The following is a 57,671-nucleotide window of genomic DNA, read 5'->3' on the forward strand; positions in this document are numbered from 1 at the left end:
GATTATGACTGCCCTTTCGACGGCCAGGTTTTTGGACAATGTTTTCTCGCCAGCTGCATGTGCACGTACGAGTTCACGATGTAAATTCAGCACAGAGGCGATATAGGCCCTGTCTTGGGAGTAATAAGCTTCTTTTTCTGCATTTCCCCCTAGAGGCTCCTCTTGCCCGACATAAACTTTTTCTACGGAGTGTGCTGTTGGAATCCGCCCCTCATAACCCAACCAACCTGATATCGGGATATATAGTACCAGCCCCATGATCACACCGTACACGACCATTTCCACCAAAGCTCGAACACGCACAATTTGCCACGTCTTGCGGACGACCATCTCTACAACGATATAGCCTAGAACAGCTCCAAGTGCATACCCAAAAATCGACCAATTTGCTGCTCCTCTTGTACCTGCATTATAAAAATAATCGCCTATTACAAGCATGGCGCATAGTATAACCCCTGCCTTGAACAAAGGTTGAAAGAAAGAAAACGCCATGGCCTGAGTCGCCTTCTCGACCAAGCGTTTACGATACAAACCATAACTCAAGGCAACAAACAACAGAGAGATACCTAAATAGGCAAGTAGCTCCATGTAGGAAAAGGCGCGCTGCGGCAAATTGTCCATAATGCGTACAAACGGCGATAAGTTATCCCAGACATTATTACTGCTGCGAAACTCCGAGCCGTTAATATATTGAACAATGGTTTCTCGCACTTGCACATAACCGTATAAATTACGTTCCAGAAAACGCCCTATCATCATGGATAGAAACTGAGGCAATAGCAGCAAAACATACACTACTACGATCTGTAGCAACGATTGTCCCACACAAATCCCTACAAACACAGTAAAAGTAAACAGGAAAATCGTAAGGACAGATACGACCAGTGCCCATGATCCAATATCATTGATATGAAAAATATAAGGCAGTTCGACTGACGTGTTAACCCAAGCAGTTACTCCCGCAGTCAGCCATACAGGTACAAGTAAAAGAATAAGACCGCTAATTAAATGTGATGTTAATAAATGCTCTCTACGCAAAGGTAGGCTGTGATACAAATCGGATGACCCCTGTCGCTGAACAAAACGAAGCAGCATCACACCTGCCAGCACGGGTACGGTCGTTAAGATTAATTTTTGCAATTCATTACCTGAGCTTGTGTTATCAAACAAGCTTTTTAAAACCACTCGTGGTTGTTCATCACCAATGCTCATAAACAATGGCAGCAGTACTGTAAACAGCAATCCTACCAAGTACAATAGACCGATCCAGCCATGCTGTCTCAGGCATTGGCGAATTACGCCGCCGCTACAGAAGAATCGGTTGGATGTCATAACCTGCGTCCTCCATTTCATAAATGAAAATTTCTTCAAGCGTCAACGGCAGCAAATCAAACACATGCGGCTCATACGCCTCAATCGTCTCTGCAATCCGCTCTCGTTCCCCCCGGATAATGAGCAGCAGAACACTGCCCCTCCGCTCCTTATGTACAACCGAAAGTTGTCCACATACGGTTTCCTCATGCGTGCTTTCACGAAAGGCAACCTGCACCTTATGCGTATCAGACTTGAGGTCGTCGACCTCTTTTTCCAACAGCATCCGCCCCTGGTGCATAATGCCGACGTGATCACACATGTCTTCTATTTCACGCAAATTATGAGATGAGATCACGACGGTCATCTCGCGTGCAGCGGTTTCCTGGAACAGTAAATTTTTGATCATTCTACGCATCACCGGGTCCAGCCCATCAATCGGTTCATCCAAAATGAGCAGCTCAGGCATACAGCTCAAGGCAAGCAAAAAAGCAGCCTGGCGCTTCATCCCCTTGGAAAAACGGTGGAGCTTTCGTTTAGGATCTAGCTTAAAAATCTCCGTAAGCTGTATGTAGCGTTCCTCGCTCCAGCTCGGATAAATGGAGCGGTAAAACCGGGCCATCTGACGAATTGTCGCTTGCGGAAAAAAATAGGGGGTGTCTGGCATAAACAGAATGTGCTGCTTGACTTCTGGCTGCTCATATACGGACTGTCCGCCAATCAGTACCTTTCCTGCATCCGGTCGGTAAATCCCGGCGATGATTTTGAGCAGTGTCGTTTTCCCTGCCCCGTTCGAGCCCAGCAACCCAAAAATAGAGCCCTTCTTCACCGTAAGGGCGAGCTGATCGACAGCCTTTTCTTCTGTAAATGTCTTTGTGACTTCCCTTAATTCAATCAAGGGACATCCCCCTTTCCTTTGTTTGTATAGCTTCCACGTATATGTCGTCCACTTCCTGCTGCGTAAAACCGAAATGGACGGCTTCAATCATCTGTTTTAACAATGCCGCCCGAATCTCATCCCGCTTTATTTGCTGCGGCTGATGCTCGGCAGGTGTGACAAAGCTGCCTTTGCCTTGAACGGAATAAATGTATCCTTCTCGTTCCAACTCTCGATACGCCTTCTGAATCGTATTCGGATTCACCGTAAGCTGAGCGGACAATGTCCGTACGGAAGGCAATTGCTCATCCGGCTGAAGTGATCCGTACACGATCATTTCCTTTACCCTGTCCATAAGCTGTTCGTAGATCGGCTTGCGGCTGCGGATATCCAGCTCGAACATGGACTTCCTCCTTTCAAGACTTATTCTGATTCACTTGTATATACTGAACTGTTCTAACTGTACTATCATTAATAGTACAGTTAGAACAGTTTGTCAATCTTTTCTTTGGTTATTCCTTACAAAAATAGCCGTGATGCATCACGCATCACGGCTATCTCTTTTTAGCCTTCCTTTGACTCATAAGGTTCATCACGGCTTATATTCGCAAGCGTTGAACCTTCCGGTAGCTTAAGATCCAGCTGGAACCGGAACGTCGCTCCTCTGGCCTCATCGCTATCTACACCAATAGCCCCCCCCATCAGCTTGACCAAGTTTTTACAGATGGACAATCCTAGTCCCGTCCCTCCATATTTTCGGTTCAGTGCCGGATGAAGCTGGGAAAAAGGCTGAAACAATAGATGCTGGCGGTCTGCTGGGATACCGATTCCAGTATCCGTTACACTGAACTCAATCAGGCATCTATTTTTACGACGGCTGTAAGCCTTTCTCTCCACAAAGATATTTACACGCCCTCGCTCCGTAAATTTGATCGCATTGCTCACCAAATTCACCAGCACCTGTCGAATACGCACATGATCGCCGACCAGCATCCCCGGCATTTCCTGATCCACATGCCATTCCAGCTCAATGCCTTTTTCCATAGCCTGCGTCATGAATAGGTCAGCCACACTGCCCACCACATCATCTAGCACAAAGGACTCGTGCAGCAAAGACATTTTGCCAGCTTCGATTTTGCTCAAATCCAGTATCTCGTTCAATATCTGCATTAAAGCACCGCTGCTACTGGTAATAATGTCTATATAGCTACGCTGCTCCTCATCCAATTCAGTATCTGCCAGTAACCCCGCCATGCCTATAATGCCGTTCATCGGTGTACGGAGCTCATGACTCATCACAGAAAGAAACTCTGACTTGGCCCGATCGGCGCGTTCGGCAGACTCCTTGGCCCGAATGATCTCCTTTTCATTCGTCCTGTCTACAAAAACCATCACAGCCCCTTTTCGCTCGCCATTATCCATCAAAGGGCTGATTCGATAGGAGGCCAGAAAGCTAGACCCGCCTTTTTTCCAAAATACAGCTTCCTCTGCCTGATAAGAGGCTCCGCTTCGAATCGCTTGAAGAATAGAGGACTGTTCGTCCGGAAAATGACTGCCAATTTCGTCAGCATGGAGGATCATGTCTATGCAAGCGCCATTCAGCGGATTGGCAGATCCTACGCCAAACATCTCAACAGCTGCCGGGTTCATAAAGCGGACATGTCCTTCGGTACTTAAACCTACAATTCCTTCGGATACGGCATTCAAAATAAGCGAATGCTCATTACTGAGCTTTTCAATTTGAGCAATGTAGCTTTTAAGAGGGGTAACATTTTCTATAATCCCGTAGCAGCCTACAATTTCCTCTTGCACGAAAATCGGGATATTCGTCATCTTGATGAATAGACGCTCCCCCTCCTTATGTATAAATTCCGATTCATAGGTTTGCGTCTCACCCTGCTTGGCCAGCTCCATGTGACGCTTGATTTTGTCCTGTTCCTCAGAGGAAGCCATGATGAGTATGTCAGCCCCAAGCAGCTTATCCTTCGTATAACCCGTAAGCTCCTCCAAGCTCGGATTCACGCTCAAGATATGACCTTCCATATTCACGGCGCATATCCCGAGTGGATTATGCTGAAACAGTGACCTATAACGGTTTTCACTTTCGCGCAGACGCTGCTCCATTTCCCGGTGCTCTGTAACATCCTGGATCATTCCAACCACTTGAACGGGCTTGCCTGCATGCTCGTCCATTTCAGCTTCCCAGATTGAACGCAGTACCTTTTGTTCCCCATTCGGCAATACAATCCGGTAAAAGGTTTCTTCGTGAACTCCCTTTAATATAACGTTGGTGATAATCTGTTTCATGCGCTCTGTATCTTCTGGATGAACAGCCGCCATGAACGCGTCAATACTTGTTTCAACCGACTTGACACGATAACCAAAAATGCTGCGAAATTCCTTGGAGAAATGCATAACATTGTTGACCAGATCCCAGTCCCATGAGCCGAACATCGCCAACCGTTGAGCTTTTGCCAAATTCTCCTCGCTCTTCTGGCGCTCTGTGATGTTGCGTCCGATGGACAGTACTCGCTTGATTCTGCCCTGTTCATCCCGAATAATGCGGTACGATACTTCCAGCCACAAATAGTGCCCGTCCTTATGACGAACACGCCGCTTCATGATGCCTGTTTCCTTGAAGAGTCCATGTACACGCATATAATCGGCATCTTCAACATGGTAGAATTGGAGCCGCTTTTTGCCGAGCATTTCCTGCTTTGTATAGCCTAGGAGTTTTTCCACCGAAGGAGAAATATATTGGAGTATGCCGTCCGCCGTGCTATATGAGATAACATCCGGCGTATTTTCCGTAATCAGCATGTACAAATCCTCATTATCCGAGAGCACCTGCTCCATATCTTTTTTCTCCGTGATATCCATTGCATACGCAATCAAATAAGATTGTTCGGTAGCCTCATCATCAAATATGGTTAATTCCAGCGATAGCCAGACGGATGTTCCCCTTTTATGTTTCAAACGCAGCTCTGTCTTATAGACTTGATCCGTAGCCTGTAGCCAACCTGCATAAGCCTCCCTCAACCCTCGCTGATCCTGAGCCTCTTTATACAAGAGATGGTAATATCGGATATCCAGTAATTCCTCCTGCTCATATCCGACCATTTTGCAAAAGGCGGGATTGACGTACAGGCACTTCCCTTCCCTCGACAAAATCACGATTCCTGTCGGGGCATGATTATACATATGTTCCAGCAAAGGTAGTCGTCGAGCAGCAGAAAACACAATCAATCTCCTCCTCTGTAGTCTGGCAGTTTTATCCAATTGTACATATTATAACATGATATGGGATTTTTATAGCGGTGAGTCCACCTCTAGATGAAGGCCCTTAAAACATGTATGCACAAAAGATTGCCGATGTAGGTTCATCGGCAATCTTCGAATTATTTTTTTATACCACCCGGCTAAGAAAATGACGCAAAAATCGCTCCGCATCGACTTTAAGTGCCACATCAACCGTAGTCAGTGCTTGAGCTTCGTTCTCATTTTGCACCTCACGTGTGCGACCAACCTCGGCGGAATCGCCCACCTCAACGGCAATGTGCATTGGACGCGTCTCCACAAAGCTAGAATCTATCGCTAATCCTACAGCCAGTGGATCATGCAAAGCACAGCCTGCAATACCAGGTCTGAAATTGCGATAGGCTTCCATATAAAAGTCTGTCATATCTGCCATAAACGCACCCAGCTCGGTCCCTTGCTCACGCCATTTGTCCACATCCTGCTGGGGAAGCAGTGTTTGCATCGTGACGTCCAGCCCAACGAGCGTAAGCGGAAAGCCCGCTCCCAGCACATAGGCTGCGGCTTCTGGATCGGCGTAAATATTCGCTTCAGCCGTCGGAGTTACATTCCCTTTCACTGTAACCGCGCCGCCCATGATGATCAGGCGGTCAAGCAATTGGGGCAATTCGGGACAGCGATCCAATGCAATCGCAAGATTGGTCAGCGGTCCCACAGCTACCAGGGTAAGTTTGCCTTCATAGCGACGAGCCTGTCCGATTATAAAGTCAGCCGCATCCCCAGACGCAGCCTGACGGGAGGGCGCCCCCTTCAATTGATTGCCAATACCGTCTTCACCGTGAATATGCCGGGAATAAGGTTTGAACAGCTCCCGAGCATACGGCTTGTGAGCGCCAGACACGACCGGAGCCTCTACCCCCAGTTTTTCCAGCAGAATCAGTGAGTTACGTGTTGCCTCCTCCACCGAGATATTACCAAAGGTGGTTGTAATACCGAGTAGCTCCAATTCCGGCGAATGGACCGCATACGCAATAGCAAGCGCGTCGTCAATGCCAGTATCTACATCTAAGATTAACTTTTTGCTCATGATGACCCTCCACAGTAGAACAGCATTCTTTTTTTCATTATACACAATTTCAATGCTTATTCCCTTGGTCATCAAATTCTTTATTCGAGGACGTAAAAGAAGGCTACGACAGTTATGCCGTAGCCTTCTTTTAATACTTTTCAATCACTCAAGGGCACTTGTTCTGGCTAAATCCTAAGGCTCGATTCCCCACACCAGCTTATCATTGTGGAACAACGTTACTTTGTTCCATTCTGCATAAGAGGTTTTAGTTGGATCGAAGGAGTAATCATTGGATTCGTTCAGGTTAGACCAGTCGCTATTGTTCATGCGGATCTGAATATCACCTGTTTGCGCTCCAGCAGCAAGCGAGCCGGCAGCAGCACTGAAACCAATTTCAATATAGTTGTCTGTAATGGTACGCAGCACGTTATCATTGCCTACTTGCGCATAGTCTACTGCAGATTGCAACTCTTGGCTGCCATCCTTCGTGAAGTAATAGCGGATTTTCAGCTCACTCAGCTTCACGGGTGTTGTACCTTTATTTTTCAGGTTAAGGAAAGGCTTGACTGCGTTATTAGCTGGGTCGGTGTCACCAGCCCGGTACATTACAACCAGATCACCCGCTGGTTCTGTAGGGTCCGTCGGTGTACCTTTTGGTTCAGCGCTTACCGCTACGGAATCCTTACTTGTTCCTTTCGCATTCGTAGCACTTACAACATAGAAGTAAGTTGTTCCGTTCGTCAGCCCTTTATCCGTGTACTCTTTTTCCGTTACAAGAGGCGCAACGGCTGTAAAAGGACCTGCTTCGCTAGTGGCACGTTTGACCGTGTAGCTATCGGCACCAGTAGACGCATTCCAAGTCAGCGTTACTTGAGCATTGCCCACAACAGCCTTTAAGCCTGACGGTACAGCTGGAGCTGTAGGCGCTGGGTCCACACCACCAGTGGAAGGCACGATTGCAGGGTACGCATTTTGTACCAGCATCACAAACTGATCATGGAACCATGCTCCTGAAATAGGTGCATTCGGTAAAGCATCTGTTAATGTGCCGTCCTTGGTTGTATAGGTAGGATCACACATACGGTCAAAGCCTTTACCCTCATCGTTCGGAATGAGTGAGCTGGAACCATCGGAATCACCCGGAGGTTTCGCCCATACATAGGCATCAATATGGCCAGCTGGAGCCGTTTGTGGCGGTGTTCCCATACCTGCTCCACTGTTATTACACCAGTTACCACGGTGCGAGCGTTTGTCAACACGGCCTGAGTTTACATAGGAGTTAATATCATTGCCGACTGCGGAAGTCGGACGGTTAGGTCCGCCCCATCCGTTACGGCCTGTATCAATTAACATACCGAGTGAGCTCGGCCAGCCTGCGCTGACAAAATCTCTATGCAATGACTCTGCGAAATCCGATTCATCGAAATTAGGATTCCATTCATAGTACTTGGACGATTTGATCGGTTGTCCGCCGACATTCAGATTTGGATCAGGCAAATTAGGTTCTGTCAGCGGTGAAGTATTGGCTGTATTCGTGATAAAGCCATCTACACTGGACAGACCTTTGCTAGTGTCTTTGAAGATAGTTGTAAACAGGGATACCGTTGCTGCACGGTTGTTATCCCAACCTAACCAGCCAGAGTGACCGATATCTACGTATTTGTACACATTCGGAATCTCGTTCAGCTTATTCATTGTGTACTTAACGCCAGCTTCATAAATCCCTGTAGACTTGGCTTGCGCACATTTAGGATCATCCAGATTGGTTACCAGGTTTGGCAAACTATCTGGTTCAATGATCGCTACGATACGAATATCCTTATATTTGGGATTTGCAAAAATAGAAGCAATTTTGTCAACATAATCCTTTTTATATGTTTCCAGCCCTGCCTGAGTCAGCGGTAATTCACCATTGGAAGCCAAGGCATGACAATCCCGTCCGGGCAGATCATACACAATAAATTCCGCCGTAATCGGTGTGCTGCCTTTCTTTTGCGCCAATACTTGGTCCAAATGCGCTTCCAGGCCAAGCTTGCCTCCACCGCCGTTAATAGCAGCGATACGATCAAGCCATACGGCTGTCGGGAATGTTTTGACCGTTTGCATTTTTGCTTTCAGATTGGCATCCGTAATCTTGGCAATCGATGTATCAACACTAGCCGCATAATCAGGACTAACATATTTTGTCGCCCCTTGGTAAGGATTGTCCACATGGGATTCTGCATGTATTTTATCCGTAAATCCTGCACCTGGTAGAAAGCTGCTTGCGACGAGTGATAGCGCAAAAGCATACTTCATGCTTTTACGAAGCACTTGCTTTGTTTTCAATTGCTTCACCTATCTTTCCGTGGATTTTGTTGAATCTTCCTTGTCGGCACCTGATTGTTACATGATTAAATGTGAGTTACGCCTACTCTCTCCAAAAAAAAGCGGCGTTCATAGTTGCGAAAGGTAAGCGCTTTCTATTTGTCCATGCGCTCACATTTTCCCCTTTTTGTCACCTCCTATGTTAGATTATAGTGAGCTGGAAATCTGCTGTAAATTGAATAAATTAAGGACTACATTATTAATTAGGCATATGAATTGCCACTCTAACGGTTCGTTGTGGTACCTCTTTTTCTGAAACCGGTTCCTTCATTTGTTGAACATCCCTGCTATGACAAGCTCTCAGGAGATTTAGGATCGACAGCAAAAGAGCGAATTCAAAAAAAGCAAGACTGTATTCTTTAATTTCCGTCAGCCTAAATCGACAATGATAAACTCCAGAACGCCAACTATGCCAAATCGTTATATCTATCGACAGCAAAAGGGTGTTTTCAGGCCACATGACCGTGAAAACACCCTTTTATTGTTGTGAAGTCAATCTATGCTCTTGTTGTTCTACACTTTTTCGCGATCCTTGCCCTTATCGGATTGCCCTGCATTTTTATTGGCGGCATCCCGATCCAGCTGCATTTCTTCAACCGTCTTCACCTTAAGTCGCGCTGCTCCCTCATAAGGTCGGGTTGGAATCAGATCGCCTGCAGCCAGACGTTGACGCGCCTCGACAATTGCTGCTCCGTATTGCGGCAACCATGCTTCCTGGGCCACCAGCATTTCATCGACCATCTGCCAAATTTCTTTCGGATTACACACCGCGCCCACTAGCGGATCCATCATAAACGCTTGCCGCAGCAGCTTATCATCTCCGTGCACAGCCGCTTCAACAGCCAAACGCTGGACGGAAATACTTACATTGCAGACGGCAGCAAGACCGAGCGGAAGGTCTCCTACATGTGGCATGGAGATACCATTCCGATCCACATATCCAGGCGCTTCAATAATCGCATCGTCCGGCAAATTGGAGATCACACCGTTATTTACGACATTAAAATGCCCCCGGTATACACGTCCGGTTTCTAGACCTTCGATAATGTATGAACCATGCTCTTCACCGCGATTTTCCGCCTTGTACTCCAATGGGTCTTCTTTCATCCAGTTGGGGAAATCTGTTTCAAACCAATTACGTCCTTCTGTACATACACGCAGATAGCCGCCTGTTTCTCCGTTGATCCAGCTGCCTAGATCAATCCAGTCCAGAATTTCATTCGGACGCTTCCGGTACCAAGGTACATATTCACTTAGATGGCCATTCGACTCTGTGCTGTAATAGCCAAAACGACGAAGCATGTCGATGCGTACCTTTTCGGTGCGGCTATATTCGGGATGTTTTTCAAAAGCCTCCAGCAGTCCAGCTGTCAGATCCTTGCCTTCATGTGACGCCTGAATGTACCACGTCTGGTGATTGATTCCGGCGCACACAATGTCCACATCCTGCTTCTCCAGACCATACACCTCGGCAATTTGGTGATGCCCATGCTGGACGCCGTGGCATAGGCCGATTGTACGCACACCGCTGTATTTATTGCAGGCCCACGTAATCATCGCCATCGGGTTCGAGTAGTTCAGCAACAATACATCCGGTGCACTTAGCTCGCGGATATCCTTGCAGATGGCCAGCATTTCAGCAATACCACGCTGACCGTACATAATCCCTCCTGCACACAGTGTATCGCCCACGCATTGATCCACGCCATATTTCAGCGGAATATCCACATCGGTTGCAAAGCCCTCCAGCCCGCCAACCCGGATCGTACAAATGACGTATTTGGCATCCTTTAGAGCTATCTTTCGGTCCGTAGAGGACTGTATCTGTATGGACAAACCATTCTCACGAATATCCCGCTGGCACAGCTCAGTAACCATATCCAGATTGTGCTGACTGATATCCGTAAAAGCCACTTCAATATCGTTAAATTCCGGCACCGATAACAGATCTCGTAAAATTCCACGGGTAAAACCGATGCTTCCTGCTCCGATAAAAGCTACTTTAAATGACACGGCATTCAACCTCCGGTAATTAGAATTGGTATATACCGTCATTGTAGCAATAGGTCTGCGGAAAGCGTTATCAAAATCATGACCAGTTTCGTATTTAGGTGTCAAAAATCCTAACTTTCGCTTTAGCAGAGGGTTGCCGATTTCCATTTCGTTCCATCCGTTTCTCTCTTTCTATCTAGTGTTTTTTCAGTTCAATATGTACTTTAAGTGCGGTAAATGTAGTAACATAAAAGAAAACATTGGAGAGCAAGGAGCAGCCTAAGATGAACAAAAAGATTATCTTTTTAGATATAGATGGAACGCTAGTGGATGATGATGGTATGATTCCCGAATCTGCAAAAACAGCATGTATCGAAGCGAGAAAGAACGGACATCTGATTTATTTATGCACTGGCCGATCCAAAGCGGAGATTTATGATTTTATCATGGAGGTCGGTTTTGACGGGATCATCGGAGCTGGCGGGGGCTTTGTAGAAATCGAAGGCGAGATGTTATATCACCACAAAGTATCGGATGAAGATGTTAAACATATGGTCGATTACTTTGATGAACATGATTTGGACTTTTATTTGGAATCGAACGGGGGACTGTTTGCGAGTAAAAACTTTTTGCCCCATGTGGAACGGCTTATCTATGGTGATGTGGACAATGATCCCGTAGCCAGAGAAAAAAAAGAACAACGTCCGCATCCGTTTATCACTGGCCTAACTATAGGAGAGGACAACCTGTACCGTAGTGACGTGAACAAAGCATGCTTTTTGGAAAACAAAAATGTTCCTTTCGAACAGATCAAAAAGGAATTTGCAGGGAAATTTGAGGTTATTCAATGTACTGTATCTGCTTTCGGGCAAGACAGCGGCGAGCTAATGGTTCCCGGTATTCACAAAGCCGTAGCTATTGAAAAGCTTATTGAGCATTTGGGAAGATCCCAAGAAGACACCATTGCTATCGGAGATGGGATGAACGATGCTGAAATGATTGAATATTGTGCGCTAGGAATTGCTATGGGAAATGCCAAACCGGGCCTCAAAGCCATTGCAGATGACATTACGGATGCTGTCGATGAAGATGGACTGTTTCACAGCTTTAAAAAGCATGGTCTGATTTAGTGAGGTTATTTTTTTATACTTAAGCCCCTGCAGTAGTTTCTGGACTTAAAAATGTCCTAATTCTACTGGTAGGGGCCTATCTCCAATGCTATCTTTCCACGGAATTCACATAGTACTTGCTCGGCTTCCATCTCCTCACTACTTGTAAGATGGGCAAACCATTCTTCAAATATCTGTTGTTGCTTACCCTTCAAGATTTCTACTTTGGTCATGTACCTTGATTAAAATATGGAATTCCTCCTCAATAACCGCGCTTATGCTGACGATAGCTGCGTGCGGTTGTTTTGTTGCTGTATAATGAGTGAGTCTGTAAATATTTACAAAGGAGCAAGACATGTCAAACCGTAAATGGACATTTATCCTTATCCCAGTCTTCCTGCTATTTGCCTGGCTGCTCTTCCAGTTCACTCTGTCTTCTTTTCAAATTCACCAATTTGCAGAGTTATTGAAGACGGTTTCTCCAAAAGACGGGGTTTCCGCTACAAAAGTCGTACTGATATCCCAGGAGTTGGATAATTATTACTGGCGGTCAATCGAACAAGGAGCCCGAAAGGAAGCGGAACAGTACGGTATGCGGCTCGATTATATCGGGCCGGACCGCATTAATCCGTCCGAGCAGGTCAAACTGCTGGATAAAGCGATTGCCAGTAAGGCGGATGCAATTCTGGTTCAAGGGATAAATGATCCAGAGTATCGCCGATTAATCGACAAAGCAGCCGGACTTGGCATCCCCGTCATCACGATTGATACGGATGAACCAGATTCCCGTAGACTAGCTTACGTGGGAACGGATAACGAAGGAGCAGGAAAACGGATGGGCGCGCTGTTAGCGAAAGCCTCTGGAGAGCGTGGCGACATTGGAGTTATGATCAGTAGCGAGCGCGTCGAGAATCAGCGACTCAGGCTTGCTGGATTTCGTTCCGTGATCGGTCGCTATCCCAAGCTCCGCATTGTGGAGATTCGCTCCTCAAATATTTCACGGCTTCAGGCAGCACAGCAAGCTCAGAACATGCTCACCCGGTATCCGCAGATCCGCTTCATGGTCGGATTCAGTGCGCTGGACGGCCTTGGCATTCTGGAAGCCTCGGAGCGACGCGGAGCGCGGAATTTGCAGATTTTCGCTTTTGACGATATGGCCGAGACGTTGAAAGCCATCAGAGATTGCAAAATCGAACTGACCATTGTTCAACAGCCAGAGGAAATGGGGGCTAAGTCCATAAAATTACTGAATGATTATCTAAAGGGGAATACCCCCCAGGAATTAACATACACCAGGATATATGAGATGCATGCGGACACTCCCGACAACATGACCGGAGATGACAGACGATGACGATCAGAACGAAGCTGCTTCTGTTCATCCCTCTTCTAGTTGTGTTCGCCAATATCATTGCTTATTTTGTATTCCAAAGCGGAAAGGTCGTACAACAGAGCTACGATGAAATGCTTGGCCGCATTCTTCTCATCGAGCAAACCTCCGAATCGGCGGAGAGCAACTTAAATCTCCTATATGCCTATCTGCTTAATCCAAGAGGCGATAAGGCTGTGCAGGGCCCGACAGAATACCAATTGATGCAGTTGAAAGGCAGAATTCAGGAAGTCTCCGACTCGACCGACCCTTCTTTCGCCGAGGAGGACTACGTGAATCTGTTGGCTACATTTCTTAAAGAGAAACAAGCCGCAGTTCTGGATGCAAAGGCACAAGATCCTCAATCGGCTTTTGAACATTATATTGAAGCGGAGAAAACCGTCAGCTATATTCATGAGGAGGGTCAGCAACTGATCGATGATGAACTGGCTTATTACCGGCCAATCATTGAGAACATCCGGAACAAGAATGAGCGAATGAACGGATGGGGAGTGGCGTTGTTCGGCATGAACGCGCTGATGGGGGTTTTGCTTGCAATCTGGGTCTCGCGCAGCATTACTGGCCCTGTCGGCAGACTTGTCGGACTGGCGAAGCGAATCGCCACAGGTGATCTGAATATCAAGCCCCAACCGCGACGGGATGACGAGCTAGGCGTACTGTCGGACGCCATTTCGCAAATGTCCGCCGATTTGAGTATCCTCATCGAGAAGGATAAACAGAGTCTGGAAATGCGGCGGCTTGTGAAGGAACTGGAGCTTCTGGCTCTGCAAAATCAAATTAACCCGCACTTTTTATTTAATACCTTAAATGTGCTCTCCAAGCTGGCGATCCTGGAAGGGGCGGAGAAAACCAGCGACCTGATCGTTTCGCTGTCCAATCTGCTACGGTACAGCCTGCAGAAGCTGGACAAACCCGTAACTCTCCAGGAGGAACTGGATCATATCCGCGAATACGTAACCATCCAGCAGGCGCGCTTCAGGGACAGAATTCGCTTTGATCTTCACTTTGACGCTTCCGTACTTCAGCAGCAAATTCCGGCCCTGACGATCCAGCCATTTATTGAAAACGCTTTTCTTCATGGTGTGGCAGATATGGAAGACGGAGCCATTATCGTGTTAACGCTGTCGAGAGCAAACGAAGATGTACAAATTGAAATTTCGGACAACGGAAAGGGCATGACGGAGGAAACCCGACTGTCCGTACTCCGTCTTAAAGGCGAAGCCGAAAGCGGCAGTTCAACAGGACTTGGAATGCAAAATGTGTTTAGGCGGCTGCAGTTGTTCTACGGAAAGGAAGAAGAAATGGTTGAAATCAATAGCAGTATCGGACGAGGTACTACCATAACAATACGAATTCCAGTCAAGAAGGAGAGTGAGCGGACTGATGTATCGGTTGTTGATCGCGGATGACGAGGCTTTGGAGAGAGAAGGACTGGAATTGACAGTGGAACGGGCGATGCCGGGGATATTCCGGTTTATTCATGCCGGCAACGGCCGCATGGCGATTGAATGTGCGGAAGAGCACCGTCCCCATATTGCCATTCTGGATATCAATATGCCTGGAATCGACGGGCTTGCGGCGCTTCGTGAATTAAAGGAGCGGCTTCCCGATACCCGATTCGTGCTCGTCACTGCCTATGATTATTTTGCCTATGCCCGGGAGGCGCTCTCTTTGGGTGTGAAAGAATATATTCTGAAGCCAGCGAAGCGAGAACTGATCATCGGTACACTGAAACGACTGATTGAAGAAATTGAGTGCGAGAAGCGGGCACGTACGGAAGAATTGGAGCTTAGGCACAAAATCTCACAGCTGATGCCGCTCGCAGAAAATGAGCTGGCTTTAATGCTTATGGTCGACCAGACCGTGGATTCAAGCGCTTCCCAGCTATCGGAATGGCTGGACTTTCCTCTTGATCAGGGAAGCGCCATCATTGCCGCCTTTGACGGATATACGGACGAGCAGGATAAAAAGAAAATTTACGATCATTTCCGAAGCTATGTAAAAACGCATGGCCCGAATGCCATTGTAAGCTCCTTGATCGACCATCATGTAGCCACTTTTTTACGCAAGCCGCCTGTCACCGGCGAAAACGACTGGCGGCAGTTGGTTAAACACCTTGTTCAGCAGCTCTCCGAGCTTGCCCAGGAGCAACTTGGTATAAAGACGGCCATTGGAATCGGATCGCTGCATAGCGGCGAGGAAGGACTTCGCAAGTCCTATTTCGAAGCCGTTTTTGCCTCCACCCTACGCAAGCGGGATGGAGGTTTCTGCCACTTTGACGAACTGAAGTCATCAGAGGCTGGAAACGCTTCTTTGCTTGCCATCAAAGCGGAGAATGGAATGCTTCAGCAGACGTACGTCATGTCAGCACTGCAACGGATACGCGAACAGCGAGAGGTTCAAACACTGACTATGCTGGGTAGGGCGAAAATGTATATCGAGGAACGGTTCAACGATGATCTTTCGCTGGAAGAAGTGGCTGATTTTGTCCATTTGAATCCTCACTACTTCAGCAAAATTTTCAAACAGGAATACGGAGAAACATTCATCGACTTCGTAACCCGGCTGCGGATTGATAAAGCCATCTCTCTGATTAAGGCCGGCAACCTTACTCTTAAGGAAATCAGCTTTGAAGTGGGTTATAAGGACCCGAACTATTTTAGCCGCGTCTTTAAGAAGATAACGGGTGTTCCTCCCACTGAGTTCAAAGGCCAAAAATAGTAGAGATTCATCCATGCCGACTATCGGCATGGATTTTTTTAAGCTCGAATGACAAGGTAATGCTAGGTTCAGCCCCTCTATCTCCGATTCGGGAATCGAAGCCAAAATCGTGCATGAAAAGGTCCGTTTATTGAAGACGATAACCGGCCTTTCTTTTATAAGCGCATGTTATACTTCTCCTCGAAGAACGGAATGAGGTTCCAGAGATCTGGAGGGGAGATGATCATATGGCAGTAATCATCAATAATGAAAGCGCTCAACAGAAAGCGCTTCAATCAGAAAAATCTAATATGCTTTTTGTGACGTTGGTATCCATCGTAGCTGCGCTCGGAGGCATCCTGTTCGGTTTTGATATCGCGGTTGTTTCGGGAGCGATCGAATTCCTGCAGCAGCGTTTTTCGCTGAACGAATTTCAGGTTGGTTGGGCGGTGTCAAGTCTGATTGTCGGGAGTGTCACCGGAGCGGCTCTCTCCGGCTACATGAGTGAAAAGATCGGCAGAAAAAAGGTATTGCTGGCCGCCGGATTTTTATTCATCGTCGGCTCGATCTGCTCAGCGCTTCAAGACACGTTCACCGGGTATGTTATCTTTCGCATGATCGGTGGCATTGGCATAGGGATCACTTCCACCGTTTGTCCGGTGTACAACGCGGAGATCGCTCCCGCTAAATACCGAGGCCGTTTGGTTGCTTTAAATCAGTTGGCGATCGTAACTGGGATTTTCCTGGTTTATTTTCAGAATTCGTGGATCGTCAGCCTGGGGGATGAAGCCTGGGGTGTCTCAACAGCCTGGCGCTGGATGTTCGGAGTGGGAGCCGTTCCGGGACTGATCTTTATGCTCTTGATGCTCTTCATACCCGAAAGCCCGAGATGGCTTATTAAACAGAATCGGCCTTATGAAGCGCTGCCGATTTTGCTGAAAATTCACGGTGAAGAAGCCGCTAAGCAGGAAGTGCTTGATATCAAGGAATCATTCAAAAATGAGAACAACTCATTGAAACAATTGTTCGCTCCTGGTATTCGGGTCGCTCTCTTTATCGGTGTTATGCTCGCCATTATGCAGCATATTACCGGCATCAATGCCATTTTGTACTACGCGCCGGTTATTTTTAAGGGAATGGGACTCGGTACGGACGCTTCTTTGACCCAGACCATTTGGATCGGGTTGATCAATGTGTTGTTCACCATCGTATCCGTATGGCTGATCGACAAAGCGGGACGAAAAGTCCTGCTGATAATTGGCACCTCGTTGATGACCCTCTGTTTGGTCATTATTGGAGCCGCATTCAAAATGGGTTTGACCACCGGACCGCTTGTGCTCATCATGATATTGATCTACGTGGCCTCCTATGCTATATCACTTGGGCCGATCGTATGGGTTATGATCTCGGAGATCTTTCCGAACCGCATTCGCGGCAAAGCGGTCGCCATCGCTTCGATGGCATTGTGGGCCGGCGATTATCTGGTATCGCAGGCATTCCCTCCTCTGCTGAGTTCAGCCGGCCCGTCCAATACCTTCTGGTTATTCGGAGCCATCTCGTTGTTCGTCGTAGTCTTTTTATGGCGCAAGGTTCCCGAAACCAAGGGGAGATCACTTGAACAGATGGAAAATATGTGGCTTGGGAAATGACCCAACTTTAGCTCTCAAGAAGCCCGGACACATGTTATAATGCTTCAAAACACACGTCCTCTGAGTCATACCGACCTAAATCGGCAATGGTTCAGAGGCTTCTTATTTCAGTTCCCATCCTCCTCCGCATAGTTCCTCACATTGCGCTCTACAGCAGAGCGGTATTCAACAGGCGTCTTGCCTGTGTGCTTTTTGAACAACATATGAAAATACTGCCTGCTGGCCACGCCTACATAATCGGCAATTTCTTGAATGGGAATGTCCGTTTGCTGAAGAAGCATACGGGCCTTGTCCATTCGCAGCATCGTTAAATACGCGGTGAGTGTTAGCCCAGTATGCTTTTTGAAAATACGGTGCAAATAACCTGGGTGCAGATTCACGGCTGCCGCCATGTCCTTAACCACAATATCTCGGTCATAGTTCAGATGGAGAAATTCAATGCATCGTTTGATGTACATATCCGTTTGCTGCGTGTTGCTGCGCTCTGCCTCTTCCCGTAGACGTGCAATTCGTACTAGCAATTGCATAAAAAGCATCTCTGCCATTGCACCCGGCTGTTCTTTTCGTTGGTCCAGCTCCAGCACGAGACTTTTCAGCGCATAATATACCTCTTCCGGGTCCGATAATACCAGATACGGGAACGGACGTGACATGAGAGTCGTGACCTCCTGCTCCTCTGCTGCCATTTGTCGGATAGACGGCCCTACCCTCACTCCCTCCGTAAAACCAAACTCTACATTTAGCATCCGGCACGGTTGTTCTCCTTCCACCACTAGTCGATGCGGTACACCTGCGTCCAGCATAATAAACTCGCCTTTACGCAGCGTGATGCTTTCTTCCACATTCTCTCCCGTTTGTACATCTACCCTGCAAAAGCCGGAAATCATGTACATAATTTCGGTAGAATGATGATCGTGGTAAGACATGGTGTAGTCATGCCATTGCTTGTAATAGTAAGCAAAAAAACGGGGAATATAATCCCCGTCACGCAGCCGTGGCTCAAACAGACTTCCGTTCATCCCCGCACCTCCACAAAAATAGATAAGGCTAACACGACAACGTATCTGCAACCGCTCTATTTTCACAGTTTAACAGACTGAGTCCTGTACTTCTATTTCACTCCATCGGACGATCTGAAATCCTTTGGAATACGGCAGGCGACTCTTGCCTAAAAGGTTGGGGATTTATCACTTTTTGGACTTAAATACTGAATCAACATTCCCGCAAATCGGTTAGCAATTTCTATATCATCAAGTTCGTTATTCCAATCGTCCTTGGACGTCAGACTCATTTTCTGGAGTATACCCATCATAGACGTGAAGATAAAATGAGCGGTCTTCAAGGGTTCTGTGTCGGACTTTAATGATCCATCTTGGAATCCAACTTCCAGAGCATCCATCAGGAAATGTCGTTCCTTTTCCCGGCTAACAAAATTTTTGTACTGTTCTTTGAGTTCTTGATTTGAATCATAAGCTTCGTAATGCAGATCGAATAGAAGAATAAACTTGATGTATTCTGGATGTTGCCAAGCGTAATCAATCCATGCATCAAGCATCAAAGTAAGCATCTCCTTACCGCTCATTTCGGCTGAAGGTGCCCTTCTAACAAATTCGGTCATGCTCTCAAGGATTTCCATCTGAACCTCAAAGATCAGTTCGTTCATGGACTGAAAGTGCTTATAGAATGTGACCCGACTTACACCAGCCACGTTGCATACATCCTTAATATTAACTTTGAGAAAGCTTTGCTTCATAAAAAGTTCCTTGGCAGCCGCAATGAGTTCTTCCCGATTTTTGTTTTTCAAATTCTGGTGCCAGTTCTCAGTCATTAACAACCATCCGTTTCTCATTTTTCGATTTTTGTAAGGTTAAGAAAAGGGCAGATGCAAGGATAAGTGCACCAAAAATATAAGGAATATGAATGTGTTTGTCAAACATCAAACCCGCTAAAATGGGTCCCAATATATTGCCTAGGCTGGTATACGTCGTATTCAATCCGGCGGCATATCCTTGACGATCACCAGCTGAGTTCGCGATCATTGTACTTACGGTTGGCCTTAGGAAGGCATTAAAAGCAAAAAACAGCGCCGATACCGCCAGCAGATAACCTAAATTGATCTTAATTATCATTAACAGTAAAGCGATGGCTGTCATGATCAAAGAAAGACGTATAAGCTTCATCTCACCAAGTCTCTTGATGAGATAATCAAGTAGCCATATCTGTACTACGATGCCTATAATTGCACCAACCGTAATGATCATTGAGATTTTAGTGGCATCAAAACCATATTTTCGTTCCACAAAAAGAGCATACACCGTTTCATAATTCATCAAACCTAATGTCATGATCAGAATGAGGAGAAGATAACGAAAATAGGATGTCCGAAATGAATTTAGGATTTGGTTGCGAATTGGCTCCCGGCGGACCCATTGGCTAGCGGGTTTTCGTTTTTCCTTGGGTAGTGTCTCTGGCATATACAAGCTAAGCAGCGTAGCTACAAGTCCAAGTCCACCAGCAAAAAAATAGGGCACCCTTATGCCAAACTCAGCGATCATACCGCCTAACCCCGGACCAAGCACCATACCCAAATTCATGGAAGCACCCAAGTATCCCATTCCTTTAGCTCGGGTTTCAGAAGTGGTAATATCAGCGACGTAGGCCATATTAGAAGGAACCATTAATCCAATACCTATCCCCCCGATAAATCGGGCTATATATAGAAGAGGCAATGTCGTAGAAACAGCAAACATTAGATCCGAGATGACGGTTAAAAACAGACCGGTGATGATCATGGATTTCCGCCCCCATCTATCCGAAAGCTGCCCACCTAGGGGCGAAAAAATAAACTGTGCTGCTCCAAAAGCGGCAATAAGATACCCCGCAGCAGCTCCTGCCGCATTAAATTGTTTCAGATATTCAGGCAGAATGGGAATCACCATACCTTGACCCAATAAAGCAATAAACAAATTCAGCATCAGAATGAAAAGTGGAAATGTAGCAGACTTAGGTAAGCTGCTCATGTTTGTAACCCCCTTCAACCATTTACACTATGTAACCATTTACTATGTGTAAACTATATTAGTTGAAATAGGGACCCTTGTAAATAAAATTACAAACCTATTATTCCAAGCTAATACCAGAAAGAGATCTTTTTATTCTTGCTTTACACATTAGGCTCCTGTTTTGCAAACTCTTGTAACATACCTCTTATTTGTTCTACCAATATAGCAGGTGCTTTCTTTGGTGAACCCGTGTCAAACGGAGGCTGAGGATCGTATTCCAAAATCAGCTGAACTCCTTTACTCATATCTTCTCCCAATTCCCATGCCAATAGCTGGAGTGCCATATCAATACCAGAGGAGACACCGGCTGCTGTAACGATTTTGCCCTGACGAACCACTCTCTCATCTGTTGGAATGGCTCCAAGAGATTGGAGCAGGTCTAAGGAACCCCAATGACTGGTGGCTACGGTTCCATTTAACAAGCCTGCGGCGCTCAAAATCAAAGAGCCGTTACAAACCGACGTGGTCCATTTCGTAGTTTCATGTATTTGGCGAATCCAATTTAACGTTTCTTCGTCATTCATTGGAGTTTTATAATTTGGCGGACTGCAACCTGGAACAACAAGAATATCAGCTGAACTAACTTCAGAAAAGCTGTAATCGGCATGCAAATAACCCATATTTGAGTCCAGCTTGATTAACCCTTTTTTCTTAGCGACAAACTTCACTTCACATTTCAGTGTAGCAGCAAATACATCGTATGGACCCATTGCATCTAATGCCGTAATTCCATCGAAAAGCATGATTGCGATTTTCATGATGATCTCTCCTTTGAAGTGGGATTTTATTCTTGCACATCCATACTAACATACATATACGGGGTATGGGTATATTTAATGGTGTGAAAGCAGTATCTTCATTTCAAACGCCTCTTTAAGAGTACGTACCTGTAAAAAGGCATACTTAAAAAGGGCCACCCCCGAGGTAGTCCTTTTAAGTATGCATGTAAATCTGTAGATCGCGAGCCGGCTTAAGAGCTTTGCTTACTCAATTGACCATAATATAAATTACTGTAAAAGCCTTTGTGAGCCAGCAGTTCATCATGAGAACCCTGCTCCTCCAAACGGCCATCCTTTAAGACCAGAATCCGGTCAGCCTGACGAATGGTATTCAGCCGATGCGCGATGACGAAACTTGTTCGCCCCTGCATGAGCCGCTCCAGTCCTTCTTGTATCTTCATCTCGGTAATGGTGTCGATGCTGCTGGTTGCCTCGTCGAGTACAAGGATGGAAGGGTTGGCCAAAATAGCACGGGCAATAGCCAGCAGTTGTTTTTGCCCTTGACTGATGCCACTGCCGTTCGCTTGCAGCACCTTGTCGTATCCGTCCTTCATCCGCATGATAAAGGAATGGGCGTTGGCCAGTTTCGATGCTTGTTCAACCTCCTCATCGGTGGCGTCCAGTCTGCCGAAGCGGATATTTTCACGAATCGTCCCCTGCAACAGGAAGGAGTCCTGTAGCACAAATGCCATGCGGGAGCGCAAGCTTTCACGCTGTATGGTGGTGATATCGCGCCCGTCCACCGTAATCATTCCCTTGTCGGGGCTATAAAATCTGGAGAGGAGCTGGATCAGTGTCGTTTTTCCTGCCCCGGTCGGGCCGACTAGTGCGATCATTTCACCAGGTTTGGCTTCAAAAGAGATACCTTCCAGCGTAGCGCTTCCCTCATCATAACCGAAGGAAACATCCGTAAACCGCACCGCCCCCTCCACATGCTCTACCTCCACTGCGCCGCGTTCATCCTTGGACTCTTCATCTTCATCCAATATTTCAAATACTCGTTCAGCTCCGGCAATAGCGGACAGCAGGGTGTTCCACTGGTTAGCCAAATCATTCAACGGTCTGGTGAACTGGCGGGCATATTCTACGAATACAATAATTGTACCTATAGTGATGGAGCCGCGAATGGCCAAAATCCCACCGATCCCCGCTACAATAGCAAAGCTGAGATTATTCAGTCCGTTCATCAGCTTCGGTATAAAGCCTGAAATCGTTTGTGCCCAGAAGCCCGATAGCCGAATACGGTCATTACGCTCGCCAAAACCACGGATGACTCTCTTTTCCTGCGAAAATGCTTTAATAATCTGCTGCCCAGACAGTGTTTCTTCGATGTATCCGTTCAGTTCGCCCAAATTCTTCTGGCGTTCCTTATATAAGGGCCCGGTGCGACGTGTAATCCAGCGCATCCCGGCAGCCATTAGCGGCACCACGATAAAGGTCAGCAGGGTCATCAGCGGGCTTAACCACAGCATCACCGTGAGTGTACCGATTAACGTCAATATACTCGAAAAAATCTGAATGGCGGAACTGTTAAGCGTAGAACTGACATTTTCGATATCATTGGTCAGACGGCTCATAATCTCTCCCTGCTGACGTTTGCCGTAGAAAGGAATCGGTAGTCGATGCAAATGTGAAAACAGATCGAAACGCATGCGGTACACCGTCTCTTGGGCAATCTCGATCATCCAGATATTTTGCAGCCAGGAGGTCAGCGAGTTGAGCAGATATACAGCTCCTAATCCGATGAGAAAATAAATCCACGTGCGTCCACCCGGACCTTCGAGAAAATCATCCACCGCTACGCCGACCAGATATGGACCCAGCAGAGCCAGCCCGGAGCTGAGCAGTACCATGAACAGCACCAGCATCAGTTTGGCCTTACGGCGGGCCAGATAAGCCCATATCCGTCCTAACGTGCCAGACCAGTTCTTCGCTTTGGCCTTGCGGCGTCCTTCCGCTCCCACCGGATTTCGCAGCACACCGGACGGCGGTGTAGGCTGACGGAACGGTTCAATGAGTTCCTTGAACATGCGACTCCTCCTTTCCGTATTGTGATTCATAGATACGCCGATACAGATCCGAGCTATCCATGAGATGCTCATGACTTCCACTTGCCATCAGGCGACCCTCATCCAGCAGTAAAATCTGATCTGCTGAGGCCGTCGAGCTGATTTTTTGCGTAATGAGAAATGTCGTGCAGGACAGGCCATCGAGTGCATTCAGTAGTGCTGCTTCTGTCCCTACATCCAATGCACTTGTGCTGTCGTCCAAAATCAGCACTGTCGGCTGGCGCACCAGTGCGCGGGCAATCGAAAGCCGCTGTTTCTGTCCGCCAGACAGATTGACACCACGCTGCCCGAGCATCGTGTCATAGCCTTGCGGCAAGCGTTCAATCATATTATGGATTTGCGCCATGCGTGCGGCTTCCTTAATTTGCTCCAGGCTGGCATTCTCCAGCCCCCAAGCAATATTATCCCGAATCGAGCCGGTGAATAGCAGTACCTCCTGAGGCACATAGCCAATAGCCTCTCGCAATATGGACGCATCCAGTTCACGAGCGTCCTTTCCGTCAAAGCGCACATAACCTTCATCTTCTTCATACAGACGTGTAATCAACTGCACAAGTGAGGATTTGCCCGAGCCAGTGGCCCCCATAATAGCTATCCGCTCGCCCGATTGCGCCTTAAAAGATATATCCTTTAGGACAGCCAGATCACTGCCCGGATAATGAAAGCTTACCCGGTCCATTTCCACCTGTCCCTCAATCCGTGTATGATGCGTCGAAACAGGCTCCAGCTCTTGCCCATCTTCATTAGATGTTTCCAATACCTCTCGAATCCGCCCCGTAGATGCAGTTGCCCGGGAAAATACAACAACGATACCTGATAAGGCAGACAAGGCTCCAATTGTCCGCAGTGAATAATTGACGACTGCGACCACCTGTCCTACACTGGCATCCCCAGTGGAAATTTGGCCGCGTCCGAACCAAAGTACTGCAATAATCCCTGCATTCATCGTAAACAAAATGAACGGCATCGTCGTTTCTGTCCATCGTAGAGCGGACACCGTCCCTTTCATCAATTCGCCTCCGTAATGGGCAAAACGTTCGATTTCATGCCGCATCCGCACAAAAACCCGGATGAGACGGATACCTGTCAGATTCTCCTGAATCACTCCGTTAACGTCATCCAAGCGTCGCTGGACACCTTTAAACAAAGTGACCGTCCGCCGCATCATCACCAACACAAACACGAACAGCACTGGGGCCATAACCGCCAATAGCAGCCCAAGCCTGAAATGTACAACCAGTGCCATCACAATACTGCCGATGACTACAAGCGGAACCCGTGTCATAAAACGCAGGCTCATAAACACCGTATCTTGTACTTGCGTGACATCCCCGGTCAGGCGCGTAATCAGCGACGAAGTGGCAAAACGTTTAAACACAGGATACGAAAAGGATTGCACTTTACGGTACAGCTTTTCCCGCAAATCATAGCCGAAGCCCTGACTTGCATGTGAAGCAAAAAAAGAGCTGGATATCCCCGCCATAAAAGCGATAACGGCACTCCCCACCAATACACTGCCCCATAACCAGACGACGGACAAATCCTGCTGTCGGATGCCCTCATCAATGATTTTAGAGATCAAATATGGCTGTGATAGCTCTACCGTCAATTCCAGCAACATCATCACGAGCGCTGCGATGGCTGGAACCCGATATTTTTTTAGAAAAGAAAACATCATTCCCACAAGCATTCCTCCAATTGCCCATAGCCGTCCTTCCAGATCAGCGTGTAATGGTTATAAGATTCGAACCTGTCTGCTGTAAAACCATATATACGCACTTTATACAGCACTATATTTTATTATACCCTTCTGAACGGCTTCGTTTAACCAGCAAATTGGAGACTCCGGTTGTGAAATTAAAAGATATGCAAGAAAGCGTTCCAGTCACGGTCACACTTACCGGACGGGAACGCTTTTTCGATTATTTCGGCAGCTCTGCCGGATAATACTGCAGCCAGCGCCTTAAATCCGCGCTATGAATGACACGCTTGGGATCTTCACCGACTAGGCGAAGTCGCTCCAGCAGGAACTTGATTTCACCGGAGCCCGCCTCGATTCCTTCCTGCTCCAGCATATATTGAACTGCACTTCTGCCCGAATGCTTGCCGAGTACAAACGAATGGTCAGCACCCAGCTCAGTCGGATCAAGGGCCTGATAGGCGGCGCGCTCCTTTAGCAGACCGTTGATATGTATGCCGGATTCATGGGCGAATACCATGTCTCCCACAATTGGCTTACCTTCGGGAATGATTCGGTTGGAGGCTTTGGAGACCAGTGCAGCCAGCGGGTTCAGCAGTTCGGGGCGGACACTGCAGGTTCCTTGATATAGATCCCTCCACGACATCACCACTTCCTCCAACGCCGTATTACCTGCCCTTTCCCCAAGGCCCGACACTGTGGTACTGGCCCAGACAGCTCCCGCCTGCAAAGCTGCCAAAGTATTGGCAAGCGCTAGGCCATAATCATTATGACAGTGAATCTCAAGCTCCACATCCTGCGGCACGCGCGATACAAATCTGTCTATACGGGCAGCTATGGCAGCGGGATGGTGAACGGACAGCGTGTCGGCATATCTGAAGCGCCGGATACCATCCCTATAGAGCTGATTCGCCAACTGCTCAAGGAACAGGTCATCTGCCCTTGAAGCATCCTCAAAGCCTACGGAAACAGTCAATCCTTTACACAGACCGTAATCGACTGACTTGCGGATCAGCTCCGTCACCTGCTCAGGATTCATACCCAGCTTGGCCTTCATCTGCACCGTCGACACGGGAACCGAAATATGGGCCCAGCCGACACCTGTCGATTCAGCTGCATCAATATCCGAGAACACCGCGCGATTCCAGGTCATTAGCTTCATCTGAAGTCCGAGAGCAGCAATCCTGGCAATAGACCTGCACTCCGCCTCTCCCATTGCCGGAATTCCGATCTCAGCCTGCTCCACCCCCGCTGAGTCCAGCATGATGGCAATTTCAGTTTTCTCCTCGGCCGAAAAGGCAACGCCCGGAGCCTGTTCTCCATCACGAAGTGTCGTATCACAAATATGCAATCGACTCATCTGTATTCCCTCCCGTTCCGCAGCACGGACAACGCGGATTGCGTTTGACCGTTATGGTGCAGCTGCTCATATCCAGCACATTCATACGGTACATGCGGTCAGTGAACAGATTGCCCGCATCTGTAATCCATTTGACCGCTTCCAGTGCAGCCATACAGCCAATCAAGCCAGAGGTGGCTCCCAGGACCGGGAATCCCAGAGGCTCCCAAGGCTGTCCGCCTTCTGGGTAGAGACATTCCAAGCATGCCGTCCTACCGGGATCAATGGTCATCAATGATACTTCATAGGCGTACATGGCCGCTTCTATCATCGGTCTGCCATGTCGAACACATAATCTGTTCAGCGCATATCTTTCCGGAAAGTCATACCGTGCATCAATCACGATATCCGCCGCTTCTACCCATGGTCGAGAGGATTCTTCCGTGATTCTGTCGGCGTGGCCTTCAAGCTGGGTCTCCGGATTGATACGGTGCAAATGCTGCAATGCCGTTTCCATCCGTTCCTCCCCGATTCGTCCGCTGTCCATCAGCACCTGCCGGTTCATATCGGGCAGATGGATTACGCCCTCATGGGCCAATATCAGCTTTCCCACTCCAGCAGCGGCCAGGTACATGGCCGCTGTCCCTCCCAATCCTCCGATGCCTGCAACCATAACAGTAGCCTGCTTTAGCCTGTTCTGACCTTCCACTCCCAGCAGCTTCAACTGGCGTCCGTATCTACTGTCTTCCAGCAGCTGTACCATTCGTCCACCCCTCCATGTGCGGCTCCCGCCTTTAAGATATTCGGTCCGCAGGATCTTGACATCATATACGGTTGCTCTTCCTTACAGAAGGCTCATGATTCGGCTTTGCCGCTGCCCTCCTCAGCGTGCAGGATTTTGGCAAGCCACATGGGCGGATTACGAGCCAGCATATTCTGGAGACGCTGGACCTGCTCCTCAATGGTGCTACCGAAGGCCACCTTCACAGGCATAATGGTCCGTTTGGTAACCTGTGCGGCGGCCGAAGCGCCAATCTGTACCAGGAAGATCAAGGCACAATCCTCGATCAGGCCAATTCGACTGGCGATCTTGCCCGCCTCGTTCTCATCGCTCCCCAGGGCTATCCGCCGATGCTCCAGGAACTGGACACCTGAGTGCCGAATTTCGAATACAGTGAACATGGGACTCTGCCCAAAATGAGCATTCACATGCACACCGTCTTCCGTCGCAAATGCAACCTTCACCCTCCTCTCCCCCTCTCGGCAAGCAATACATTACCCACCTTGTTCACCCACTCCATAGTTCCACGGTATCCGACGCTTACCGATGTGTGGGCGCCCAGCTCGTCATACACCGGCAAGCCTGCCGGTACGAATGAGGCCCCGGCCCGTGCCGCTCCCTTTCTTCCATGTGAATTGCTGATCCACAAATCAACGCCCTGCGCGCTCTCCTCTGCATCATCCAGATCACCGATCCAGACTTCCCGTTCTGTCTTTTGCAGTGCGGGCGTGCTGCAGGGTGTAATTAGCCGCTTCAGTTCCACTCCCATCTCCTCCAGCCAGGCTGCGGTCGACAGCATATGATCCGGTTCTAGCGCCACTACAGCCGAAGCGCCAGAATAATAGAAATGGGCATCCAGCATGCTGTCCAACAGATTTTCACGCTGCCAGCGGAAGCGAACGGGGGCTGGCTCGCGGCTGATTTTCTGCAGAAAATGTATGAACGCATCGCTCGCGGTCAAGCCAGACAGACCAGCGAACAAGTGATAGGGAATGCCTGCGGCATGATCCAGCCTGCGCGCCGGACGTTCCATGCTCGCGCCAATGGCAATGGTGCAGGAAGACTCCAGCATCTGGCAGGCTGAATCCAGCGGAGTCCCCCCTCTCGTCAAAGGGGAAAAGCCTGTCAGCAGGTGACCAGACAAGGAAGTGGAAATATCGGGGAGCGTAATAACCTCTAGGCCGAAGGAAGCGATAATATCCTTGATTTCCATGACATCTCCGGCAGTCAGATAAGAAGCCGGCAGCAGATTGACCTGCGTCCGGCGCTGTTTTTTGGGGGACTTGCCTCCGGCTAACCCGAGTACGGCATCCATTAGCGACTCTACTGTACTGCTGTAGCCCGTCTCCAGAGAACCGTGAAAATCAGGCAGCGATACAGAAAACAGCAGACTTTCCTTCAAGGCCCGTTCTCGCTTGAACGCTTTTACCCTGGACTGAAAATCAACACCTGCCACCTCAGTGAGGGCCGTGCTGATAACGCCGATGACATCTGGATGATGCTTAGACCAGATATGATCCAGCGCCTCCTCCAGATTCCGGTCTGCATCAAATATAACGTCCATCTCTTGCAGCGCAGAGGTCTGAACGGCAATCGGCTCTCGAAAATGGCGAGTCAGCAGCGCCTTGGAGAAGGCCGAGCAGCCCTGAGCGCCGTGCAGCAAAGGCATTGAGCGATACATCCCTTGCAGAGCCAACACGCCGCCCAGAGGCTGTCCTACCTTGAGCGGGTTGACACTGACAGGCTTCGTGGCGGATTTAATCGGCAAATTCCGTCTCCTCCTCCCATGGAGCCAATTTGGCGGTCAGCTCCCATACCGGATGCTGCAGCGTATGCACAAGCTGTTTCGCCAGAGATAACAGCCCGTCATAGCCCGCATAGGCTTTGTGCCGTTCTTGATTGATGTCCACAAAAGGAATCTGTTCCTTAAGCGCCATATACATGTTCCGGCCCCCGGCAATGACCATGTCTGCCTTGCGGCTCCGTACGGTCTTGAGAATCTGCCGGGCGCCGCCTTCCGGGATGTATTCCGCATCATCTCCGATACGGTCAGCAATCCGGGATACATCCTCGGCAGTACTCTTGTTCGTGCCTACACCAACTACCTTAATGCCCAGCTCCTGCAAAGCCGTAATGACAGACCAGCTCTTTACCCCTCCGGTATAGAGCACTGCCCGCTTTCCTTTCAGTTGCTTGCGGTAGGGTTCCAGCTCCAGCGATAGCCTCATTTCCTCCCGTGCGGCCAGCTTATCCACCCGTCGCTCTACATCACGATCTCCAGTCAGGTAAGCCATCTGCCGCAAGGAATAACTCGTCTCCTTTGCTCCATAAAATGAACCTTCAAAATAAGGAATGCCGTATTTACGCTCCATTTGGACTGCCAGGCCCAGCAAAGCCCGGCTGCATACGACCATATTGGCCTTGGCACGATGCGCCCATCCCACCTCACGGAACCGACCGTCCCCGGTAATTCGGGACAGGATACTCATTCCCGCCTGCTGCATCAGCCGCTCGATATGCCACATCTCGCCCGCAATATTGTATTCCCCAATGAGATTGATATCATGGGAGGTTGTCTGTTCCGGCTCGGTGCTGCCGATAATATGCTGGAACAGCACGTCTCCGGCCAGCCGGGTCCCGAGATTCTTGCTGCCCACAAATCCCGGACTGTTCACCGGAATGATCGGCGTCCCCATCCGCTCCGATTCAGCCTTGCAGACCCCCTCGATATCTTCACCGGTGAGGGCTGTGACACATGTTGTATAGACAAACACAGCGGGAGGAGCAAAGCGGCTGACAATGTAGCGAATCGATTCATGCAGCTTCTGTTCACTACCAAAAATGATGTCCTGTTCTCCAAGATCAGTAGTGAAGCCATACGCCGACAGCTCTGGGCCGCTGGACAGGCTGCCTCTGCTCTCCCAGCTATTGCCGAGACAGGCAATCGGCCCGTGCACCAGATGAGCCGCATCTGCAATGGGGATCAGTGTAATCTGGGCCCCGTCAAAGGAGCAGCCACCCGAAGCCTCCCCCGGCACAGGCCGGGGACAGGGCGTGCTTTTGGGAATTTTGTTGCCGCAGGATACCTCCAGCCTTCCGTTAGACACAGCCGGCTCCATCCGCACACCCCCCTTATTTCAGATAGAATCCATTGAAATAGCTGCCAACTTCCATCTACGCGGTACAGCAATTAGCGCACCAGATCAAAGCTATGATCCGGGGCCTGCTCTTCCATGACATCCAGTACGGTATTCACGAATTGGGTAAGCAGATTCAGCGCACCCTGGTAGCCGATAATCGGATAACGATGCAGATGATGCCTGTCGAAGATCGGAAAGCCCACACGGAGCAAAGGAATTTTCGCCTCTTTGGCCGCGAACTTCAGGTGGGAGCTGCCAATAGCCAGGTCCACCGGGTCCTGGAACAGCAGCGAACGCATATGCCACAAATCCTGACCGGAATGAACCGTGGCTTCTGCACCGTAAGGGCTGGACTTCAGCAGAAGCTCTGCTTCCTTCTCAAATTTCCGGTCCCCATTGGAGCAAACAATATGCACCGGCTCCATGCCCAACTCCAGACAAAAGCCAATCAGGCCGATGAGCATATCCGGGTCTCCCGCCATAGCCACTCGTTTGCCGTGCAGATAAGCATGCGAATCCATCATGGCATCCACAATTCGGGCGCGCTCCTGCTTCAATGCCTCGGGAATTTCCTTTCCGGACAGACGGCTGATCTCTTCAAGCAAGCAATCAGTAGCGCGGATGCCCAGCGGCGTGGAGATGGAAGACACCTGCTGCCCCCAGGTTCGCTTCATATAGCCTAATGTTTTACGAAGAGAGTACTGCTGGATCGCCAACGTGCCGGCAGCATCTGCGGCCTCGGGCACATCCTTAAGCGGCGTTCCCCCGTAATAGTAGCTGTACTCTCCAGTGGCCCCTGAATCAAAATTACTGCTGTGGTCACCCAGAATGGTATACGTAGCGCCGAACATCCCCAGTATGCGCCGCATTTCCGCAAAATTGCCCGTATACCCGTCAAACCCGAGCAGTACATTCAGCTTCAATTCATGACCAGGCTGCGGCGTCCGGCCTGACTTGTTATACAGCGTCTCCAGTACAGAGCGCAGCATGGCGTCATAGCCTGTAATATGTGAACCGGAGAAGCTGGGGGTATTGGCAAAAGGAACCGGCATATCCTCGGGAAGGGCTCCCTCCTGACGGGCATTAGCCAAGAAGGCAGACAGATCATCTCCGATCACCTCTGCCATACAGGTCGTGCATACCGCAATCATCTCCGGCTGATACAAGGCAATACAGTTCTCTATACCGTCAATGAGGTTGCGCATGCCGCCGAATACGGCGGCATCCTCGGTCATCGAGGTGGAGACGGCAGGAACAGGCTCTTTGAAGTGGCGGGCAAGATGGCTACGGAAATAAGCCGTACAGCCCTGTGAGCCATGAATGAACGGGAGCGTTTTTTCAAAGCCCAGCGCAGCCATAACTGCTCCCAGCGGCTGACAAGCCTTGGCCGGGTTCACGACTACAGCTGTACGAGCGAAATTCTTATCCTTGTATTCCTTGGTCTTGGTGTACTCTAGGGTGGCGGTAACCTCCTCTGGCGAGCAAGGGGCCTCGAAGGCCCGTTTCTCCTCACGCTGGCGCACATATTTATCCTGCCGAAACAGCTGATTGTGATCGACAATGTTCAGACGCTCGTTCATACCGGCACCTCCGCAGTCTGCCGGGACGGCAGCAGGCTCCATACTGGACTGTTTATGGTCATATCCATATCACGTGCAAAAATCTTGAAGCCGTCAAAACCATGATAAGGCCCGCTGTAATCCCAGGAGTGCATTTGACGGAAGGGAATGCCCATTTTGTGATACACATATTTCTCCTTGACTCCGGCACCCATTAAGTCAATATTCAGCCGCTGGGCCAATTCCTCCAGCTCATAGGCAGTTGGATCATCGTACAGAATGGTGCCTTCCTTTACATCGGGAAATGTCTTTTCGTAATCATCCTTGTGGGCAAATTCATAGCCTGTAGCCACAATTTCCATCCCCAGGTCCTCATAGGCACCGATGGTATGCCTTGCCCGCAGTCCGCCAATCAGAAGCATCACCTTTTTGCCTTCCAGACGTGGGCGGTATTTACGGATGACCGCCTCCATCTGCGGCATATATTGGGCAATGACCTGCTCACATTTTTCCTGAATCGTCTCGTCAAAGCGGGCAGCAATCGCTCTTAGGCTCTCCATCGTCTTGGTCGGGCCGAAGAAGTTATATTCCATCCAGGGAATTCCGTATTCCTGCTCCATCGTTGTGCACATATAATTCATGGAACGATGACAATGGATTAGATTGAGCTTGGATTTATGCGCAATCCCCAGCTCATTGATCGTACCGTCACCCGACCACTGCGCTATAACCCGCAGTCCCATTTCCTCCAGCAAAATGCGCGAAGCCCAGGCATCACCGCCGATATTGTAGTCCCCGATAATGGAGACATCATAAGGCCCGGACTCCTTTAGCTCGCGGCGCCCCATCAGAAAATCGCGGATAGCATCATTGGCAATGTGATGGCCCAGAGACTGACTCACCCCGCGAAAGCCCTCACAGCGTACAGGAATGACCGGAATGCCCAGCTCCTCTGTCATCTTCTTAGCCACGGCCCCGATATCATCACCAATCAGTCCGACCGGACATTCAGATTGCACGGAGATGCCCTTAGCCAGCGGGAACATCTCCTTAATTTCCCTGCAGATCACCTCCAGCTTCTTATCTCCGCCGAACACGATATCCTTTTCCTGAAAATTGCTTGTAATCTGCATGGCGGTAAAATTATCGATTCCCAATACCCCATTCGCATAATTGCGTCGGGTACCCCAACTGTATTGCCCGCAGCCGATGGGACCATGGCTAATGTGCACCATGTCTTTAATCGGGCCCCATACCACACCCTTGGAGCCTGCATAAGCACAGCCCCTTGCTGTCATGACGCCGGGCCGTGATTTCATGTTGGACTTAATGGAACAGGTTCCGCAGTTCACAAGCTCCTCATCCGCGATCTCAAAATGCTTGGTCCGGTCCTTCTTGGCCTTCTTGGGATATACCTCCAGTATCTCCTCTACGATCTGCTTTCCCTTATCCACAATACTGCTCATTTGGCCTATTCCTCCCTCCTGCGAGCTACGCGTTCAGCTCCCCCCATCATCACACGTTGGTTCCGTCATTAAGCCTTCTAGCTGGAGCCTACTGCCCGGACGCCTCAGCTTTGTTAATTGCGGTTTCTTCATCCTCAATAATGCCGAATTCCATCAACAGATCCTCCAGATCTTCCATGGAAATGGGAGTGGGAACCGTTAGCATATCGTTATTCAAAATCTTACCTGCCAGCTCTTCATACTCCGCAGCCTGCTTATGTTCCGGGTTATATTGGGTAACGGTCATACGGCGCAGCTCAGCGTGCTGTACAACATTGTCACGCGGCAAAAAGTGGATCATCTGCGTGTTCAGTCTTCTCGCAAGCTCTGTAATCAATTCCGCTTCCAGGTCCGTATTCCGGCTGTTGCAGATTAAGCCGCCCAAACGTACCCCGCCGCTGTTGGCATACTTCAATATCCCGCGCGCAATATTGTTGGCAGCGTACATAGCCATCATCTCGCCTGAGCATACGATGTAGATTTCCTGCGCCTTCTTCTCCCGGATCGGCATGGCGAAGCCCCCGCACACAACGTCCCCAAGTACATCGTAGGATACGAAATCCAGCCCTTCGTAGGCGCCCTCTTCCTCCAGAAAATTAATGGCTGTGATGATGCCGCGTCCTGCACAGCCGACACCGGGCTCTGGCCCGCCGCATTCCACGTTCAGAATGTCACCGAAGCCCTTCTGGACAACATCCTCCAGCTCCAAATCCTCTACCGTGCCCCTTTCAGCAGCTAGATGTAGCACTGTCTGTTGGGCCTTCGTATTCAGAATAAGACGGGTGGAGTCTGCCTTGGGATCACAGCCTACGATCATAATTTTTTGTTTGAATTTGGTCGCGAGCTGAGCCAGTGTATTCTGCGAGGTTGTCGATTTGCCGATACCGCCCTTACCGTAAAACGCAATTTGTCTCATATTTTCTCAGCCTCCAAAATGTTTAATGGGTAAATCCGAATGATTGCCCTTAACTCCCTTATTGCGCTTACTTCCTTTATTGCTCTGCACAGGATACATATAACGCAGAAATTTCACATATTCCAGAACCGATTCCTCAATATCCCCGCCGCATACAATAGGCAGCACGCCAGCTTCCTGCAATGCCTCTTTGGGGGCTTCGCCTATGCCGGACGACAGCAGCAATGCACAGTCATGCACCATGGAAAGGATCTCCTTCATCGTCTCGACCTTGTCCCCATTGCAATCGGCTTTCCCGTGGCAGTAGGATTGCACCTTACGAATGCCTATGAAATTTACGATGGTCCCGTCGCTTTCATAGATCATAAATTCCTTGGCACGGCCGAAATGCTGATTCACCTTCCCTCCACCACGACTGGCCACTGCGATTAGGACTGGCTTTGAGGTGAAGCTCGCTTCAGGCTTATCTCCCGATAACGGGCAGCTACAGCCAGCCCCGGTTGACGGTTGTTTGTGGTGTGATTGTCCCTCCTTGCGTTCCATTCTCACTCTCACCTTCTCGTCCAGTTCTTTCTGAAATTGTGCCCTTGCCCCTTCATCCATGGGAGGAGCAGCCGCTATGTTCTCCCATGTAAAATCCTGATTGCGATCCTCGCCCAGCAGTCCAATCGCATCTGCCCTGCACTGACGGCAATGGCGCATAATGACAGCCCCCGCTTCAGCACATTGCTCCTGCAGCTGCCGGACCAGACGGGGACGGGGAGCCCGCATCCCTTCCTGCTCATACCGGCTACCAGGTGCGATGATGAGCGGCATAATGTTGTGCAGCACTGCGCCGTGCTCCTTGACCACCCTGGCTACCTCCGGCAGATGGGCATCATTGACTTCGGGAATCAGCACCGAGTTCACCTTGCACAATACGCCTCTCGAAGCCAGCATCTTCAAGCCTGCCAGCTGGCGGTCAATCAACAGCCGCGCGGCCTCCTCTCCTGCATAGCGTTTTCCTTCATCGTAGACCCATCCATAAATGCGGCTCCCCACCACTGGATCTACAGCATTGATCGTGATCGTGACATGCGAAATACCCAGCTCTACAATCCTGTCGATATGCCTGATCAAGGTAAGACCATTCGTGCTGAGACAGAATATGACATCCTTAACTGTCTCACGGACCCGGCGGAAGGTATCGAAGGTTGCCTCCGCATTGGCCAGCGGATCTCCAGGTCCCGCAATGCCGACAACGGACAGCTGCATCAGCTGTGCCGCTACGCCATAGGTCTTGCTCGCCGCCTGCTCCGGCGTGAGCAGTTCACTAACAACGCCGGGACGGCTTTCATTGACGCAATCGAATTTGCGGTTGCAATAATGGCATTGAATATTGCATGCCGGGGCTACTGGAAGATGAATGCGCGCAAAATAGCGATGTGCCTCTTCGTTATAACAGGGATGTCGTCTGAGGGTTTCCAATGCTAAGGGGGTTTCCGAGAGATCAGCTAAAGAGTCCATTCATTCCCTCCTCTCCACGTTATATTCCCTTACACAAATCTCTGTTTTTGTCTGGAATATAATTACATCTTAGAGACAGGGACAAATCCAGTCAATTCGCTTCTCCATGAAATCTCTGACATTTATCCTCATTTCACATATGTGTCAAATTTTACGTTAGGTAAGATATCACATCCTTCACATGTGCGCGGTTACATTTCATATTCTCAATAACATCAAGACGTAAAAAAAGAGAGTCCGTTAAGACGGCTCTCCTTTTGAAATAAGAAATTCAAATTGGCTTGATCCTTACATGTTGGTAAAACGCCTGCCCTCCAAATACATTCACACCCACAAGTCCCTCGGTGAACGTACTATCTTCCAGGTCGATGACCTGCTCACCGTCTACATCAATGCGAATGCGCAGACCCTCCGCCACGATTTTAATATGATGAAACATTTCCGGCAAAACGAATCTTGGCACCTTGGCAAGCACCTGTCGCTCCTCAAATCGACCCTCTTTTTTAAAAAATAGGCGAATCGATTTCAGATTGGGGTCCAAATTCAGATAATAGCCACTCGATCCGTCAGCATTGGCGCGGAAAATCATGGATCCAGCACTTCCATTTCCATGCAGCTTCATATCAGCCTCGTACGTAAAATCTTCCGCCTGCTCAGCAGCCATATAATTCGCATCGCTGATATAGCTTCCTCGTATCCCATCCGTTGTCACGATCCACCGCGATGCGGAAACATCCGGCTTCCAACCTGTAAGGTTGGTATGAAACACCCCACCGTGCACCTTAACCAAGGTACTACCGCGGACCTTATCCTCCGAATCGGAAGCCGTAACAACAGCTTCTCCCGGGGCAACCGCCTCCATTAACGCACTCCCGTCCTCGGACGCATTGATCTTTACAATCTCAGGATTGTTAGAAACCCAAATCAGCGAGATTTCTTTTTCTCCAGACTCATCCCCCACACTCGCGTACAGACGCTTCGTCTGCTCCCTCGCAAGCTCCACATAAGTGTGATCCATGATCACACTGGCAGACGAAGCATCTGGTAGCCTCCAGCTGTTCCGCAAGGCATAAACATGGAGGGAAACAACCTTCACCTCACCACCCTGGGTGTAAAAGCCCATCCCTCTTCGCGCCGAATCGGGCAAAATAATCTCCGAAAATACGACCTCTCCATCATTTCCAAACACCTCAACCGAGGATTCGTCCACAAATATACGCATTTGGATTCGATTTCCGATAGGTGCAAGTAATGCTTTATGAAGCGTTGAAAATAGAGTAGAGAAATCTGTAAGCCCTGAATCAGCACGGTTTACAAACATTTGTTGTATGTCTGTTGTATAGCCGACCGCCGTTCTTTGCTCACCGCCATCCCGCACGTAAAACCCGAATGCTGAAGCAGCCCCAACAGAAGGCAGTTCGAACACCGCTTCAATCTCATAGGCACCTGCATCCAAACCTTCCAGTATATTCGGAGAAGATTCCGTGACACTTTGATTTTCTATCGCAAATAAACGGGAACGCAGCGAAGTCAGCTCGGATATCGGATGCTGTATCAAACGGATGCCTTCACGAGTTGTTTTTAGCGATAACTCTCTCGGGATGCTAAACTGTCCCTTCCAGGGAGAAGTCGGAAAGCTAAACGGATAGTCCCAATTCGTCATCCATGCCAGCATGATACGCCGCCCGTCGGGTACATCGGAGAAGGACATTGAGGCGTAGAATTCCTTGCCCCAATCGGTTTTCAACACCTTCCCCGGTGAATGATCGTTTTGAAATTTGCCATCAGACGTCAGTTCACCGATAAAATATTCCGCATCCGAGCCTTGAGTGTTTGTGCTGGCTCCAGTGCTAATCATCAGCACCCATTTAGAAGTATTACCATCGTCTACCGGAAGCTGAAATAGATCCGGGCATTCCCATACTCCACCACGTATATAATCACCATAACCAAAGTTATCCGTCCAGCGCCAATCTATTAGGTTGGTGGAGGTAAAAAAACGGATATGATCGCCTCCCGACACTACCATAATCCAGCGCTGATAGACTTCATCCCACACTACTTTAGGATCACGGAAATCCCAATTGCCAGGATCGTTTTCACTTTGGCCCGGGTTCTCTATTACAATTGGGCGGTCTTTCGGGTATTGCCATGTACGTCCCCGGTCTGTGCTGTAAGCAAGGCCGATTCTCTGGTTGCCCTTGAGCTGATCGGGATTGAAGGAAGTGTAATAGGCAATCAGCCCTGCTCCTCCGTAGTCACCGAACAAGCTGGAAGTATTGGTTAGATCGGCTACAGCCGAGCCTGACCAGATATGACCAAGATCATTCCACTTCAATGCAAACGGAAGCCTTTTCCAATCCAGCAAATTCTGGCTGACCGCATGCGCCCATTGTCCACCATCCTGATGGAACAGGTGATACTCCCCCTCGAAATAAACCAATCCGTTCGGATCGCTCGCCGAGCCTCTGGCAGGAGAATAATGATACTGCGGGCGATATTTTTCTGTATAGTAATTCGAGACAGAGGTAAGGTAGATATCCTGAAAATAAGCAGTTCCCCCGGTCACTTTCAAGCCTGCAAAGACGTTGGTATTGCTGCTATCCATGATATCAATTGCCGCAGGAGTATATCCATCTATAAATACCTGAATCCGCTCTCCATGAGCGATGATTTCCAAGTGGTGTTTGCTGCTGAACCCACCCTGATATGTCTGCGCCGACTTTGTAATCAACGTTCCGTCCGCCTTCTTCAGTTGTACGCGAACCTGATTGCCTTCGCCTTGCACAGAAGCAACATATCCATTTTTCCCATCCTGACTCCCTCTGAAAAATAGTCCTGCTTCCATTCCCGGTTCAGAAGGATTCAGCGTCACACCGCCTTCCAGCACCAGGTCTGTAGCTGCGGAGCCATATATTTTCAATGCATCTTCTGCACTTGTTCCCTCAGCCCTTTGCCCTTTCAGGTCAGGTTGCCATTTTCCACGGATCAGGAGCGGTCCGCTTAGATTCGTATCCATATCACTGACTTGAATGTTCTGAAATAACGCCGATCCATTCCAGACATTCAGCCCCAAATATCCTGATGTATAAGTCGTATCGACCACATCTATAATCGGCTTATATCCCTCATCCCAGAACACTTTAAGATGGGAGCCCTCTACGCTCACCTTAAGATGATAAATAGCTCCTTTTTTTAAATTGACCTGACGTTCCTCTTTCAGTCTTCCAATATCCCCGGCAGCATCCCGCAACCGCAACAATCCGGCAGCCGGCACGATTTGGAGCATATAGGAAGACCACCCGTCCTCACTGGAACGGAATACTAGCGTAGCATCCGCCTGTGTGTCTGTGACCATCACATCCGCCTCAAAAGTAAAATCCTGAGACGTTGTTCCGGACATAGCCATCACATTTTCCTGCGGCTCCGACCTCAGCAAAAGTCCCTGGATGTTATCTTCTTTGTGCCCCTGTCCCTTAATCTGCCAATTGGTCAGGTTCGTTCGCGTGTTAGTAAACTCCACCTTCATCCCCCTACCTTCTAGTACGGATCAACACCGCGCATCCACTACAAAATAATTGGAAAATCCGCTGTTTAGATCTTCATGGAGAACGTCTCATTTCAACGGCGAACGATCCACATAGATATGAATGTCCAATCGGTTTTCTACTGTTTCCAGTGAGGCTGCGTGTCTTCCCGCAAAGTCTTCATGGAAATCCGAACAGCCTGACCGTGTCCGGTCTACATATACTTCCTGCGTATCAGAAGCATAACCGACGAGCATCTCCTGTTTTTCTGATACTCGCAATTCCCCCAATCTGTAATAAATCGCCTGTACAACAAATTTGAAAAGGCTTACATTTTTCATCTTCAATTTACCAAATCGAAATGTCATTCGTCAATGTTTTTTGTAAAAAAATAATTGACATTTGACTAAATATAGCATTAATAAATTATGCTTCTGTAAGAAGAAATGATAACCGATATAGTATATAATCCAACTTTAAAAGTTAACCATAAACAATGACCGCTTTACTTATACAGCATGGATCTGTCCTCTCTGTTTCCCATGCGCACTTTTTTTGTCCAGCTTATATAAGATTGGATTTAAATTTATTTGTCGATCCGATGGAGATAAATATAAGTTACCAAACAAGATTTACAAATGTAAATATTATTTGTTCGTTTGTAATGCAAACATTGCTATTTCATGCGAACTATTATACATTTAAGGTCTAAACGGAGAGCTGTAAGAGGCAACTGTACCTCTCAGGCAATCCATTATTAGTGAAGGTGGAACCTGTCTATGAAGAAAGAAAAAGTCACCATTCAAGACATTGCTGACGCTTTGGGAATCTCTCGAAATACCGCGTCCAAAGCGATTAACGGTAATGATAGCATCCCGGTTGATACTCGGAACAAGGTCATTAAAAAAGCGATAGAACTTAAATATAAGCAATTTGCCTATGTGGAAACGGAGAGCATCATCCCGAAAAATCAAGGTAACATTGCCCTGGTCACATGTAATCTGCCGAACAGCTCACATTTTGGCTCCTTACTCATCAGTGGTTTGGAGAAAAGAATAAGCGCAGAAGGGTATAATCTGTCGATTCATATTGTGCGGGAAAATGAAATCCATGCAGGAACGCTTCCTAATAATTTTGAAGCTTCCAAGGTGGATGGAATTATTTGTATTGAAATGTTTGATCCACAATATAGTGAGCTTATTACGGATTTGGGACTGCCCACGATCTTTATTGATTGTTCTGTGGACATTTCTTATCCTGATTTGAAAGCGGATTTATTGCTGATGGAAAATGAACATAGCGTTTATTCTGTCACCAAAAGCCTGATTCATCGTGGATTTACGCGGATCGGGTTTGCTGGGGATTATAAGCATTGCAAAAGCTTCAACGAGCGGTGGGTTGGATATAACAGAGCTTTAATCGAAGCAGGTCTACATGTGGATTTATCTTGCTGTATCGTCGATCAGGACCGGAATTTTTTCTCCGAGTCGGATTGGATGGATAAACAATTGGAAGGCATGAACGTGCTACCGTCTGCGTTCGTGTGCGCCAATGATTTTATTGCCGTCAGTGTCATGAAAGCGCTCAAAAATAAAAACTTGAAAATTCCTGACGATATTGCTGTGTTTGGGTTTGATAACGCTCCTGAATCCCGGATTGTGGAACCTCATTTATCCACCGTGCATATCTACAACAACGAAATGGGCATTACGGCGGCTGAGATGCTATTGGCGCGGGTCAAAAATCCTTCTAGACCTTATCAGATCACGCATATCAGAACAGAGCCGATATTTAGAGAATCCACTCCAGTGTTACAAATAGAAAAGTAAAAAGATGTTCTGACGACGCTCCGCGAACGGAACGTTGCTCCAATCGCTGTTGTATCCGGATTTTATTTAATGGCTTAGTGGTAAAAATCCGGATACAAAGGCGACCGCTGACGCTTTTTCTCAATCGTTCCGTCCTCTCCGCTACTTTCAGCGTTTCCCTCACTATTAAGGCTTTTCTAACCATCAATACAGACCTTGGATAGAGCTACCTCTACTGTGAAAGCTCTAAGAAAGCAAAGAGGCAAACCCCTAAATCATCCAGAGGCTTGCCTTTTTCTAAATCCATTAACTAATTTATACGCCGAAATAGATCTTAGTCTTCAGCTATTGGTTTATAAATCCTCTGCTGGAACTACTGGAACTACTGGCTCTCCCTCTATTTCCTTCGCATCTATTTCCGCCCCATCGATTTTCGTTTCATCGACTTCTTTTTCATCTACCTCCGCTGTCTTTGCCTCATCCACCTCATCACTGCTCTCTTCCTCCATCAAGGCTTTTGGCGTGTAGAGCTTGGGAATCGGTACATTCGCCCAATCCATATCGGACGCAAAGTAAAAGCTCGTATAGGAAGGTTGGTTATACCCGGTATTTTGACGCGCCACATCCGTGCGATATTGCGGATCATGCATCAACGTGTACAATTTATGCGTCGTAGGCTCTGTGCTCAGATAGATACGGATTGCTGAGCTATCCGCTGTGCGGACGAGCATTTCCTCCCGCCAATCTCCGAAAATGTCGGCTACCAGCGATGGAGTTCCTTTCGTATAGTTGTTCGTTTTGGTTCCAGTGGCGGTCATCAATGTACCTCGTTTCCAATCCTCAATGGTTGGGGTTACATCAATTGCACCGTTTACGATTTGTGTGGTCATATCAGCTGCCCATTTGATACTCATATTGGTACCTGGCATCTTCGTATCCAGCTGTTTACCCGCTGCGGTCCACAGGCCTATGGCCCACGTCTCCAGACCTCGCTGATCCGGATCTATGTCACCGACCATTCCCCGACCTGTATCCTTGCCGGAATATGCGCCGTAAATGATTTCACCCGTTTTGGCATCCCGCAAAGAATAGCCATATGGAGCGTAGGTGCCACCTTCATGTACCATAAAGATTTCTTTGCCGGGGCGATCCGGGTCAATATCGGTCACATGCAGCGCATCGCCATGTCCCAATCTGGCGGTTTGACCTGGAGTTGCGCTTTCAGGAGGCATGACATCAAATGAGCTGTACAACAGGCTGCCATCATGGTCAATCGTGGCGGAACCGTATACGATTTCGTCCTTGCCGTCACCGTCCACATCCACCACGCTCAAAGAATGCGCTCCCTGTGTGGTCAAGGTGCCAAATTTCGGGTCCGTTCCATCACGCCCGTGCGGACTATCGTTAAATGGATTGGTCATCGGTGTCCAGCCACTGTCCACCATCCAATGTTTTTGGAGATGGCGACCATCCCATGTGTAGGTGGCCAAAGTGGAACGCGTATAATAGCCGCGTGCAAATACAGCGTACGGCTTGCGTCCGTCCAAGTAAGCCACACCTGCCAGAAAGCGGTCTACACGGTTGGCGGGTTCAATGCGGGCCATGGCGTAATCTCCCCACATGAGGCCATCGTCATGACGCTCCGGCTCATAGCGGATGGTATCCAGCTCAGCTCCCGTTTTCCCTTTGAAAATCGTCAAATACTCCGGTCCATCGACGATGAAGCCCTCGAACTCTCTAAGCTTGTTTTTGTCGCTCCGTGAAGGCGCGTATACATCCATAAAGTAGTCTGTCAGGCTTTCCGCATCCTTTCGGGATAACGGATAATTGTACTTCGGAGCGATACCAAAGCATTCCTCCAGCGTAGCAGGCCATTGTCCCTTGACCACTTCTTCATGCTTCGTCCAGTTCATAAACATGTTCACCACATGCTCATAATAATCCGAGCGACTCAAACGGTAATCGTCCTCATGTGTAATCCCTGCTTTGCGATCCTCACGTGGAAGAGTAATATACTTTTCTTTTTTCGGCTTGCCCTTCTTATCAAAAGAAATCGTTTTGGTCCCTGGAGCCGTTTTGAACATCAGCTCGGCTTTACCATCGCCGTCAAAATCGTACACCATCATTTGTGTATAATGCGCACCTGATCGAATATTCACGCCCAGATCGATCCGATACAACAGCTTGCCTTCGGCCGTATACGCATCGACATACGTATTTCCGGTATACCCCTTCTGAGATACATCTTTGGAGTTCGACGGGTCCCATTTTACAAAAAATTCATATTGTCCGTCTCCATCCACATCCCCCACACTCATATCGTTGGCCGAATAAGTATAGGATTCACCTGCTGGTGTTACGCCATCAGCAGGCTTTTGGAGAGGAAGTTCATAGTAACCCTGTTGCCATGGCTTCACTTTGGCGCTACGATCCTTTTCCCGTCCATTAACGACTGAAGCTACTCTGTATACCGATTTCCCATTCCCTTCCTTATCCACATAGTTGGTACTGTCGGTCACTGTCGCGATCTTCTTACCGTCACGATATACGTTAAAGTCCGCTCCTGTCAGCCCCGTTGAACCGTAACCGTTCACTTCTTGAGCCAATAACCGCCAGCTTAAAAATACCCCCTCCTGCGTTGCCGCAGCTACCAGTCCGCGATCCAGCTTTTCCAGCTGAATGCTGCCGCTACGGTTCTGTTCAACTGCGATTGCTGATTCCGCCTGCAGCGTCGGTTCGGACAAGTCTTCCGCAGCCACTCCTCCAGTCGTCCCCGTCATCGCCAGCATCGCTGCCAACGCGGCGGTCAAGCTTCCCTTTCGCCATGCGCCTTTCCCTTGAGCCATCCAGGTCGTCCTCCTCGAATGTATTGTGATGACAAGCAAATACCTGAAATGATTGCGCTTACATAAATTAAATTCCCTATTATTATAGTTTTGCCGTTCCCCCAAACGCGTTTAAATATCCGAGGATTTCTCTACACAAAACCGTGTTGTTTACTCATTCCAAATAAAACAGCCCTCACCAAGCCTGTTAACGGCATACTGAGGACTCAATATATATCTAATTTTCCTTTTATATTTTAGTGATACCCAATAATTTGAGCTACAACCACGAATACTGCACCCAGTACGAACCAGGCGGCCAGTAACGGCCAAAAGAAGCGTACCCATTTCTGATATGGAATACCCGACACCGCCAAACTCCCCATTAAGGCAGAGGAAGTAGGCAAAATCATATTCGAAAATCCATCTCCCAACTGGAATGCAAGGACTGTGGTCTGCCGTGTAATACCCAACAGATCGGACAGCGGCACCATAATGGGCATCGTCGTCGCTGCCATCCCCGAACCGGAGGTAATAAATACATTCATGACATTTTGGAACACATACATACCCAGCACTTGCACGGATTCCGGCAGATGTCCCACCATGATAGCAAGGCTGTTAACGATCGAATCAATCACATTGCCGTGATCCAGCACGACGACGATGGAACGTGCAAAACCAATGATCAGGGCACCATAGGTGATATCTTTGGCCCCTTTGGCAAACTCTGTCGCAATGCGACTTGGCCCATAGCCTGCACAAAAGCCGGAAATGACTCCCATCGAAAGAAACAGGGCAGCCAGTTCCTCCATCCACCAATCTTTTTTGGACACTCCCCAGATTAACATCGCGAAGCTTACTATAACGGTCAAAATGATCAGGATATGCTTAAGCTGTATGGAAGGCAGATTGGATAGATCCACCGGCTTGTCTTCAGCGCTCTTTTCCAATTCGTAAACGAGGCTGCTTTCCGGGCTTTTCTTCACTTTACTGGCATAACGCATAATATATAAGCTCGTAATAACGATCAGGATGACCAACAGGATGGCACGAAGCCACAGCCCTGAAAAAATAGGAATTTGCGCAATCGCCTGTGCCAATCCGACATTAAACGGGTTCAGCAGCCCGGCGGTAAACCCGCAGGAGGCTCCCAGCGAAATCATGGCTGTACCCGTCAACGCATCAAATTTCAACGCCCGGGCGATGGCAATACCAATCGGCACGAATACCATCACCTCAGTGGACATTCCCATGGTAAAACCACCTACGGAAAACAAGGTGATAAACACGGGAATGACCCATAACCCCTTGTTGGAAAAAGACCTCGCAACTCTTCCGGTCACCGCCTCAATTGTGCCCGAGGAAGTAATAATCTGAAAGACACCGCCAATGATTAGAATGAAAAAGACAACATCAGCCGAATCGACTAGACCGGATACGATGGATTTTGGGATGTCCCACAGCGTAACCGGATTCGGATCGACATGAGCGTACGAACCGGGAACGAGCAGCGTTTTGCCGGTCGTTTCATTTTTAACCCGTTCAAACTCTCCAGCGGGAACGACATAAGTCAATATTCCAGCCACTAAGGTCAGGAAAATAAGAATGACAAAGGTGTGCGGCATTTTCAGCCATTTCTTCGGACCGCTCGGTACGGTCGTGTTGCTACTCATTCGGATGCTCCCCCGTTTCTCAACGCTTGCCATTGTTCAAATTCAGTCCGTACCTCTCTCAAAGCCACCGGATCGGTTACCAGATCATAAGCGGTCAGCGCCAGCGCTTTGGCGGCATAATTCATTTCAATCATGCCTTCCTCTGCTCCTGCAAGCCGGGCAAATTCTGGCGTATGCGTGGACGCGTCACCCAATCGGATATAAGGATGAATCGCTGCAGTAATCTGGCTGACATTGCCGATATCCGACGAGCCGATCCCTCCCTGCGCAGGCGGCTCGTGAACCTCCAAACCCAGCTGCTCCAACTTGCTCTGGAACAAAGCCGCCAGCTTTTTGTTGGTATTGCGCTCCGCATAAATAAGCCCCTCGACAATATCCACCGTCGCGCCCATACCTTCTGCCGCCGCACGAACAGCACGATACACCTTGTCCCTCACCTCAGCCAGACCGACGACGGTTTGCGCCCGTAAAATAAACACAGCCTCGCACAGCTCCGGCACGACATTGGGAGCATCCCCGCCTTTGGTAATAATGCCGTGGATACGTACGTCGCTGGTAACGAACTGGCGAACCGAATTAATCGCCACAAAGGCATTGATCATAGCATCCAGCGCGCTAATGCCTTTCTCCGGAGAGGATGCGGCATGAGCCTGCTTGCCATGAAACGTGAAGGTGGCGTCCACGCAGGCCAGTCCCCCGCGTAAAACCATCGTTTTATTCTGTGGATGCACCATCATAACGGCGTCCACGCCGTCGAACACACCATACTCGCACATCATGATTTTGCCGCCGCCCTCCTCCTCGGCGGGTGTGCCCAATACCACAATACGTCCGGGTAGGTCCGATATCGCTTCTTTTAGGGCTATGGCTGCTCCGACCGATGCGGTACAGATCAGATTGTGACCGCAGGCATGTCCGATCACCGGAAGTGCGTCATACTCTGCCAGCAAAGCAATTGTCGGTCCGCCGGGCTTCCCTTCCCATTCGGCGCGGAAGGAGGTTTCCAGTCCTGCAATCCCCTTTTCCACAGCAAAACCAGCTTGCTCCAGTGTACTCGTGAGCCATCCCTGAGCCTGATATTCATGAAAGCTCAATTCAGGATGGGTATGTATTGTTCGGGCAAGCTCCCGCAACTCATGATCCTTTGCATCTACAGCCTTCAAAATCTCTTCATGGGATGACGTTCTGCCATTATGTCCGTTCGTTGTTAAATCCATCAATGGAATACCGCCTTTCATTCGCAATAACGAATAATTATACAACCAATATTCAACATTGTATAAGCGAAGACCAGTGAAGTAAATTTAATATTTTTTGGCTTTATCCTTAAAATTATTTTATATATGACATGTTCGTCCTTGATATACGCTATTTTTCACCATTAATTACGTATATTCAATGTATTTACAGCCTCAAGACTGGAGCATCCATTCTACAAATCTTTCCACTGCCATAGGACGGCTGGATTTATTTTTATACAACATCCATGTTCTACGCAGGACAGGATCTCCATTTTTACGAATCAAATTAAATGCATACAGTTCATCCTTGGGAGAGATAAATATTTCGGGTACGATTGAATATCCCAGTCCGTGCCGAACCATTTCCTTGCAGGTTTCGTAGCTATCCACCTCCATAGAAACTCGTGGTGCACGGCCTATTCTCTCACTCCACCATGCCTGTACCGATTCGTTGAACGAGGAATACATATGACCGGAAAGTTGCGGCTTCCCCGGGTCCTTATAACGAATCATTGGAAGCTCCGGCAATTGCTCAAGCTCTACAGCTTCTTTCGAGATCACGCAGATATGCTCCTCATGAAGAAGATGCTTTCCCTCAGACCAAGGGTAATCATTGCGGATAACACCCAGATGAATTTCATCCCCGCGCAGCATCTCATAGATTTCCGCACTGAGTCCGCAGGTGACTGAAAATTGCACGTCAGGATAAATATCTTTAAAGCTTTTAAGAATCGGCGGTAGCCGATAATGTCCGTAATAGCTTGAAATCCCCAAGCGCAGCGTACCTTTTACTTCCCCTCTCAGGTGAATGACAGCTTCTTTTAATTCGGTCAGTTCCCTCAAATTCCGTTTGGCATACTCCACCAGTCGCTCCCCTTCCATGGTCAGCTTCGTTCCTCTGTTCCCGCGTACAATGAGAGGTACAGCGAACTCCTTTTCCAATTGGTTCAGACGGTAGGTCAAGGCAGGCTGTGTAATATATAGACGTTCGGCGGCACGTTTCATGCTCTGTTCTTCTGCAATGTAGCACAACATTAAACAATCCTTTTCATCCACCATGATCACTCCTTTAATTCAATCATTCCTTTGTTTAGCCGTTCCTTTGTTCTCCGTAAAAAAAGCCCAGATATATCGGTCTATTATAACGTATGAAAAACTTAGGCATAAAAAAACGGACAGTGGATTGTTCCATTGTCCGTTTTCGTATTTTTCGCGCTAGTTATGGATTAGGATTCGTCTTGATTACTGCAAGCTAGTGAGGGACAAATGAACTGAAATCGTCCCGACTGGACTGATCCGCATGATAAAATACTACATCCCCGTCCTGTAAATGAAAGATATGCCCGTACGGGTCTTTTATCTCTCGGCGGTAACCCTCCAGTTGCCACTGGTTCAATAGCGGACCATTTATATACTGTAAATGCGGATGCTCGGTGTCCCCCTGACGCAGTGACTCCACATTAAAGTTGACGACGATAAAGCCCGTTTTCTTGAATATATCTGTATGCTCGTTTAGCTCCTGACGGCGACTGACCTCGCGCAAATCCGTGCCTTTGGTGACTGCGTACACATCAGCAGGCAGGCTATATTCACCATACCAGCGCTGAATCGACGCATTAGCGCGATCGACGTTGACCCCATCTGGCAGGTCTGTTTTCGGACCAATCAAGGTACGCACAGCCGCAGGCAGTACCAGCCAGTCGTAACGTCCAATCCAGGTCTTGCTGCGTGCAATACGGTGGGCATACAGGGAAACATAACGTTCCAGTGTCAACTGGCTTTGCTGTGCTTCACTCAGCTCATGCTTGTATTGGTAGGCTGACGTGTCCTGCATTTCCTCCATCGGCACATTGCGTAGCCGTTCATTCAAAATAACATATCGCTTTTCACGGTCCTCCGCCGATCCCAAACGGATAAATTTTCGACTGCCGGAATGTGTATACAGATCCACCTCTTCCCGCTGTCGCCCATCTTTGCTCACCCAATAGAACGATGGCGTGATGCGAATACCGTCCTTGGCGCTAAACATATTGCCTTTGGTTTTGAGGTCAAACTTGAAATGATAGCCTGTCTTGACCGCCACATTTGCATAACCTTCATATGGGTGACTGCCGGGACGAACGGGCAAGGTGAACGGCTCCGGGTTCCCTCTAGGCAACCCGTCAATATTGCCAAGCCCCGTCCAATAGGACAGGCCACTATGCGTCGGGCTTCCTTTTCGCTGTCGAAATACCCGCTCCCAATGGTAATCAGCAATATCCGTGATATGAAAATCGTACATCCGTCCGATGACCTCAATATTCACCACATCATTGGCAACATGATGGGCGATATCCGTGTTGGCATGGCGTTGTTCGGTGAACCCGTCCGGTGCATTTTCGGCAATGGTACGGAACACAACTGTATAGTTGCCTTCATCCACCCATACGGGCAAATAAAAGTCTGTGTCGAGCTGCTGCACCGGAATGTCGATCCAGGTACCCCGCGGATAAAATTGTGTCTTCCCTTTGTCGTAGACATCGAACGGAAATCGCACCTGCTTGGTTCGTACATATTTGGCATACTCCCGATCACCATAGCCAGGAATATTTAAATGTGGGCCTGCTGTCGAGATCGTCACCCGGAAAGGGCGCTCCAAAATAAGCGCGGATCGTCCTTTCGTAGGTTGGGTTTTCTGGTTATGAGCAGCATCGTCCGACACTTTAGACAGATTCACTACGGGAGTGTGAACAGTCACCGTATTAATTCCCTGTATCGGAAACGTTTTATCCGCACCTCCATTGATATTTCCTTTGAGAATAGCGTAAGTGATGTCACCGCTGCTGGGCGTATTGGACTTATTTATCTTATACTTATCAATCACATGACCCGGACTGTACAGCACATCCGGCCCAATCGCTCCGGAAGAGGGTATAACGCCTGGCCTAGGGCCATTCACCTTAACGCGCTCCGGATTCATAATGATCTTGTTTTCAAAGGTTAGAGTGTCGTTTTCCACTTCGATTTCCTTAACAGCCCCCTCTGCCTTGGATTTCAGTGCACTACGGTCATCAGGTACACTCGGCTTGCTGCTGCCACCGTTTTTGCTACGGCTACCGCCATCCACTGTCCCGGGTGGAGGGGGCGGATAAAAATTGCCCTGAGTCGCTGCAATATAGGAAGGGGGTGTATAAGATTGCGGACGCAAAGTGATTGTTTCATTAGGTAACGCATAATTTCGGAGCGTAGCCTCCTTAATGCCGTACACCTCCAAATTATCTATCGTCCAATATGAGTATGGACGGACGATTTGGTAAGTATAGGTTCGCTTCACGGTCTCACTCCGCCGAGATTTTTTCTTAGGCCGCCAGGTCAATCGATATTCCCGTTTTACGTTCACCGTATATGTACACTGGCCTGTCATGTTCACAAACTTATGTTGAAAAAGGTATCTCTTCGCTTGCACATGACCGTATAGGCTTTCAGATGTAGGAATACCTTTGGATACGTCAAATCGTTCCCGACCACGCTGGTCCGCTTTGATAACGGCAGATACTGTCGGGTCCAGTTCGGCAGTTTCCAAGCGCAGACCTGGAACGGGGCGGGAGCAGACAACACCTTTTGTTGGTTGTTCATTATCTTGGCAATCTGAGGGTGCTCCCTCTTGGCTTTCTCCAGGCTTAGGACAGCCCTGAGCTTCTTTGTAATACAAATAAGCGGTAAACTGCTCAAAAGAACCGTCATAGGTAAATCCGGGTACAATTCCCGGCAAAATATCTCCGCTTGGCGGTTTACTGGTCGTGCTTTTCTTATAACCCACATACTCATATTTCGGGTTGGTTGGCGGGGTAAAATCATACAGTTGATCAGCTTTTAATTCATCTTCTATTGGTGTAAATACGTTGTTAAGTGATTTTCCATCAGTTGTAAAATGCTTGACGATTAGACTGCTCTCCAGTTCGATCTTAAACAGGATGGGTTGGTAGATGCGGTACGCTTCTACTTCCTTTGCGCAGGTAGGGCAACTCTCTTCTTTTATATTTTTAGCTTGAACCATCGCATTCAGCCTTATATTTACAGTAATCGGAATTACAGTGGTATCCGTACCAAGACCCTGCTCCTGGAAAGGACGAACATCCTTCTTATAATCTGTGCCTCTACTAATCGCGTAGGCGTACTCATCGTAGCTATCGGAACGGGATTGCTGAAAATATTCCGGGTGACTCAAATTATCTGCTTTTGTATACAAGCTAGCTGTAACATTCTTGATTTTTCGGCCCGGAAAATTAAACTTGTAAGTAAATTTGGCTTCACCCTGCATATCCTTATCGGGCTGCTTACCGCCATCAGTGACCCAAGTTCCAGCGGTATTCTTCCACATATCAAAATACATCATGCCGACAAAGTAGCGATCATTCCTATCTGCAAAATAGGACAGTGGTGTAATTTCTGTATCGGCTGCAGCCTTGTCCGTGGGATATGAAAAAGGCGGGAGCTGCAAGAATAGCAGTACCCCCACCAGCAATACGCCCAGAATGCGTTGTGCCTTCTTCATACGCTTAATTACCTTTCCATGGGTTGACCATCATCGGAATATACTCCCTTGACGCTAATCCGAATGCAATATATTCAATGTCTTGAAGTTTAAAAGATTTATAATTTTTAATGCCTTGAAAGAGCTCATCACCAGACGAATAAATTGGGTAATAGACCATCTTTGTACCATCTCCGTTATCTTGCATCAAGTCATCCATCGGAAAACGCACACGTGCATCTTTGTTCTTCGTCAAATAAAATATGCTCCCTGCTGTAGTAGACTTCGTTTTCACCCTCATACGCAGGTAAGGAACCCCCTTCGAAGATGTATAAGGTTCAACTGAATAAATATCCCGAAGCAGCTTAACAGGCAGGTCAGAATGTTTGAAGATCACTACTTTGTCGTATGCCTTATCTGCAACATCGTTTATGAGGTTTGGTACAGTGTTAATTGCTTTCTTGTAAGGATTAATACTAACGGGTTGCAGACCCTTAGTCTCCAGCGCAGCAATTTCCTTCTTCCCAATCCAAACCCAGCGGCTGACCTTATCCCACTCCACCGTTTGCCCCAGGCCTTCACTTACCAACCGCAGCGGCACAAAAGTACGGTTTTGCTTCAAAATAATCTTCGTTTCATACGTTTTGGTCTGCCCATCCACGGTAGCGGTGTTTTGACCCACTGTCATGTTAACAGCATGTGCATCATTTTTAATCGACACAGCCAATTGACCGCCTGTTTTCTCCCAGCCAACCTTAGCCCCTAGCGCTTCGGATACAAAACGAATCGGAACCATCACATAATCGTTACTATCCTGAAAAGGTTTAGCATCTGGAAACTGTATTTTTTTCGCGTTTAACAAGACTTCAATGGGTTTGGTGCTGCTTGCTGCCTCCGTCGTTGGAATCGTACTTGTCGCGCCCCATAGCAACGTGACTGCGGTCAAACTCAACATCCATTTTTTCATACTCATCTCTCTATCCCCTTTGTCAGCTTAAACTTTAAACTATGTATATCATCTCTAATCTCATAAACTTATCGCATCCCCACTTTCGGAAAATACTGGATACAACTTATATATTATAGAGTTTCCCTATTACAAAATCTATAAGAAAAACTTCTAATACAAAGCATTCCTAACAAATAGACTCTATTGAGCAAGCCCTCCCCCTAAATCATAGAACTGACTCTTTAAAAAAGTTTATATTTCCGCAAAATATCAACAAAAAAGGGCTGCCTCTCCCTATGAAGGAAGAAACAGCCCGTGTGCTTCACGCGCAACAAAACTATGAATATATCAGCTCATACCACCATATGGATTATTCCAGCATCATCCAATATTTCTTACATCATAAATCATACCGGACTAAAAATCAAACGTTACTTTTCTCTCATGAAACATTTCAAAGATCATTCATGTATACCTGAACTTCCAGCTTGATAGCGTTGCTCATACACGTCCTTGTTGACCATCCTCAGCCCAAACAATCTGCGGATACGCTGTCCCGGCTTGGCCTTGAAGGTTACTGTCGCTTGATCCTTACCCTCCAGATATGCAGCCGGAATAGCAGTATTAACGTTGTAAAACTTATCGGCCTCATCAAAACCTTCACTAAAATGCTCAAGCGGATGACCGTTAATCAAAATATCAAAACCGCAGTTAGGCATTTCCAGTGTAGCTGTGTAGGTAATAACCAACAGCATCGGAGCAGACGGATCTGTATTCAGATCAAAAGAAAACCAGCCGTCAATTCCCGCATTCCGGTAAGGTCGGTTATTCACATATCCGGTGCGAGTCGAAGCATCTCCCTGGAAGTTATGATCTCGCTCCGGCTGCATTTCTCCGGGTTGGGCAAAATCAATCGTGCACTGCTCCAGAATCGCCAGCTTTTCGCGTGCCGCTGTATATTCCTGTTCCGCCTCCTGCCACGCTTCCTTGGTAAAAATGTCCCAGTATACGGAATACGTACGGTCATGCATTTTATACAGAGGAGATAATTCCACATCCCGGGGATGCCCTGCATTCAAGGTACGAAACGTATTGGTCTTGCCCTCCACGGGCTGAATCCAGGCATCCAGCTTTTCCGTTTGGGGGATGAATACTGGTGTGTACAGGAAATCCTTGGCTTTAGGATCTTCTAAGGGTCCAAGGTCGCCTGCCAGCACCAATGGTCCATACATGATAGCCGCCCGATCCGGGTTATCTGGCATCTGCTCCAGTCTCAGCGACATCGGAATCGTCACCTCTACAACGTCACCGTCAATCCACGTTCTGGCGATAGAGACAAAGCTGCCCGGTTCCGATACAACCGATTGCTCCTTGCCATTTACACGAATGGTAATTCCTTGTTCAGCCCAATATGGATAGCGGATGAGTAGCATAAATGAGGCAGGTTGATCGCATTGAATCTCCAGCGTCGTATGATCTGTATCTGGATAGGAAGTATTTTGTTTTAGCGTAACGCCTGTGTCCTTCCATTCCAGCGTGGAGGCAATGAACTGATTGACATATAGCTTATCGTGATCGTGAAAATAAATGCCGCTGCCGTAGCTCGCATGGTTTTCCATCCCTGTGCCGACACAGCACGTGAAATCATCAAATTTGCTTTCAAAATGCTTGTGCCCACCCATCGCCAGAGATAGAAAATACGTTACACCCCCGTGAACCGGGTCCTGCGAAGCCAAAATATGATTGAATAGACCTCGCTCATAAAAGTCCGCTTCCTTGGCGGAAGCATTCCATTGAAACAGATGATTGGTCAGCTTAAGCATGTTATAGGTATTGCACGTCTCCGTCGTATGAGGCCCGATGCGATCATTCAAGCCATCTGGCGCGCCAAAATATTCTCCAAAGCTATTCCCGCCAATGACATACGAATGATGATCCACCACCCGCTCCCAAAAAAACTCCACCGTTGCCCGGCGTTTCGTATCATTGGTCAGCTCATATTCCTTGGCAAGCCCGATCAGCTTCGGAATCTGTGTATTGGCGTGAATGCCCTGCAAACAGTCTTCCTGCGAGCTAAGCGGGTCCAGCACCAGCTTGTGCCAGAAGCATTCAGCCAGCCACAAGTAGCGCTCTTCCCCGGTATCCGCATACAAATCGGCCAATACCTCATTCATGCCTCCATATTCGCAAAACATCATCTGCTGGAGCTGCTCATCGCTCATCGGCTTCATAATTCCTTCGAGCCAGTCCGCCAGCTTGCGCTCTACATCTAATGCCTTATCACAGCCTGTCAAATGATGCGCATCCCGCAGGCCAGCGAATAACTTGTGCAGTGTATACAAGGGTGCCCAGGCACCGTTCAGGTCAAAGCCCTTCGAGCGAATATTTCCAGCAGACACCTCTTCAAAAAGTTCCTTCCCCCCTGGAATACCGGATACATATCCGTCACCATGCGCCGCCTGACAAACGGCTAGTTCATCCGTAATGTAATGTGCAATTTCTTTAAAACGCTCATCGCCCGTTGAAGCATACATCATGGAGCAAGCGGACAAGTAATGTCCCAGTGTATGACCGGAAATAGTCATCGCTTCCCAGCCTTCATACTGAGGCGCTTTGGGCGTAAGTCCGGCATATTCCCGAAAACGCGCCAGCAGGCGGTCTGGTTGAAGCTCCAACAGATAAGATCGGTTCAGCTCCATCGCCTGTTTGAAGGGACCTTCAGCCAATACCACCTCATTCAGTGCGAACGGCCTTGCTTTCATATGGGCTTTTGCTTTAAGAGTCACTTTCCGTTCCTCCTTTAAGGCGAATTTGGGATAAAAAAATGCATATCAAACACAATGAGCCGTTACGCGCCGCTGCCAGAGGTTTGCCCCCACTGCTGGTACAGCTGCGTTCTCGCCTCTGTAATGCCGGGATGAAACTGAATCAGCGCATGCTTGCGTGCAAAATGGACCTCACAGATCGCCTCCTGCACCCGCTGTTCCCCGCCTGCTCCGCCGAGTCCAGCGGCATGGAGCATGGAAGCGGCGGCTAATCGACCTTGGGCCATCGCGACCAGCCCGCTTTCGATGCCGGTAATATTGCCGGCAACGTACAGCCCTTTGAGCGAGGTTTCCATTCGCTCACCATGCAGTGGAACATGCCCGCCTAGCTCAGGGCTGTACACGAACTTGCACCCGGCTACCGCCGCCAGCTCAGCGAGCGGGTACAAGCCGCCGCTCAACGCCACGAAGTCGGCGGGTTCGACGCGCTCGCTGCCGGGAATAGGCGAGCCGTCCGGTTTAACGTGGATCAGGGTCACAGATTCGACCCGGTCCTGCCCGTTGACGGACAGCACTGCTGTCCGCAACCGGATCGGGATATCCCACAGACGGAAGCCTCTGTGGGGATAGCAGCACGCGATGAGTTTCTCCATCCGCATCGCAGCTGCGAGCCTGCCGCCTGCACGCATCCAGGCTGCAGGGGCCAGCCCCGACAGCTGAAGCAGCAGCTTCGCGGAGGCTGTCGGATCTGCCGCCGCACCAGCCAGCGGATTAGCGCACGGCAGTGTAATCGCCGCCACCTTCACCCCGGCGACAGACAGCTCGCGGGCAATCGCCATAGACAATACATTCATGCCTACTATGATGCCGCGTTCTCCCGGCTTAACGTAATGAACGTTGGTCATCACCTGCGCGGCCCCGATGGACATCACGCCCGGCAGCGTCCAGCCATCCAGCGGAACGGGAATTTCGGCAGCTCCAGTCGCCAGCAATACGTAATCCGCAGTGAACAATCCACAGGAAGTGGAAATTTCCCACGTCGTTGTATATTCCATACCATGTACGGAAACGCCGCAGCGAATGTCCACCCCAAGTTCCCTGCAACGGGTAATCAGCTCATCCGAAACGTGTTTTCCAACCCACCAGCCTTGACTGCCTTCCTCATGATATTGCCCGGGCATGCGTCCACCCGGCTCTGTAAACTCATCCAGTACCGTGACTGGCAATCCTTGCTCAGCAGCCGATACCGCTGCGGACAATCCGGCGGGACCCGCCCCAATGACGATGAGATGCGCCATTTCATTCATGTCACAATTCTCCCTGTGATTTCATTCGAAAGTTGCCGTCCGGTTTCCACCACCATACCTTCCTCCAGCTTGGTCAGGCAGGAACGGACGGTACCGAACGGATGAACCGTCAGGCGGCATTCGTTACAATGCCCAATGGCGCAGTATACACCTCTAGCCGTACCGGATTCCTCATGCCTTCTCAGCAAACGGACACCGCTGGCCAGCAGCGTTGCTGCCAATGGCTCTCCGGCCAATCCCTGCATAGGACGACCGTCAAAAATAAAAGATACCTGCCGCCGTTCCGGCTTTGGTCCCAAAATAGGGTGATTTACAATACGCATGCGGCTCATAAGGAACCTCCCTCTGCCAGCTGCCCGAACGTTACGGGACGTACGGGAGGCCTCTGTGACAACAGCTCCGCCTCCCGGCGGGCAGCAGGAACCTGATTGTAAAACCATGACTCCACCAATTGTCGGCATACCCTGCCCTGACATGCCCCCATCGTCACCCGCGTAGCCATTTTAAGCTGGCGCACGGTGTCCACGCCCATGCGGCAGGCCTGCTCCATCTGTGCGATACTCACTTCTTCACAGCGACATACGAGCAAATGACCTGATGCGCTCTCAACCGTCTCACTTCGTCCCGTCGCCCGCTTACTCATAGCTGATCGCGCAGGTTTTAATCGCTGAATAAAAATTCAGCGCCGCCTGGCCCTGTTCCCGGGTATGTGAACTGGATTGCTTCAGACCGCCGAACGGAGCCTGGTATTCGACACCAGCCGTCTCCTGATTAACCCGGACCATACCGGCGTTCGCCTCATCCAGAAACCGGTGAGCCAACCGCAAATCGCGGGTGAATAGAGAGGCACTTAATCCATAAATAGAATCATTGCACAGTCGAATCGCATCCTCGAAGTCGTCCGCCTGCATTACCCCCATCACAGGTCCAAAAATCTCCTCCTGAATCAATGGATGGGACGAATCAAGTCCAGTCGCCACCATCGG

General features: G+C 48.8%; 41 protein-coding genes (2 of these 41 running past the window's edge). 6 read left to right on the plus strand and 35 right to left on the minus strand.

Features of this window, described 5'->3' with window-relative positions:
• From BM358_RS05985 to BM358_RS06015, 7 genes are all read right to left on the minus strand, one after another.
• Positions 1–1,332, minus strand: partial view of a DUF6449 domain-containing protein gene (locus BM358_RS05985; protein ID WP_028543204.1) — the 5' portion only. The gene continues 768 nt to the left of window position 1, outside the view; the window shows 1,332 of its 2,100 coding nt (coding positions 1–1,332); its start codon is at positions 1,330–1,332; the stop codon falls past the left edge of the window.
• On the minus strand, positions 1,307–2,209 hold the full coding sequence (locus tag BM358_RS05990; RefSeq protein ID WP_023987295.1) for an ABC transporter ATP-binding protein: 903 nt from the start codon (positions 2,207–2,209) through the stop codon (positions 1,307–1,309). The genes BM358_RS05985 and BM358_RS05990 overlap by 26 nt, the downstream gene beginning before the upstream one ends.
• Positions 2,202–2,591, minus strand: coding sequence for a GntR family transcriptional regulator (locus BM358_RS05995; protein WP_023987294.1), 390 nt, complete (start codon positions 2,589–2,591; stop codon positions 2,202–2,204). The genes BM358_RS05990 and BM358_RS05995 overlap by 8 nt, the downstream gene beginning before the upstream one ends.
• Positions 2,592–2,752: 161 nt before the next feature.
• A complete protein-coding gene (locus BM358_RS06000) occupies positions 2,753–5,428 on the minus strand; it encodes a PAS domain S-box protein (RefSeq protein WP_028543205.1) in 2,676 nt (891 codons plus the stop codon).
• 166 nt (positions 5,429–5,594) lie between these two features.
• Positions 5,595–6,530 (minus strand): nucleoside hydrolase, encoded by a 936-nt coding sequence (locus tag BM358_RS06005; protein ID WP_028543206.1) that lies wholly within the window; start codon positions 6,528–6,530, stop codon positions 5,595–5,597.
• 174 nt (positions 6,531–6,704) lie between these two features.
• Positions 6,705–8,849 (minus strand): glycoside hydrolase family 6 protein, encoded by a 2,145-nt coding sequence (locus tag BM358_RS06010; protein ID WP_028543207.1) that lies wholly within the window; start codon positions 8,847–8,849, stop codon positions 6,705–6,707.
• Positions 8,850–9,392: 543 nt separating this feature from the next.
• Positions 9,393–10,892 carry an alpha-glucosidase/alpha-galactosidase gene (locus BM358_RS06015; protein ID WP_028543208.1) on the minus strand — a complete coding sequence of 500 codons (1,500 nt, stop codon included), beginning with the start codon at positions 10,890–10,892 and terminating at the stop codon, positions 9,393–9,395.
• A 263-nt stretch (positions 10,893–11,155) separates the two neighbouring features.
• Here BM358_RS06015 and BM358_RS06020 point away from each other — a divergent pair, with 263 nt between their 5' ends.
• The 5 genes from BM358_RS06020 to BM358_RS06040 all read left to right on the plus strand — a co-directional run bounded on the left by BM358_RS06020 (position 11,156) and on the right by BM358_RS06040 (position 17,719).
• Positions 11,156–12,001, plus strand: coding sequence for a Cof-type HAD-IIB family hydrolase (locus tag BM358_RS06020; RefSeq protein ID WP_023987289.1), 846 nt, complete (start codon positions 11,156–11,158; stop codon positions 11,999–12,001).
• A 334-nt stretch (positions 12,002–12,335) separates the two neighbouring features.
• Positions 12,336–13,334, plus strand: a complete 999-nt coding sequence (locus tag BM358_RS06025) for a sugar-binding protein (protein WP_028543209.1) — start codon at positions 12,336–12,338, stop codon at positions 13,332–13,334.
• Complete coding sequence (locus BM358_RS06030; protein ID WP_028543210.1) at positions 13,331–14,779, plus strand: sensor histidine kinase; 1,449 nt, start codon at positions 13,331–13,333, stop codon at positions 14,777–14,779. Before BM358_RS06025 ends, BM358_RS06030 begins: the two co-directional genes overlap by 4 nt.
• Positions 14,754–16,091, plus strand: coding sequence for a response regulator transcription factor (locus BM358_RS06035; protein WP_028543211.1), 1,338 nt, complete (start codon positions 14,754–14,756; stop codon positions 16,089–16,091). The genes BM358_RS06030 and BM358_RS06035 overlap by 26 nt, the downstream gene beginning before the upstream one ends.
• 227 nt (positions 16,092–16,318) lie before the next feature.
• Positions 16,319–17,719, plus strand: a complete 1,401-nt coding sequence (locus tag BM358_RS06040) for a sugar porter family MFS transporter (RefSeq protein ID WP_028543212.1) — start codon at positions 16,319–16,321, stop codon at positions 17,717–17,719.
• A gap of 107 nt (positions 17,720–17,826) precedes the next feature.
• Here BM358_RS06040 and BM358_RS06045 read toward each other — a convergent pair whose 3' ends face one another.
• The 17 genes from BM358_RS06045 to BM358_RS06125 all read right to left on the minus strand — a co-directional run bounded on the left by BM358_RS06045 (position 17,827) and on the right by BM358_RS06125 (position 39,942).
• Entirely contained in the window at positions 17,827–18,738 is a 912-nt protein-coding gene (locus BM358_RS06045) for an AraC family transcriptional regulator (protein WP_028543213.1), read from the minus strand.
• A gap of 149 nt (positions 18,739–18,887) precedes the next feature.
• Positions 18,888–19,547, minus strand: a complete 660-nt coding sequence (locus BM358_RS06050) for a TetR/AcrR family transcriptional regulator (protein WP_028543214.1) — start codon at positions 19,545–19,547, stop codon at positions 18,888–18,890.
• A complete protein-coding gene (locus BM358_RS06055) occupies positions 19,540–20,739 on the minus strand; it encodes an MFS transporter (RefSeq protein ID WP_028543215.1) in 1,200 nt (399 codons plus the stop codon). Before BM358_RS06055 ends, BM358_RS06050 begins: the two co-directional genes overlap by 8 nt.
• Before the next feature lie 143 nt (positions 20,740–20,882).
• Positions 20,883–21,539 (minus strand): DJ-1/PfpI family protein, encoded by a 657-nt coding sequence (locus BM358_RS06060; protein WP_023987280.1) that lies wholly within the window; start codon positions 21,537–21,539, stop codon positions 20,883–20,885.
• A 212-nt stretch (positions 21,540–21,751) separates the two neighbouring features.
• Positions 21,752–23,590, minus strand: coding sequence for an ABC transporter ATP-binding protein (locus tag BM358_RS06065; RefSeq protein ID WP_028543216.1), 1,839 nt, complete (start codon positions 23,588–23,590; stop codon positions 21,752–21,754).
• Positions 23,571–25,307 (minus strand): ABC transporter ATP-binding protein, encoded by a 1,737-nt coding sequence (locus BM358_RS06070; RefSeq protein WP_081819243.1) that lies wholly within the window; start codon positions 25,305–25,307, stop codon positions 23,571–23,573. The genes BM358_RS06065 and BM358_RS06070 overlap by 20 nt, the downstream gene beginning before the upstream one ends.
• Before the next feature lie 244 nt (positions 25,308–25,551).
• On the minus strand, positions 25,552–26,688 hold the full coding sequence (locus tag BM358_RS06075) for a homocitrate synthase/isopropylmalate synthase family protein (RefSeq protein ID WP_028543218.1): 1,137 nt from the start codon (positions 26,686–26,688) through the stop codon (positions 25,552–25,554).
• The gene (locus BM358_RS06080) at positions 26,666–27,430 is read right to left on the minus strand and encodes a HesA/MoeB/ThiF family protein (protein ID WP_028543219.1); all 765 of its coding nucleotides are present in this window, start codon (positions 27,428–27,430) and stop codon (positions 26,666–26,668) included. Before BM358_RS06080 ends, BM358_RS06075 begins: the two co-directional genes overlap by 23 nt.
• A 92-nt stretch (positions 27,431–27,522) precedes the next feature.
• Positions 27,523–27,912: a NifB/NifX family molybdenum-iron cluster-binding protein gene (locus BM358_RS06085; protein ID WP_028543220.1), complete on the minus strand. Its 390-nt coding sequence runs from the start codon at positions 27,910–27,912 to the stop codon at positions 27,523–27,525.
• Positions 27,909–29,216 carry a nitrogenase iron-molybdenum cofactor biosynthesis protein NifN gene (nifN, locus tag BM358_RS06090; protein ID WP_028543221.1) on the minus strand — a complete coding sequence of 436 codons (1,308 nt, stop codon included), beginning with the start codon at positions 29,214–29,216 and terminating at the stop codon, positions 27,909–27,911. The genes BM358_RS06085 and nifN overlap by 4 nt, the downstream gene beginning before the upstream one ends.
• Complete coding sequence (nifE, locus tag BM358_RS06095) at positions 29,206–30,567, minus strand: nitrogenase iron-molybdenum cofactor biosynthesis protein NifE (RefSeq protein WP_028543222.1); 1,362 nt, start codon at positions 30,565–30,567, stop codon at positions 29,206–29,208. Before nifE ends, nifN begins: the two co-directional genes overlap by 11 nt.
• Before the next feature lie 71 nt (positions 30,568–30,638).
• The gene (nifK, locus tag BM358_RS06100; protein ID WP_028543223.1) at positions 30,639–32,168 is read right to left on the minus strand and encodes a nitrogenase molybdenum-iron protein subunit beta; all 1,530 of its coding nucleotides are present in this window, start codon (positions 32,166–32,168) and stop codon (positions 30,639–30,641) included.
• Positions 32,165–33,613 carry a nitrogenase molybdenum-iron protein alpha chain gene (gene nifD, locus BM358_RS06105; RefSeq protein ID WP_025720286.1) on the minus strand — a complete coding sequence of 483 codons (1,449 nt, stop codon included), beginning with the start codon at positions 33,611–33,613 and terminating at the stop codon, positions 32,165–32,167. The genes nifK and nifD overlap by 4 nt, the downstream gene beginning before the upstream one ends.
• 88 nt (positions 33,614–33,701) lie before the next feature.
• Positions 33,702–34,568 carry a nitrogenase iron protein gene (gene nifH / locus BM358_RS06110; RefSeq protein WP_023987270.1) on the minus strand — a complete coding sequence of 289 codons (867 nt, stop codon included), beginning with the start codon at positions 34,566–34,568 and terminating at the stop codon, positions 33,702–33,704.
• A gap of 6 nt (positions 34,569–34,574) precedes the next feature.
• Entirely contained in the window at positions 34,575–36,074 is a 1,500-nt protein-coding gene (gene nifB / locus BM358_RS06115; RefSeq protein ID WP_023987269.1) for a nitrogenase cofactor biosynthesis protein NifB, read from the minus strand.
• A gap of 271 nt (positions 36,075–36,345) precedes the next feature.
• Complete coding sequence (locus tag BM358_RS06120; RefSeq protein WP_028543224.1) at positions 36,346–39,603, minus strand: glycoside hydrolase family 32 protein; 3,258 nt, start codon at positions 39,601–39,603, stop codon at positions 36,346–36,348.
• Between the two features lie 87 nt (positions 39,604–39,690).
• Positions 39,691–39,942 carry a GH32 C-terminal domain-containing protein gene (locus BM358_RS06125; RefSeq protein WP_028543225.1) on the minus strand — a complete coding sequence of 84 codons (252 nt, stop codon included), beginning with the start codon at positions 39,940–39,942 and terminating at the stop codon, positions 39,691–39,693.
• 438 nt (positions 39,943–40,380) lie between these two features.
• On the opposite strand from BM358_RS06125, the gene BM358_RS06130 reads away from it, so the two are divergent.
• Positions 40,381–41,430 (plus strand): substrate-binding domain-containing protein, encoded by a 1,050-nt coding sequence (locus BM358_RS06130; RefSeq protein WP_023987266.1) that lies wholly within the window; start codon positions 40,381–40,383, stop codon positions 41,428–41,430.
• A 332-nt stretch (positions 41,431–41,762) separates the two neighbouring features.
• Here the strand turns inward: BM358_RS06130 and BM358_RS06135 are convergent, their stop codons facing one another.
• The 11 genes from BM358_RS06135 to BM358_RS06185 all read right to left on the minus strand — a co-directional run.
• Complete coding sequence (locus BM358_RS06135) at positions 41,763–44,255, minus strand: rhamnogalacturonan lyase (RefSeq protein WP_028543226.1); 2,493 nt, start codon at positions 44,253–44,255, stop codon at positions 41,763–41,765.
• 236 nt (positions 44,256–44,491) lie between these two features.
• Positions 44,492–45,910, minus strand: coding sequence for a YfcC family protein (locus BM358_RS06140; RefSeq protein WP_023987264.1), 1,419 nt, complete (start codon positions 45,908–45,910; stop codon positions 44,492–44,494).
• Positions 45,907–47,127, minus strand: a complete 1,221-nt coding sequence (locus tag BM358_RS06145) for a M20 family metallopeptidase (protein ID WP_028543227.1) — start codon at positions 47,125–47,127, stop codon at positions 45,907–45,909. Before BM358_RS06145 ends, BM358_RS06140 begins: the two co-directional genes overlap by 4 nt.
• A 195-nt stretch (positions 47,128–47,322) precedes the next feature.
• Complete coding sequence (locus BM358_RS06150) at positions 47,323–48,210, minus strand: LysR family transcriptional regulator (RefSeq protein ID WP_048481493.1); 888 nt, start codon at positions 48,208–48,210, stop codon at positions 47,323–47,325.
• 193 nt (positions 48,211–48,403) lie between these two features.
• On the minus strand, positions 48,404–51,685 hold the full coding sequence (locus BM358_RS06155) for a DUF5704 domain-containing protein (protein WP_028543228.1): 3,282 nt from the start codon (positions 51,683–51,685) through the stop codon (positions 48,404–48,406).
• 4 nt (positions 51,686–51,689) lie between these two features.
• Entirely contained in the window at positions 51,690–52,637 is a 948-nt protein-coding gene (locus BM358_RS06160) for a stalk domain-containing protein (protein WP_028543229.1), read from the minus strand.
• Between the two features lie 437 nt (positions 52,638–53,074).
• The gene (locus tag BM358_RS06165) at positions 53,075–55,375 is read right to left on the minus strand and encodes a glycoside hydrolase family 127 protein (protein ID WP_049828526.1); all 2,301 of its coding nucleotides are present in this window, start codon (positions 55,373–55,375) and stop codon (positions 53,075–53,077) included.
• Between the two features lie 86 nt (positions 55,376–55,461).
• A complete protein-coding gene (locus BM358_RS06170; RefSeq protein WP_081327416.1) occupies positions 55,462–56,685 on the minus strand; it encodes an NAD(P)/FAD-dependent oxidoreductase in 1,224 nt (407 codons plus the stop codon).
• Entirely contained in the window at positions 56,682–57,017 is a 336-nt protein-coding gene (locus BM358_RS06175) for a (2Fe-2S)-binding protein (RefSeq protein ID WP_028543232.1), read from the minus strand. Before BM358_RS06175 ends, BM358_RS06170 begins: the two co-directional genes overlap by 4 nt.
• The gene (locus BM358_RS06180; protein WP_068938458.1) at positions 57,014–57,328 is read right to left on the minus strand and encodes a (2Fe-2S)-binding protein; all 315 of its coding nucleotides are present in this window, start codon (positions 57,326–57,328) and stop codon (positions 57,014–57,016) included. The genes BM358_RS06175 and BM358_RS06180 overlap by 4 nt, the downstream gene beginning before the upstream one ends.
• Positions 57,321–57,671, minus strand: the final stretch of a protein-coding gene (locus BM358_RS06185; RefSeq protein ID WP_028543233.1) for an aldehyde dehydrogenase family protein. Its footprint extends 1,086 nt past the window's final position; 351 of the gene's 1,437 nt are visible here — the last part of the coding sequence; the start codon falls outside the window, past its right edge — the gene reads right to left on this strand; its stop codon occupies positions 57,321–57,323. The genes BM358_RS06180 and BM358_RS06185 overlap by 8 nt, the downstream gene beginning before the upstream one ends.

It is taken from the genome of Paenibacillus sp. cl130, from assembly GCF_900116035.1.
Taxonomy (GTDB): domain Bacteria; phylum Bacillota; class Bacilli; order Paenibacillales; family Paenibacillaceae; genus Paenibacillus; species Paenibacillus polymyxa_B.

Coding starts and splice junctions, on each gene's coding strand:
- BM358_RS06130 (WP_023987266.1), top strand. CDS start 40,381: ATGAAGAAAGAAAAAGTCACCATTCAAGACATTGCTGACGCTTTGGGA.
- BM358_RS06020 (WP_023987289.1), top strand. CDS start 11,156: ATGAACAAAAAGATTATCTTTTTAGATATAGATGGAACGCTAGTGGAT.
- BM358_RS06180 (WP_068938458.1), bottom strand. CDS start 57,328: ATGAGTAAGCGGGCGACGGGACGAAGTGAGACGGTTGAGAGCGCATCA.
- BM358_RS06155 (WP_028543228.1), bottom strand. CDS start 51,685: ATGAAGAAGGCACAACGCATTCTGGGCGTATTGCTGGTGGGGGTACTG.
- nifE (WP_028543222.1), bottom strand. CDS start 30,567: ATGGAGCCGGCTGTGTCTAACGGAAGGCTGGAGGTATCCTGCGGCAAC.
- BM358_RS06065 (WP_028543216.1), bottom strand. CDS start 23,590: ATGTTCAAGGAACTCATTGAACCGTTCCGTCAGCCTACACCGCCGTCC.
- BM358_RS06160 (WP_028543229.1), bottom strand. CDS start 52,637: ATGAGTATGAAAAAATGGATGTTGAGTTTGACCGCAGTCACGTTGCTA.
- BM358_RS06005 (WP_028543206.1), bottom strand. CDS start 6,530: ATGAGCAAAAAGTTAATCTTAGATGTAGATACTGGCATTGACGACGCG.
- BM358_RS06050 (WP_028543214.1), bottom strand. CDS start 19,547: ATGACTGAGAACTGGCACCAGAATTTGAAAAACAAAAATCGGGAAGAA.
- BM358_RS06175 (WP_028543232.1), bottom strand. CDS start 57,017: ATGAGCCGCATGCGTATTGTAAATCACCCTATTTTGGGACCAAAGCCG.
- BM358_RS06025 (WP_028543209.1), top strand. CDS start 12,336: ATGTCAAACCGTAAATGGACATTTATCCTTATCCCAGTCTTCCTGCTA.
- BM358_RS06145 (WP_028543227.1), bottom strand. CDS start 47,127: ATGGATTTAACAACGAACGGACATAATGGCAGAACGTCATCCCATGAA.
- nifH (WP_023987270.1), bottom strand. CDS start 34,568: ATGAGACAAATTGCGTTTTACGGTAAGGGCGGTATCGGCAAATCGACA.
- nifB (WP_023987269.1), bottom strand. CDS start 36,074: ATGGACTCTTTAGCTGATCTCTCGGAAACCCCCTTAGCATTGGAAACC.
- BM358_RS06125 (WP_028543225.1), bottom strand. CDS start 39,942: ATGAAAAATGTAAGCCTTTTCAAATTTGTTGTACAGGCGATTTATTAC.
- BM358_RS06045 (WP_028543213.1), bottom strand. CDS start 18,738: ATGAACGGAAGTCTGTTTGAGCCACGGCTGCGTGACGGGGATTATATT.
- nifD (WP_025720286.1), bottom strand. CDS start 33,613: ATGAGCAGTATTGTGGATAAGGGAAAGCAGATCGTAGAGGAGATACTG.
- BM358_RS06120 (WP_028543224.1), bottom strand. CDS start 39,603: ATGAAGGTGGAGTTTACTAACACGCGAACGAACCTGACCAATTGGCAG.
- BM358_RS06165 (WP_049828526.1), bottom strand. CDS start 55,375: ATGAAAGCAAGGCCGTTCGCACTGAATGAGGTGGTATTGGCTGAAGGT.
- BM358_RS06135 (WP_028543226.1), bottom strand. CDS start 44,255: ATGGCTCAAGGGAAAGGCGCATGGCGAAAGGGAAGCTTGACCGCCGCG.
- BM358_RS06140 (WP_023987264.1), bottom strand. CDS start 45,910: ATGAGTAGCAACACGACCGTACCGAGCGGTCCGAAGAAATGGCTGAAA.
- BM358_RS06080 (WP_028543219.1), bottom strand. CDS start 27,430: ATGGTACAGCTGCTGGAAGACAGTAGATACGGACGCCAGTTGAAGCTG.
- BM358_RS06055 (WP_028543215.1), bottom strand. CDS start 20,739: ATGAGCAGCTTACCTAAGTCTGCTACATTTCCACTTTTCATTCTGATG.
- nifK (WP_028543223.1), bottom strand. CDS start 32,168: ATGAACGAGCGTCTGAACATTGTCGATCACAATCAGCTGTTTCGGCAG.
- BM358_RS06030 (WP_028543210.1), top strand. CDS start 13,331: ATGACGATCAGAACGAAGCTGCTTCTGTTCATCCCTCTTCTAGTTGTG.
- BM358_RS06150 (WP_048481493.1), bottom strand. CDS start 48,210: ATGGTGGATGAAAAGGATTGTTTAATGTTGTGCTACATTGCAGAAGAA.
- BM358_RS06170 (WP_081327416.1), bottom strand. CDS start 56,685: ATGAATGAAATGGCGCATCTCATCGTCATTGGGGCGGGTCCCGCCGGA.
- BM358_RS06035 (WP_028543211.1), top strand. CDS start 14,754: ATGTATCGGTTGTTGATCGCGGATGACGAGGCTTTGGAGAGAGAAGGA.
- BM358_RS06070 (WP_081819243.1), bottom strand. CDS start 25,307: ATGATGTTTTCTTTTCTAAAAAAATATCGGGTTCCAGCCATCGCAGCG.
- BM358_RS06075 (WP_028543218.1), bottom strand. CDS start 26,688: ATGAGTCGATTGCATATTTGTGATACGACACTTCGTGATGGAGAACAG.
- BM358_RS06060 (WP_023987280.1), bottom strand. CDS start 21,539: ATGAAAATCGCAATCATGCTTTTCGATGGAATTACGGCATTAGATGCA.
- BM358_RS06040 (WP_028543212.1), top strand. CDS start 16,319: ATGGCAGTAATCATCAATAATGAAAGCGCTCAACAGAAAGCGCTTCAA.
- BM358_RS05995 (WP_023987294.1), bottom strand. CDS start 2,591: ATGTTCGAGCTGGATATCCGCAGCCGCAAGCCGATCTACGAACAGCTT.